The sequence below is a fragment of the Lacticaseibacillus yichunensis genome (assembly GCF_003946405.1).
Taxonomy (GTDB): domain Bacteria; phylum Bacillota; class Bacilli; order Lactobacillales; family Lactobacillaceae; genus Lacticaseibacillus; species Lacticaseibacillus yichunensis.
In genome coordinates, this window is sequence record NZ_RHOG01000025.1 from 1 (window position 1) to 40,634 (window position 40,634).

Consider the following 40,634-nt stretch of genomic DNA (forward strand, 5'->3'; position numbering starts at 1 on the left):
CGATAAACCATGGATAAAACCTCCGAGTGAATTTCGTAAATGCACGGGAAATGTCTGAAAACCGGAATTTCGTATGCATTTATTATATGACAGTAATGACCTAAAATCACTAGTATCAAATGCTACACGTTTTTGAACAGCCACTAATATAGTTCGCTGGTGCTTGCGTGTGCGTTGCCGAATTTCTTTTCTCATTGAGTTCACCCCCACCTATCGTCCATTTGTATTTGCGGAAAGAACTGTCCTTTAACTCGCTGAGCGAATGAAGGCCATATCTTCATTATGGCCGCGTGCCTGACACGTTCATTATCTGCGGCTGCCACCATAATCAATACTATCATTACTGTGAAAATCATGCCTAGTCGCTTAGCAAGTATGCGTTAATGATGAGACTCTATCCAAGAATGGGGGAACCAGCACTTTCTCCCTCAAGCGGTCGCTTGTTTGGATGCTGATGTCTGTTGCGGTACAGAAATGACACCTGACCGCTTTGGAAGTCCGTTTGTATCGCAAAGAGCCCGCCGGTTTTGCGTTCGGTGGGCTCTTTGATTGGGGGTAGACATATTATGAAGTTGTTGCAAGGCACTTTTCAGCTGGCCAACCAGGGGGTTAGTCGGTCAGCTTTTCACCAAGCGAGCCGCGATGAAGCACCTTAGTCTTTAAGAACTGGTCCGCTGGCGTCTCGTCGGTCTCGATCATCTTCAAAACCGTCTCTGCGGCCATTTCGCCCCAGCGATGTTTGGAGTAGTCGATCGAAGTGAGTTTAGGGTCCAAATAAGTATCGATATAGTCATTATCAAAACCAACGATCTTGATATCTTGACCAACCACACGGCCCCGCGCGTTGAACCCGTCATACAGCCCAATCGCGAGTTCATCGTTCAGCGCGAAGACGCCAATGTTGGTATCACCAGTGTTGCAGATGACTTCCGCGGCTTTGCGGCCACCTTCAATGGTGAAGTCTCCCGGAATGACCAGGATCGATTTGCCTGAGATCTTCTCCACTTCTTGGATGGCCGCCTGCGCACGGACCTGCGAATCCCATGAATCGGAAGGCCCAGTGACCATCACGAAATGGTCCACATTCGCGGCAGCCAGCGCGTCGATTGCCTGTCTGGCACCGGCCGCGTTGTCGACAATGACCCGTGCGACATTTGGGTGTGTGATATCACGATCCATGACGACCAGCTTGTTCCCGGCGTCTGCGTATTCGCGAATTAAGTCAGTCGGAAACGAGACATCTAAGATGATCGCGCCATCCACAAAACGTTGCGGCACAAACGCGCGCGAACGACTGCCGCCAGAGCCGACGATCAACTCGTAGTGATGGGCGCGCAGCGTGTTGGCAACGCCATCGATCACGTGACTATAAAAATCCCCGCCAAAGCCATTGACGTAAAGGCCGATCATATTGGTCTTTTGTTTCTTCAACATCCGCCCAGCAAGACTTGGGGTGTAGTTCAACTCTGCCGCGATAGCTTTGATGCGTTCCCGGGTCTCCGAAGTGACTTTTGCGTTGTCGTTCAGCGCATATGAGACTGTCGAGATCGAAACGCCTGCCCGTTCGGCGATTTCTCTAATTCCAACCAAAGCGCGTTACCTCCACTTGATATTGATTAAGCATGACGATACACAAAACAGCAACGCGTCTCGTGTTCATTCAATTTCTTATTATTTATGAGGGCCAGCCCCACTCATTCAGGCGCTAATTCCGCGCAAAGCGGGAAATGGTCAGACGCATAGCGGCCGTCAAACGAGTCAGTCAACACCCCAGTTTTTAGAGTCTTTAACCCTTTGACGTAGATATAATCGATATTCTCAAGATCGTGCCAAGGCATGGTATAGGTGAAATTCTGGAATGTCCCCGTCGGCCCATAGTGTTGAATGTCTGGCAACGTTTTGGCGTTCACAAATGCGGCTTCCGTCAAAAGCGTGTGAACCGCTTCCGAAGGTTCTGCATTGTAATCACCCAGGATCACGGTCGGGTACACCGCGATCTGCGATGCCAACTGCTTCAAAATGACCTTCATCCCGTTCGTGCGCGCCTCTTCCGAGATATTATCCAGGTGGACCGAGATGACCAAGGTCTCAACGCGAGTCGCACGATCCTGCAAAATGGCCCATACACAAACACGCGGATACGCGGCCCCCGGATAAATGCTCGGTTGCGCCGGCGTCTGGGATAACCAGAAGGCGCCGTTATCAATCAAATTATAATTGTTTTCCTTAAAGAGTAAACCGATTCCTTCACCTGTGCCATCGCCATCACGTTCCTGACTCAGCAAGTGATACTCGGGAAGGCCTTCCGTCAGGTCTTTGACTTGGGTCGGCCGAATCTCTTCAACGGCCAGCACATCCCAATCATGAAACTTGATCAGATCAAGCACGTACTCGGCACGATATGGCCATTGCCATTCTTTATCATAATCCGTATCGACACGAAGATTATAGGTTGCGATTCTCATCAGCTAATTTCTCCTTATTATTTTCACACACGTTGCGCAAGGGTTGCGGCCTTATCAACTTCCCAGCGAATCCTCGCAATGCCGCCGCCTTCGTGTGCGTGCCCCGTGTACACTTTCAATTCCTTGGGGGATTGGATCTGATCAAAAGTGGGCAGGTAATCCGCCATCGGACACGTCGTATCTTGATCACCGCAAGAGGCAAAAACCGGCGCTTTGATCTGCGCGGCAAAGAACCGTGTGTCGTAAAACCGCATGGTACGTTCGACCGCCGCCCGCTTTTCCGGATGCTCGGCCAGATACTCGCCGATCACGCCGTATGAGCCGGCTCGGGCATCGATGCGTGCCATGATGTTGGACTGGCTCGGTACATCGCTAAAGATGGCGGTCAGTTCATAGGGGGACAACGCTCCAATCATCGTGGCCAATCCCCCGCCTTGGCTGCCGCCGCGGAGAAATAGTTTTTGACCAGACGGCGCCACCAGATCATGCGCGATCTTCAACTCCAACAGATGATCAGCAATGACGCGCTTCATGTAGAAGTCATCAGGATCGGTGAAGCCACGGCCCATCGGCATTTCGCCATAGGACATGCCATAAGGTGCCGTATCCTGTGTTTTGCCACCTTGGCCGCGATTATCGATCACCAACACCGAGAACCCAATCGAAGGCCAGTGGTAAAACTGCATCGGATCTTCCAGATGATTCATGTACCCAAGATAATCGATCACTAGGGGGGAGGTGTGATCGCTTTGGGGCCGAATCAGATAACCGCGAACGCGTTCGCCATAAAGACTTGTGAACGCGACGTCGAACACTTTGACCGTTGTCGCGGCCACCTTGGATGGTAAGATCGAAAGCTCGAGGTCACTAGCATTCAGCTCATCGATGAGCCGCTGCCAAAATGCGTTTGCTTCATTCATCAAAGACGCCAACTTTCCTGACAAAATAGATCTGAAGATAGCATGCCACAAAGAAACCGAGACACAGGGCCAGATATAGATTGACCTTACCGATCAGCGATAACACCACGACTGGAATCAGCAGGATCACGATGCTGTATACAATATGCTGAAAGAACAGAATCAGCGCGTTGTTGAATGCCTGGCGAACGCTGTCTTGACTGAGTGCAAAGTCATATGCAAAGGTTCCAAGAAGTAGCGCCACGCTGGCCACGAAAAAGATCATCACGGCGGCGGCCCATTGTCCGAGCGCGCCAACCAGCAGCGTTAACCCGATCGCCAAGCCTGCCCCGACCAGTAGGATGCCAAAAAGTTGCCAGCCGCGGACAAGGTTCTTCTTCATAATTTTAAAATACGTGGTAAGCACATGATCTTCTTCGCCAGCCATCACGCGCTTGGTGATCTGGTACAACGCGATGATGGCAGGCCCTAAGAGAACCACCGTCAAGCCGGACAACACGAACACTAAATTGATAATGAAGGCATTGGCGGCAAGCGTCATCAACCGGTAGTAAAGCCCATCGACCCTAAATATCTCTTTCATAACAAGCAAAGAAAGAGCTACAGTTTCCGCAGCTCTTTCTTCTTTCACATCCTTTAGTTTAGCTTCTTGCGGTTAGAGGCCATATTCTTTGTCAGCGTCTTTTCAACGTTGGAATAATTATTCTTCTTCAAGAAGTCCTTGTAATTGCTGAGGGTGCTGTCAAAGCTTGCGTCACTGTTGGCGCGGATCAGGGAAATAACGGTACTATTCATCTTCGTTTGAACCTGATCATAGACACGTGCTTCAGCAGTCCCGGCTTGCGGCTTGATGTTTTCGATCACGAAATGCGGGTATAGCTTGCCAACGCCCCACTTCTGCATCTGGGTCAAAGCGGAAGTCGTCGGTGCCTTCAAAGCGTTCATTCGGTCGTTGTTGAAGTAGAGGAAGCGGCTGATGCCGTACTTCTTGTTGTACAGGTCGTTATCGGTTTGTTCCAGCTTGTTAACTTCTGGCAGGTATTCGATCTTGCCATCAGAGTTGTACTTGAAGGTTACGCCTTCGATGCCGTACTTGGTCAGGATCTGGCCTGGGCGATCAACAAGATAGGTGAAGAGTTCCATGACTTTGGCTGGATCCTTGGCGTCTTTGGTGATGTAGTTGATCAGCCAGCCTGAGATCCCTGTCTGGTTCAATGTCGCTTTGCGGCCAGATGTGCTGGACGGGCCATCCACGGCGATGTAACGCGTCTTGGAGTTCTTCATGAATTCGGTGAAGTTCCCGCCTTGGCCACTAGTGCCGGCCACGAACATGGTCGCGTACTGACCGGTCTTGACCTTTTGATCGAAGGTCGCGCCATCATCGGTAAAGCTGTCGTCGCTGATGTCCTTGTTGCGATACACGGTGTTGAGGGTCTTCAGCCACTGGATATATTCAGAATCCAGGCTCCGGTCGTAATAGGCGCCATCAGCTGTTTCAAGCGGAACACCGAGGAAGTCTTGCAGCTTATCGGTGAACCCACCCGCCGTTGTACCGACTGGGGTAAAGCCAAATGGCGTGAGCTTCGGATACTTCGCTGCGATCTCTTTCATCGCCTTTTCAAAGTTCCCCGGCTTGGTGAAGTCCGGCTTGCCGAGGGCGTCATAGACATCTTCACGGATGACGAAATTATCATTCACCGGAATGGTGCCGCTCTCGTAGTCTTTCTTCGTGTTGGAATAGTTTGGATACCCATACGTCTTGTTGTCAGACAGCGTGAACCACTTCATGGTGTCTTTGTTGGCAACTTTCAGGAAATATGGATCATATTTCTTTGCCAGGTCGTTGAGGGAGTACGCCCAGCTGTTCGCCTTCGTTGCCGCCTGACTTGTCTTATCCATCAAGGTCACGATGTCTGGCATGTCACCACCTGAGATCAAGGCATTCAGCTTCGAGTCGTCACCAGTGACGAACTTGATGTTGATGTTCAGATCCTTCTTGATCTTCGCTGTGGTCGCATCTTCACCAAACGGGAGAGTCGTCCAATCAGAATTGATATACCAAGTGATCGTGGTCATCTTTTTCTTCTTGTCGAGCTTCCACGCCGGCGTTTTTGCACTCGGAGTGTAACGATCTTTGATCGAAAAATTCGAGTTACCTGCATCCTCTTTGTTGCCGCAGCTGGCCAACGCCAACGCCGCTACGGCAACCATCGCGCCTAGAAAAGCCTTCTTCATCTTTATATCCTTCTTTCTTCCCTTTTTCCCCTTATTCCTTAACGGCACCTTCCATCATCCCCGCGATGAAATGCTTTTGAAGCAACGGATAGATGATGAGAATTGGGACCGTGGTGATCACAATTGTTGCAAGCTGCACGCCGCGCGTTGTCGCCTTAAACACCACGTCGGTCGAGCCGCTTTGAGTCATATTGCTGAGATTAGAGTTGACGATGATCTCATAGATCTTCATCTGAAGCGGGTAAAGATATTGTTTGGTGATGTAGAGCTTGGTCGTCATGAAGTCATTCCACTGGCCGACTCCGTTGAACAAAACGATGGTTGCCAGGGCCGGTTTTGTCAGTGGCAGGTAGATCGAGGTAAAGATCCGCCATTCGCCGGCGCCATCGATCTTCGCCGATTCCTCAAGCGAGTCAGGAATCTCCCGGAAGAAGTTCATCAAGATGACACAGTCGTAATAGCTGAACAGGGCCGGAATGATGTAGACCCAGAACGTATCTAACAACCCCAAGGACTTGATCAGCAAGTAGGTCGGGATCATGCCCCCGCCAAAGTACATCGTGATGACACCCATCGAGGTATACAGCCGGCGCCCAATCAGCCGCGACTTGCTCAGCCCATAGGCCACGATCGCGCAAAACAAAGTATGCGTGCCGGCGCCGATCACCGTTTTCAGGACCGAGATCCCAAAGGCCTTGGGGATACTGCTATCGGAAAAGACTTTCGTGTAGTTTTCCAACGTGAAGCCCTGTGGCCACAACATTAAGCCGCCGCTGGCCAATCCTGCGTTTGATGATACGGAGGAAACGAGGATATTCCAGATCGGCACAATGATGATCAGTGAAAACAGCGTCAGGACAATGGTATTGACTAGGTTGAACCAAAAGCCTTCTTTTCGAGTCTTTTTACTATGGATCGCAATTTTCATCCGACTCGCCTCCTAGACAATGACCGAGTGGCCGTCGTTCAACTTGCGCGTGATGCGATCGGTGATGATCAGCAAGATGACCGAGACGACCGAGATACCTAACCCAACAGCTGTCGCATACGAGAAGTCCCCTTGAGTCAGCCCCATCCGATAAACGAAGGAATTGATCACATCCGCGTAATCCTGGTTCTGTGAGTTCATCAAGACCAAGGTCTGATCAAGGTTCGAGCCAAGGAGCCCGCTGACCGTCAAAATCAGATTGAGCGAGATGATTGGGCCAAGCAGCGGCAGGGTGATCGTTCTGACCTGCGTCACCTTCGAGGCCCCGTCAATGCGGGCGGCTTCATAAAGCGTCGGGTCGATGCGCGACATCCCGGCAAGATACAAGATGGTGCCCCACCCGACTTCCTTCCAAAGATCTGACAGAACAGCGATCCACCAGTACTGGTTACCAGCCAGCAGGTGGTTGGTCCCCTTGTCGATGATTCCCAGTGCCATGAGGATCTGGTTGAAGAATCCGTTTGTCGAGAGCCACGAGATCAACATCCCGCCCAGGACGATCCATGAGAAGAAATGGGGGATATAGGAGATCGTCTGCACGATCTTCTTGAACCGCATATTCTTGAGCTCAAAGATCATCACCGAGAGCACAATGGGAATGACAAATCCAATGGCGAGTTTCAAGAAACTGATGGCGAGCGTGTTGCGGACAGATTGCCAGAAGAACTGATCTGAGACGATCGTCTTGAAGTTCTCCATCCCGACCCAAGGCGCGCTGCTCATCGTGTCAACAATCGTATAGTGCTTGAAAGCAGTAATGATCCCGTAGATCGGGATGAAATTGAAGATCACCATGAAGATGACCCCTGGCCACACCATTAACTGAAGCTGTCCTTGCTTAATAAATCGCTTGAATATACTCATATTGATCACTCATCTGCTGCGCTCATTACAGGCCGCTCCCCTCTGAGTATCCTCGAGATTTTTGGTGAAACGTTTCTCCAAATAGGATACTAGCACGCGAACCTTTTTTGCGCAAGCGCTTTCTTTTCTGGTTTAAAAAATTTTTTCGGGCCTCGGTTGTCTTTAACCTGTTAAGGCCGCGTTTCCTCAATCTCCGCCCCGATTTTCGAATCCTTCGATGGCTGCCAATCAATGCGGATATTCGGATCAAAATCGGCTGTATCCGTCGACGATTCGTGGTTAAACGTTTCGTTACGAATTGATAATATCTCGCTGAGCAGCGTCCCGATGAAGATTCCCGGACCGCTGCTGTACAAACGCCAACCACCTTTGACGCCGACCTGCTGCGTCTGCACCCGCTCAAAATCATTTTGAGCCTGATAGCGATCCGCAAAATCAGCATCCGAGCTCGAGAAATAAACATTGGCTTGGCGTAGCTCGGCATTCGAGATGCGCTCGGTCAGTTTGATCGGGTCGACCAGCTGCAGCATTTGCCAGGCTTCTTGTCGCCGGCCGGCAACCGCCAACGCCCCGGCGTAGCGAATATGGGCATGGACATAAAGCAGCCCAATCTCCCGGCCAAAATTAGCGGCTTGCTCCGCGCGTTTGAAGATCTTGCTGACGCCGCCTCGATAAGTCGACGGCCGGTTCATCAACCGGACCCCATCTGGGAAAAGCAGGTGCTGGTCAATCAGTGCCAACGCATGATCCGCCTGTTTTCCTGTCAAAATGCCGCTCAGTACCCCTTGTGATAATGGCAACAGACGGTAATCGATGCCGGTCTGCTGATCTCCGGGATGAATGATCTCTTTGACTTGCCCATCTGGTGCGATCTGAATAAAGCCAGGCAGGACGTTATCGCGCATGAAGTACCGCTGGAAATCCTCTTCCATATCGGTCTTGAGCGCTGCGACCCGGCGCTGGAGCGCATCCCCGTCTGATAGTGCCATCGCCAGTGTCGTCAGCGTCTCAAGCGTCAGCTCCTCCGTCCAGGTACTTGCCATGGTCGCTTTTTGGGCGGGATCGGCAGGTTGGAGCGTATCATCCCAGTCGCCATCCCCGTACGCCGAGACGTGGGTGCCGGCCAGAAAATGCGCCACGAGATAATCAAGCTGATGTTCGACATGTGCCCGCAACGAAGTCTTTTCACCAATGAAGTCGTGGGTCGTCGCGCTCATGTATGGCAACTGCTCGTCCAGAATCTGAAGGTCGTGGGTCGCCTTGAGATAATCCCCGAGAACTTTCAGCGGCCAAACGACGACATCGCCGTGACTTTCATCCGCAAACTGCGCGCGATACTCATCGTACATAAACCACTGTGGCCAGTTGCCTGTCTCAACGAATTGATGCGAGTAAAGGGTCGTCAGAATCTGCCGCACTTCTGCGTAGTGGCCCGTGGCTAAAAACAGCTCGACTGGGCCCTGGGAGACGTCGCGCGTCCCCCAAGCGGCCCCGCCGTATTGTTCAAGGCCATGCGGAGATAGCAGGTGGACCAGGGCATCATGGGCGAACCAGCGCAGAATCGTGGTGATCTCTTGTGCGTCGTCCTTTCTTGCCGGGGCCTCGTCCTTTAATGTCAGATGGTGCAAGAGGTCCTCAGTGTGCCCCGCATGCGCCTTCCGCGTTGTTGCCGCGTCCAGTTCGTCGAAGTGATTAGCGAGCGCCGTTGAGATTTTCAAATCAGAAGTGTTTCGATAACTCGCGGTGACCATCTCGAGTGATGGCAACGCCTCACCCAACACGTTCGCAGTATCGCCAAGCTCAAAGTGCCCGTCATGCTGACTGTAATCAAGCCAGTAGGTTAGGTCCGGATTTGCGGCGTGCATCGGCATCCCCGACTCTGCTTTGATCGAGAGCTGCTCCCCGTGTGCCACCACAACGGGCTGATGGCCCATGGTGCCTGCGCTCAGTTGATCCGTGATCAGCAGGTCATAATGGTTGCCTCGCTGCGACTGAAAATGAAGGGTCAACTGATCCGAGTCAGCGGCGGCATCGTCTGTAATAATCAGCAGATCATCTTCCAGTTGGTAATACCAGGTTGCCCCGTTATAGGCCATCTCAAAGGCACTGGGTAGGCTCAGCAGATGAAATTGTTGATCCGCCAATTTGATATAGATGCGGCGGCCCGCTGTCGTGAAGAAGTTGAACGGATCACGCACATCACTTGACAGATTCTGCATATTTGTGTTGCCAAACACAGTATGTGATTCAAACACCCCTGACATGAATTGGGTCGTTGCCAGCACCGGCGTCGTTGGCGTGAGGGTGTGCCCCGCCATCACGATATTGCCTGTCTGCCGCTGTTGAAGCAACTCCTTGGCTTGCAAGACAACATGGCGATGGTCCGGCAAAAAGAACGACAACAAGTCGCCATCTTGACGCTCTTCTAAGCTGCGAGCAGGGAAAAGGGCCATGATCTCCCGCGCTTTCAAAGGAATGCCTGATACTCTTTTGCCCAGCACCGGCTCCGTTTCAATCTGCGAATAGGGTTGTGGGGCTAATGGCGTCCGCAAAGAGCGCTCATAATCGGCTTGCAACTCAGTGTCAGCGAGCAGAATCCTTCGGTTGTCCTCTGGCTGATCCGGCATAAAGGCGGCATAAAAGACCGCATGTTTCGCCGCTTGACCGGCTGGGGTTCGAAGCGCGATCAGCGTCGCCTCGTACTGCAATTTCACATTGGCTAACTCCGGCTGTTGCATGCCAACCGGCGAAGCATCGGCGCGATAGGCTGGCCCGAAAAATTGCATGCCATCCGTGGCATAACTCGCAAGAGGCGTGAAGGCCCCTTGTTGCAGATAAGGATTTTTCCCAGATTGCGGTTGATTTTGCCGCGATGCGATGGTGATCTGTTGCCCATCGCGTGCCACAAAATGATCGATGTATTGCGAGGCATAGGCTTCGTTTGACTGCACAAACGAAGCGGCGCCCAAGCCTAGGTCTTGAACATACGTCAGAGCTGTTTCTTCCGTGACCTCGCCGTCAAGATCAACGGTCCAGTACCAACCGGAGTCGCCGATCGTCAGCCGAATTAAATAGGACACATCGCCGAACACGCCTTTCCAGGACGCCTGCTCTTTGTCGTGGTTGAAGCTACTCTGGGCCCCGGTCAAAAGGCGAGAGACTGTCCCGACCCGCAGATAGATGCCGGCCATACTCCCATCAAGCGCGTTGCCATCGACCTGGTTGATCATGATGCCTGACGTTTCGATATGAATCGGCGCGCCGACATCGCTCAACCCGATCGCGGTATTTCCGTGTCGAAGCTTAATCATCTGACTTCTCCTTCAAACCCTGGGTGAACGTAAACCCGACTGCTTGGGTCGCATCCGAGCTCAGCCCCGCAAGCAACTCATACTCACCGGCATCTGCGGTATTTGTGAGATCTGTGTGCATATAACGTAGGCTGTCTTCGGTGACTGAAAACAACAGATCCGCTGTCTCGCCTGCCCCTACTGCGACTTTTTCAAATGCGATCAGGCGTTTGACTGGTCGAACTGTCTCACCGATTTTTTGGTGCAGATAGAGTTGCACGACAGCACGTCCGTCACGATTTGAGGAATTTTCAAGCCGGACATGCGCGACCATTGGCTTCTGGCTGCTCATCTCGGTGTTCTCGATCGTGAGACTTTGAAGCGTCACCTGCGCGTAGCCCAAGCCATAGCCGAACGGATAGAGCGGGGTGTTTTCTTCGTCGATATATTTGGACAGGTATTTATTTTCGGCATCATTCGGCGTGTGCGACAGCGGCCGGCCGGTGTTGTATTGGTTGTAATAGATCGGCACTTGGCCAACGCTGCGCGGAAAACTCATCGGCAGACGGCCAGAAGGTTCAACTTCGCCGGTCAAGATGCGGGCAATCGCCTCTGCCCCGCGGCTGCCCGGGAACCAGCCAAAGACAACGGCGTCTGAGAGTGCATCGACTTCACTCAGGTCGAGTGGCCGGCCGGCGATCACGATGGAGATGATTCTCTTACCATCTGCAGCCAGCTTCCGAAGCAAGGTCATTTGCTCTTCTGGTAGACGAATATCCGTCATGCTGGTGGCTTCCCCACTTTCGGCGCTCGGGATGCCGAGGCAGGCGATGACCGTGTCATAATGGTGCGCCGAGCCGAGCGCATCTTGTAATTGTTTTTCGTTCAGCTCGTGATAACCCACGCCTGGCACGCTCTTCACCTCACAGCGCTGGCTGAGCGCCGCCGCAATCGTGTTGTCTGGCGTACTCTTGCCCTGCCAAGACCAACTACCAAGAAGATCGTTCGACTCGCTCAGAGGGCCGGTCAAGAAGACTGAGGTGCCTGGCTGAAGCGGGAGAATCTGCCCGGCATTTTTCAACAGAACAATGCTTTCCTCGGCAGCATGCTGGGCGTCGACGAGGTGGGCTGGGCTTAGCTCTGTCGCTGTCTCCCGTTCAATAGAAATGTTTCGATACGGATCTTCAAACAACCCGAGCGTATTTTTCAATTCCAAAATACGCAGGACGGACTCGTCGATCAGACGCTTCGTTTCGGCATCCAATGTCGCCGCACGCTTCAGGTACCGGGAATAAGCGAAGGACATCATATCGATATCCACACCAGCCTTGAGGGCGAGGTCAGAAGCGTGATCGAGGTCTCCGGCCACACCGTGATTGATGAGCTCGCCGATCGCGTCCCAGTCGGAGATCAGGACACCTGAGAAATCCAGTTCTTCACGCAAAATGTCGCGCATGAGATGCTGATTGGCAGTTGCCGGCACGCCAAACAAGGTGTTAAAAGACGTCATGACTAGAAGGGCATGCGCCTTGATTGCTGCGGCATAGGAAGGCAAATACTGTTCGCGGAACCGCCACTCCGAAATATCGACCGTGTTATACTCGCGGCCGGCCTCTGGCGCACCATAAGCGGCGAAGTGTTTGACGCACGCCGCAATGTGGTCCTCATCCAGTGGGGCCTCACCCTGAAACCCCTGAACGCTTGCGGCGGCCAGTACGGTATTCAGATAAGTATCCTCACCGGTCGATTCCATGACGCGGCCCCAACGCGGATCGCGCACAAGGTCGACCATCGGCGCAAACGTCACGTGAATACCGCCAGCTGCGGATTCACTCGCCGCCACAGCGCTCGCATTTTTAACGATCTCAGGGTCAAAGCTTGCTGCCATCCCCACCGGAATCGGGAAGATGGTCTTATACCCATGGACCACGTCAGCCATGAAGAGCAACGGAATATGCAACCGATTGTGCGCTAAAAAGTCGGCTTGAATCGCTCGAACCTGCTTTGCACCGGAGATTCCCAGCACAGAGCCGGACCGGTAAAGTGTGTCCAGATCCATATGTTGTGCTTGCATCGGGCCGGTGATCGTCGCCTGCCCGTTCGGAAAGAAGTCGGCGCTCAGCTGACCAAGTTGCCCGATCTTTTCCTCGATGGTCATTTCTTCAAGAAGTGCCTGTACCTGTGTATTTTCCATCTAGTTTCTCCTCCTTGGTGAAACGTTTCGATTGTATTGTATAGCGCTTCCATTTTAAAGGCAAGGGGAAATTTTTGAGTAGTCCTCCGCAATGGCTTCTATTCAGGCTGTATTGCTGCGGCTCCGGCACAGGACGGTTTGGATGAAACAACTGGCTCTGTTAGCCCCCTTCAGCAAGGCAAAGCAAAAGGCCAAGTCACAACTAACACTCGCTGCGCACTTGGCCTTTCCCATTGATCTCAATGATTCACGTTTCCAAATGTTGATAACTGCTACCGCTTCGTCAGGTCGATCACAATCCCGTTTTCCGAGACCGCCATCTGGTCATTGACCAAGTCCACGCAAAGCGTTGCATTGGTTTGACCATCCTGACTCGTGCGCGTCAGCACAAAATGTGCTGGGTCCACCGCTTTGGCATCGAACTGACCATCCAGATCGAACGCCCGGCTTCGATTACGGAAGCGCATCAAGTTAAGAAGCGTGGACACTACTGGGCGTTGCACCTCTTCGGCAACTTCGTCCTCAGTGTAATAATGCCGGTTGATATTTCGACCTTCCTTTGTTTTTTCGAGAAGGTCCAGGTCATTTGCGCCAGCCAAGAGACCGACGTAATAGACCTGCGGAATGCCTGGGGCGAACATTTGAATGGCCCGCGCGATCAGATAAGCTGCCTCGTTTTCTCCCAGCGCGGAGAAATAGGTCGAGTTGATCTGGTACACGTCAAGATTATGATAGGCAGCGCTTGAATAGACTTTCTTCACGTTGGAGCCGCGCTGATAAAGCTGCTGTGTCGTGAAATCGATCTGGTCATCAGATAGGATGTCTTTCACATCGACAACACCGATACCGTCATGCGTATCCAGCGTGGTGAACTGGTGCATCGGACTTCGCCGCAACCACTTCAACAGCGGCCGCGCGTCCTGCGCAAAAAGCGTGTAGAGCACCAGCATCGGCAACGCAAAATCATAGGTCCAATAGCCGTGCTGGTTGACCTTGTCGACCAACGTATAATGCTCATGAATCTCGGGCAAGACTTCTACGCCATCTTCACCAGCGGCTTCTGAAATGCGATCGAGCAGGTCCCAGATCTCTGGCTCAACGAAAAAGTCATTGGTGCCACGTTTTTTCACGGCATAGGCAAATGCATCCAACCTGATCAGTGCCACGCCATTTGCAGCAAAACGGTTCATTGCCGTGGTCAGATAACGCCAAGTCTCCGGTGTTGTGACATCGAGATCGATCTGTTCATCGCTGAAGGTATTCCAGACGTGGCGCACCGAACCATCCGCCATTTGAACTTCCTGAACAGGTGCCTTGTCCTTGCGCTTATAGATCTGATCGACTTCTTCTTGAGTGGGGTGCCCCGCCGGCCAGAACTTGTCCCAATCGAGGAATAGCGTGCTTGAAGGCGATGCATCCCCTTTAGCGATAAAGTCCTTGAACTCCGGTGACTGCCGAGACAGATGATTGATCATCAGATCCGTCATTAAATAATACTGACTCGCCAGCGCCGCGATATCTGTCCAATCACCAAACCGTGAATCGATCACGTCATAGCGCTCAGGGGAAAATCCGCGATCGCCTGACGAAGGGAAAAACGGCAGAATATGAAGGCCACCGATCGCGTCCGTCAGATCACTTGCCAGCACGCGATTCAATGCCTGAAGGTTCGAGCCAAGACTATCTGCATACGTGATCAGCATGACTTGATTTGAAAGTCCCATTAGTTTCAGTTCATCTCCTTCTCAAGCAGTCTTCATGTTAGGCATCCTTTGAGGCAAAAGCCTGCTCGATCGCACTGAGCGAGACATCCGCGGTGGAGGCGAACACAAGGTCAGCTTCATCGAGAATGGTCGGATCCCCAATGCCCACGGAGAACATTCCTGCATCATTAATGCCCGAGATGCCGGCGGTCGCATCCTCAAATCCGACCGTGGTCGCATAAGGACTATCGATCTGGTCGGCCGCTACCTCAAAGATATCAGGGGCGGGCTTACCATGCTTGACCGACGCAGGATCCACGATCTTGCCAAGGAGGTCTTCAAGCTTCAAACGCTTGATGATAAATGGGGCGTTAAAGGAGGCCGATGCGACCGACATCGGGTAATGGTGATCCGCTAATTCTTGCAGAAATTCGCCCATCCCCGGCAGAATGTCGGCTGGGGTCATTGTTTGAATCAACTGTTTATAGCGATCGTTTTTTTCAGTGGCGATAGCCTCTTTTTCAGCCAGGGTATGCTGCCCCTCTTGATGCCCGAATTTGATGATCTCTTCAAGGGAATCCATACGGCTACGGCCTTTGAGCAATTCGTTCACGGCCGGGGTGATCGTGATGTCGAGTTTTTCCTGCGCGACTTCTTTCCACGCCTGATAGTGAAACTTTGCGGTGTCGGTGATCACACCATCTAGGTCAAATACAAAACCAGTAATTGTCATTTTATTACCTCGTTGATTTATTTTCGAGAAATTTCTTGTTCTTGGTCATCAACGGCCAGCGTCAATGGCTCACCAGCCAAAAGCGTCACCACGGTGTTGTCATGGGTCAGCACGATGTGAAGCTGGCGGCCGCGGAAGAGCAGGTTCAGTGCAAGTGTTTGCCACTGGGCGGGCAGTCGATTGCTAATGCTTAATTGACCCTCAACCACCTTGAGCCCGGCGAATCCATAAGCAGCGCTCATCCAGCTACCACCTAAATTTGCCATGTGGAGGCCGTCTTTGGTGTTACCCTGAAGATCCGTCAGGTCGAGCAATGCTGAATCCATGAAGTAGTGATACGCCTTTTCTGTATCGCCAAGGTTGGCTGCCAGCACTGCATAGGCGCTACGTGATAGCGACGAATCGTGGGTCGCCAGCCGCTCGTAATAGGCGTAGTCGATCTTTTTCTGTGAGACAGCCTTGTCATCAGGAAACAACATGTCGAGCATTAGCTCATCTGGTTGTTTGCTGACCTGATAGCGGTAGATCGTCAGCGGGTGATAGTGCAGCAGTAGTGGATAATGATCTGCTGGGGTGGTCGCAAACGGCCAAATCGGCTTGCTCAAGAACGTGTCGTCTTGAGCCGTGACTCCGTTGTCCCCAGGTTCGGGAAGATAGATACCTGCTGCAATATCCTTTAACGCTTGAAGATCCGCTTCCTCAATATCCAATAAACTGCTGACGTCCAATTGCGCATAGGCACTGAGAAAATTCTCAATGTTGGCCTTCGCCATTCGGTTGGTGTAAGTATTGTTATCAACCAGAGCCGTGTACTCATCGGGGCCGGTCACATCATGAAACATGAAGACGCGACGACCATCGCGCTCACTCCAGGCGCCAAAAGAGCGCCAGAATTGAGCGGTCTCCCATAGAATCGGCAGGCCAAACTTCTCCATGAAATCTTTGTCTTGCGTCACATCAAAGTATTGAGCCACTGCATAGGCAATATCGGCATCAATGTGATACTGCGCCGTGCCGGCCGGGAAAAAGGCGCTGGCTTCGGCGCCGTTGATCGATCGCCATGGAAATAGGCCACCTTGAGCAACGCCCATGTCGTGTGCCCGTTTGCGTGCGAGCGGCAATTGACGATAACGAAATTCCAGTAGTTTGCGCGCAATTTCCGGATGGGTATAGGTGAAGAACGGCAACATGTACATTTCAGTATCCCAGAAGAAATGGCCTTCGTAGCCCGGTCCTGAGACGCCTTTTGCCGCAATACTATACTCGCCTGTTCGGTTAGCCGACTGGGCCAATTGAAAGACGTTGAAATGAAGGCCTTGCGCCATTTTGTCGTCGCCGGTGATGTCGATCGCCGCGGATGCCCAGAATTGGTGCCAGAAGGCCTTCGTCCGTTGCGCAACGGCAGCGTCCAGGTCAAGTGCAAAACTATCTTGTTGGGCAACTTGGACATATGCCTCAAAGTGCGCCGGTTGAGCGGGTGCCACTTTGACTGTCTGAGTCAGCCCCGCAACATTGCTGGTTTTGATGAAGCGGGTCAACTGACTCTCGGTCGTTTGAATCCGCTGCACCACGGCCGTCGCGCTACTGTCGATTATTGCGTGCTTAAGTTGCAACGGCCGGACCACCACACGGGGATCTCGTTCAATATCGGATTCTTTTTCCTGAAAAACCAGTGGTCCCTTGGTGAAGGTGATCATTCCTTCATAAGCGGTTGTCGTCAAGGTGTAGCCCAGCAAATAGGCAGTAAGATCTTGGTCAGCTTGCCCGATCAATGAGGTCGTCGTTAATTCAAGTGGGCGGTCATCATCTGGAAAGACGATCTCTGTTGTCATCGTCAGTGCGCCCGTCTGCATGTCCAACCGAACGTCTTTTATCGCGCGCGTGGCCGCAGGTTGACCGGCTTGATCGATGATTGTCAGATGCCGCAGTGATGGTAAAGAGACAATGGTCTGGTGTTCCTTTGCGTAGCCGTGGGCCGCCTCGCCATAAATGATTGGCGAGGTCTCAAAGAACCCGTTGACCACTGTACCATCCGTTGCCAGAAGTGGGTCAGTGGCGCGGACCCCAAAGGTGCCATTCCCTTGGGAAAAAATTGTTGCGACCGTATCGGGCTCACGGTTTGCGAGGTCCTCGAGTGCGATCTGATAGGCAGTACTCATACTGTCACTTCCTCATGATTACTTGTCAGGAAATACGCCAGTGCTTTCGCGCTGAATAAATTTATGTGGAGAAAAGATATGGTGCATATTTGGTGCCACTTTGCCATTCAAGAGTTTATCGACCAGCTGGGCGGCCATACCGCCAATCTTCTCCATATGCTGATCGATGGTGCTGATTGTTGGCTGAGAATATTCCGTGATAGCGATGTTATCAAAGCCAACCACTTCACAGTCTTCTGGGACGCGGCAATGAGCCGCTTTGAGAGCAGTCATGACTCCCATTGCCATCGCATCACTGGCACAGATCACGGCATCGATCTCCCGACCGCTTGCCAGCGCCTTTTGCATGGCGGCTTCAGCCTTGTCGATGTCAAAATCCGCGTACATGATTGCGTCATCAGATAAGGTCAGACCCGCATCGTGCATTGCCTCGCGAAACCCTTTTTCGCGAAGATTGCTGACCTGAGCAGACGGAATCCCGTTCATCATGACAGGATGGGACTTACCGTGTCTGAGAATCGCCTGGGTCGCTTCCTTTTCAGCGGCCACATTATCCACAGAAATAGAGACTGTGTTGGCGCCGGGTATTTCCAGGTCGATCATTACGACCGGCGTTTGGCTCTCGGAGATCTGCTTGATGTAAGGGTCATCGATGTGAAGTCCCTGCACCACGGCACCGGCGACGTTGCGTTCCATGCAGAACTGATCAAATGTTTTTTCGTGCTGCAGCTTTGTCGTTGTTGGGTAAAGAACAAATTGCATGGCGTGCGTTTCGCAATAGTTGTAAACACCCAGAATCGTTTGCATTGAGACGCCATCAAAGCGTGAGGCAACCAGATCGTTCAAGATCAGCGCAACCGTTTTCAACGATTTCGAAGATAAAGTGCGTGCGGCGATGTTGGGGGTATACCCCAACTTGGCCGCGACCTCATACACTTTTTTTCGCGTGTGTTCGCTAATATCTGGGTACCCGTTAAATACACGGGAGACGGTGCTTGACGTCACCCCGGCCGCCTTTGCGACATCATAGATCTTCACTGCCATTTGTCATTACCCCCATCTACAAAGAAAACCGGAACGAGAATCTGTTCCGGTCTCTGGTCGTATCACTTCTCATTGTCCATTCTAATCCCCTGAAGGAAGAACTTGTTAAAGATAATATACAGAATTACGATCGGCAATATTGAGATGATACTTGCTGCCATGGTGTGATCCCAGCGGACGCCGGCCTGTTGGTTGGTGAACGACTGCAGCCCTAGGGTCAAGGTGTACTTGCTCGGTGTTGTGATATACAGCATCGGCTGCATGAAGTTGTTCCAAAAGCCCATGAAGGTGAAGATTGCTTGTGTCGCGATCGACGGACGAGCCAGTGGGAACACAATGCGGAAGAACACTTGCACACGACTCAAACCGTCGATGCTGGCCGCCTCTTCCACGTCTTTAGGGAAGGACAGGAAGAATTGGCGCATCATGAAGATGTTGCCGATGTTGATCGCAGACGGCAAGATCAAGGACTGATAGGTGTCGAGCATCCCCAAGTTCATCAAGATCAAGTAGTTAGGAATAAGCAGGACCTGCGCCGGAATCATCATCAGCGAGAGAAACGCGTAGTAGATGCGTTCACGGCCAGGAAATTGCAAACGTGCCAGCGCATAACCTGCCATGGTGTTCAAGAAGATGTTGATCACGGTCCCGAGTACCGAGACAATGACCGAGTTCAGGAACCAACGCGGGAAAAGCGCGGAAGAACTAAACATGTACTTATAATTGTCGAGCGTGAACGCCTTTGGTATCAAACTCATGTTGCCACTGACGATCACTTTCAACGGTTCAAACGATGCTGACAGCGCCCACAAGAACGGATAAAGGGTGATCAGCGCGTAGATCGTCATGACGATATAAAGGATCGTCCGACCGATATGACCTTTTTTCACTGTTCAAGCCCCCTTACATATCCTTCAAGCCGTTGCCGCCATTCAGCTTTTCAGCCAATCTGGAAACAATGTAGATCACAACAGCCAAGAAGATTGCCAGCGCACAGGCATAACCCATGGTGTTCATTTGACCGAAAGCGTATTGGTAGACCATCAGCGCGACCGTCAAAGTCGAGTTGTCTGGGCCACCTGACCCGTTCGAGAAAATGTACGCCTGGTCAAACATCTGGAAGGTCCCAATGATCCCCATCAACAGAACATAAGTGGTGATTGGTCGCAGATATGGCACTGTGATGTGAACTAATTTCTGCCAGGACGAGGCGCCATCCATTTCCGCCGCTTCATACAGTGAATCAGGCAGATCCACCAACGAGGCCAGATAGACAGTCATAAAGTTTGGTACTGTCGACCAGATATTCATGACCATGATGACTTTCAACGCGTATTGTGGCTCCTGCAGGAAGTTGATTGGATCTTTGTACAATCCGATGCCTGTGAGGAATCCATTAATTGGCCCGTTGATGTTGAAGATAAACATGAAGATCAGGGTCAATGCCGCACTAGAAGTCAGCGTTGGCAGGAAATAGATCAAGCGAAACATTTTCTTGAAGCGAATGTTCTTGTTGCTGAGGGCGTATGCGATCAGCAAGGCGAAAAACGTTTGCGTCGGCACAACGACCAGCGAGAATAAGGCTGTGTTCTTCAGCGCCGTCAGCGCGATACCGTCAGAAAAAATATTGGTGTAGTTCTGCAGTCCCCGGAACTCGTACGTCTCACTGTACATGTTGACTTTGTTGAACGACATGTATAGCGCGAAGACGATTGCGGCAACAAAGAAGACCAAAACGATGATCGCGGCTGGGAGCAGGAACGCATAGGCCTGGACGGCTTCAGATTGACTGCGGTTCAAGTGGAACCGTTTCTTCTTTGGCGTATTTACTGGTGCTTCCATACTCATTGCACCTCCCCAGTGCGTTTGTTAAGGCCTATTTTGCTTTAGCGATCGCGGCGTTTGCCTGGTCGTCAGCACTCTTCATGGCCGACTTCAAGGTCGTCTTGCCTGCCAGACCATTTGCAACAAAGTTCTGGTAGGAGGTATTAACGGTGACAAGTGTGGTGCCGTCCTGCCAAACAGTGGAATAAGCGTTGGCATCCAGATGAACCTTCAGGGAAGCATCAGAGGTCAGATCCGCTGCTTTCGCGACATCTGGGCGACTTGGCAAGGTTCCGGTGGTGGTGATGTACTTCTTCATGACATTCTTGGAGGTCACATACTTGATCCAAGCAGTAGCCAGTGGCTTAACTTTGGAGTTGGCGTATTCGCCCCAACCAACGGTGAAGATCATCCCGCCTTGCTTGCCTTCATAGCTAAGCATTGGCAAAACAGTGAAGTTGGTCTTGTATTGCTGCTTTTGTACTTCGTAGGTCCAGTTGCCTTCTTCCATCATAGCAACTTTACCAGCACCAAAGGCAGTCCCGTTATCGCCCTGGCCAATGCCCTTAGGCGTTACAGCTGCACCTGTCGCAACGAGGTCTTTGTAGAGTTGCAAGTTTTTAAGAACCGCATCACTGGACAAGTTGGCGTCGCCGTTGCTCTTGATTGGCTTGCCACCATTGCGTTCGAGGATATAGAGGTTGCGTGCCAGATCCTGGTTATAGCTCCAAGCTTTCACCTTGTTCTTGCCGTATGCCTTATCAAGCTTTGCTTGGAACCCAGGCAACCATTTGAGGAGGTCTTCATAAGACTTTGGAATGCTGTCGATCGAAACGCCGACTTTCTTGAACATGTCGTTGTTGACGTAGAGTGCCAGCGTCGAGGTATCCTTGGGCACACCATACAACTTGCCATCAGTGGTGTAAGCCTTTGTTAGGGCAGGATAGAAGTTGCTTTCGCCGACATCTTTCTTATTCAACTCTTGCAAGACACCTTGCTTCTGGAAGAATGGATACATGGAGGAGTCCATGTACCAAACATCAGGTGCGCGATGTCCTGCCAGGTCTGCCTGAATCTGAGTATTGAAGTCGGTATAAACTTTTTCAGTCACCTTCGCCCCGGTCTTCTTTTCAAAGCCGCTGATCAGGTCGTTCATACCTTTCTTTTCGTTATCGTTACCGATCCAGACCCCAATCTTCAAGTTCTGTCCCTTGAAGTTGGTCGAGTCACTGCTGCTTGAGTTTGACTTGTTGCCGCATGCTGCAAGTGTCAATACTGCGGCGACGGTCGCGCCGATCGATAAGAGCCGTTTTCCAAATTTCTTCATGGTGTTTCCCCCCTGGCTTATGCCAATTTGATAACTAACTCGTCATGCCCTGAAACAGTGTAGGATCCCCCGACAGAATCCAGCTGAATATCAGCCGTTCCTGTCAAATTCTTGATCTTTAGCGCATCGTGAGTCTCGGTGATCGCGAGTTTTTGCTGATGCCACCAAATTTGAAACGATAATTCATGCCAAGCATCTGGCAGGTTCGGCACGATACGCAGATTGCCATCGAGATAACGAACGCCGCCAAATCCAAAGACCGTCATGGACCAAATGCCACCGATCGAGGCAGCGTGAATCCCTTCATCACTACTGCTCATGTTCGTTCCCATATCGATGTCACGGGCCCGCTGATAGAAGTCATAAGCCATCTTCTTATCGCCGAGGTCAGCGGCAAAGATTGTGTGGGTCAATAGCGAAAGCGAGGAATCGTGAGTCGTTTTTGGCTCGTAGTATTCCCAGTTTTTCAGCTTGACGTCTTTGGAGAAATGCTTTTCAAACAAGAACAGAAGCAAGATGACATCCGCTTGTTTGGTGACCTGCATCTGGTCGACCTGATCCAGGTTGAAATGGTCAAACAGACTGCCAACTTTGCCATTCACCGTGTATGGTGCCAGGTCGATCAGCTTTTTACTCAGATAGTCATCGTCTTGAGGGATGACATCATTTGCGTTCGGCTCAGGCAAGTATAACTTGTCAATTTTTTCGCTGACTTCCTGTTCTAGCTGGTCGAGGTTCAACCGGTCATCCAACCGCGTGTATTCCGCCGGAGCGGTGTCACGCAACTTTTTGATCAGGTCCAGACCCAGTTGCATGTTCCACTTGGCCATGTGGTTGGTGAAGGCGTTATTGTTGGCGTGCTCCTTGTACTCGTCCGGACCGATCACGTCCAAAATCTCGTACTGGTGCTTGTCTTCATTCCAGTCCAGTCGGCTCGCCCAGAAACGTGCGGTATCGAGAATAACTTCGTGGCCCATCGTTTCAGCAAATTCCTGATCGCCTGTCGCCTGAATGTACTCGTTGATGCCATACGCCACATCTGCCGTGATGTGCTGTTCAATAAAGCCCGACCAGATCTTAGTCGCTTTGCCGGTGACGATATCAGTCGCCCCCCAGACTGGCGTGGACTCGCCATCATCGATCCAAGCAGACTCCCATGGATATTGCGCCCCATGATAGCCATTATCTGAAGCCTTTCGCCGTGCCCCGCCAAGGCTCAGGAACCGATATGTTTCAAGCTTCTTGGCCACTTCTGGGTAGGTGAAGATATAATACGGAAGCATGAAGATCTCGGTATCCCAGAAGGTGTGGCCCTTGTAGCCTTCCCCTGAAAGACCCTTTGCCCCGATGTTCATTCGCGGATCATGCGCTGGTGTCATCACTGCCAGATGATAACGGGCAAAATTGATGGCCAACGCATCACGGCTCTCGTCGGCGTCGATCGTGATCGGCATCGCATCCCAGATCTTGTCTGCCCAGGCTTGAGCACTTTCTTTCTGTAAAGCTTCATAGCTGAAAGGCTTCAGTGCCTCTGCGGTTTCAAGTCCTTGCGCTTGAAGACTGCTGCGATCTTTGTAGATAACATCGATGTCCCGCGACGTGTATACATTGGTGATATTAGTGAAGACAAAGGGATGGCCGGCTTCGACGTCGGCGGTGTAGGTCGACATCAGCTGCCGCCGCAACATCTCTGTTTTTGTTTTGCCCATCGTCACACCCTCGGTCGAGAACCGATGCTCGGATGTCAGGACAAAATAGATCTCGGACTGATCTGTCTTTGCGCTCAGCTGAAGGACTTGGCCTGGGTAAAGGCGTTTAACGTCATCATTGAAATGCTGAGTCCCATTATTAGTCATCTGACCATCGATGCCGGCGGTCAACCGAATGCTTGCGTTAGCCGCGACTGGTGTGATCGAAATGCGCTCCGCGAGAACATGACGCTGTTTGAATGAAACGAAACGAGAGGATTGGAACCGATATTGCTTCCCCGCATATGTCCATATAAAGCGCCGGGTCAGCTCACCAGTTCTGACATTCAATGTTCGGTCATACTCGCTGACCTCACCCTGGTTCAGATCGAGCTGTTGGCCATCAAGGATGACTGTAACGGCAAAGACATCTGGGATGTTGGGCAGTTCCGTAACCTCATCTTGATCGAACCGGTCAAATGTCCCGGCGATGAATGTGTCACGTTTTTCCCCGACATACCGTTCTTCGGTGGCGGCACGGGCGCCCAAGTACCCATTACCTAATGCGAAGATCGTCTCGTACTTACCTAAAAACCGCGGATCAAACGTTGCTTCTGAAATGCGCCAAGGATCGTCCTTGGGGTACCTAATTGTTGTCTCCATTGCTTAACTCCATCCAATTAAATTGTAATCGCTAACAAAAACGTTTTCGAAACTGGCAAAAAAATTTAGCGCCCATAGAAGTAATGATTCGACCGAAATGCCAAGATTCCTGCCCCTGCCAACCAGGTCGCGAGCACAAGTACAACCTGAACGTGCAAGATCAGTGCCAAGATCAACAGCGGAACCGCATACCAGCAATACCACTTGATCAAAGACTTAGGGTCGTAATTCTCCCGAAAATGCCAGGCCAGCCAAGCCGCAAAGACAACCGTAATGAATACGATCGCAAGCAGTGGACCGGTTGGAATATTCGACAACGGGCTAGAGGTGATCGCCTTATTTTGTTTCATTGGCGACCTCCCTTGGCTCGACGACTGTGACAACCGTCTGTCCGACGTAATCCTCGATTGTTCGACCCTTAAGCAGGCAGACAGCCAAGTTGACGATCAGCAGCGGAATCCCGATCACTGGGGTGAAGAATAGTACTTTCGTCACTTCGCGAATGCCGACAAACATCACGTTTTGACTGGCGAGCTTAGCCGTATCGACCTTCAAATGGCCGAAATATTTGCCGACAGTCTGCCCGTGAAAGCCAGTCAAAGCCACGATATTGTACAAGACGAAGATTGCTTGGCCGAGCAGATCGGCATTGCGAGTCGACGTATGAAGTCCAAAAACAAAGATGATCACAGCTGGCACATAAGCAACAATGAAGTCAATCAGTCCAGCAAGCGCCCGAACAATCGTATAGCGTGTATGCATCTTCCCGCCTCCATTTCGCACTTGTAAGTGATTTCATAAACAACCATAATTCCGAAAACGTTTTCGGTCAAGCGCTTTCTTTAAATTTCATCGAACTCTAATGTGTAGACCAATTGTCAGCTACGTTGCTAATGGCGATTGGGGCCGCTTATCAAGCGCCGATTGGGACACCGCTGTACATATGCCACCGCCTCTAATTATAGAAGGAAAAAAACCTTCCGCCTACTTTCTATGCCCGTGGTGCTTGTCGTTCCTCTTTCCGCCAAGCCCCCGGTGTCACGCCCAGCGTGCGCTTGAATTGCCGGATGAAGGTGGTCACATCCCCATACCCGACCTTCTGGGCCACTTGGGCGATGCTGAGCGTGGGCATGGCTGTCAGGAGCGAGGCCGCCAGTTGAACGCGAAGCTGGTGCTTTAGCTGAGGAAAAGAGGCGTTGAAGGTTGCTTGAAGCAGCTGGGCCACGCGCTCTTCGGATTGGTGAAAATGTGCGGCTAGGGCTGGCAACGTCAGCGGGTCGCAGCAGTGTTCCACGAGGTAGGCACCGATCGTCCAGCCGTCGTTCACGCTTAGCATTTCGGTTGCCTGTTCGCTTCGCGTCTGCGTCTTGTTTCCCGGCTTCTCCCCTGCCCGATACGCGCCTGGGGTCATGCCGTGAATGGCGGTGAAACGGGCGTAGAAGGTGCTGGGTGAGCGGTAGCCGCAGATCATGCCGATTTTGCGCAGGGTCAGCTCGGGAAACTGCATGAGGCCGGTCGCGTTGCGGATACGGACTTGGTCGAGGCAGGTCGCAAAATCGCGGCCGGTAACTTGCCTGAGCATCGCCTCCACGGCCTCGCCGGAACAGCCCAGCGCAGTGCCCACTGCGCTGGCGGTGAGCGGGGCTTGGTGATGCAGCTGAAGATAGGCCAGGGCCTGGTATGGGGTCGGCGGGGCCGGCAGGATGGCGCGCTTGCCGATCTGGAGGAAGTGTTCGAGCAGGCTGATCAAAGCGACGTTGAGGTTCGCGCTTTGGGGGTCGTTGCCGGCATTTAAGGCCAATTGGCAAAGCGGCGTCAGGGCTGCCTGCTGGGCGGGGTTGAGGTGGACCAGTGGCGGTTGTTGCTCAAAGTTTTTCAAAGCGGCTCGGTAGCGCCCCTGCTGTGTGGCCGTCAGAAGCAGTAGGCCCAGCGAGGCGCGGACATGAATCACTTGCAGCGCCCGATTTTCCCCGCCGAAATGATGCACGTGATAGGGCAAAAGTTGGATGAGGTCACCGGCTGAGAGCGGGATGGGGCGGGTGTTGACGATAAGTGCGCCGCGGCCGGCCAAAACGTAGTAAAACTCCGGTTCGTTGGCGTAATGGGGGCTGTCTGGACGGGTGATTGTTTCGCCCCAGAGGCGCATTTCCTGGGGGCGATAGTCATCAGTCAAGTAGTCGGCACTCACATAGGGATAGTTTTCTGTCATGGGTTGGTCCTTCCGAACAGTTGACGGTTTTCTGCCGATTTTTCTAGTCATGAGCATCGTACACTTATTGTGAAGTCAATAACAGGTCACTCATCGAAAGGAGTCTTTCTTATGTCTAAGGTGTTTGTGCTCGGCGGGACTGGGTTCTTGGGGTATTACACGACGAAGGAATTGCTGGCGCGGGGGTATCAGGTGAAGACGATGGCCTTGCCACCGGTGCCGGCGGACAATTTGCTGCCAAATGAGGTGGAACTGTCGCTCGGCAATATCAATGAGTTGTCGGATTCAGCGATCGAGGCGCTGCTGGCGGATTGCGAGGGGTTTGTTTATGCGGCGGGCGCGGATGAGCGCGTGGTACCGGACGCGCCGGCGCTGAGCTTCTTTTATGAGGCAAATGTCCTGCCAACGCAACGCATTGCCCGGCTTGCCGCGCGTACTGGGGTGAAAAAATTCGTGGTGTTTGGCTCCTACTTCGCGGAATTTTCCGAGCGCTGGGCGGATTCGATGCCTGGGCTGAAAAATGAGCCTTATCCGAACACGCGGCTGCTTCAGGAACAGGTCGCTTTTGCCGAGGGCGAGGGTAAGATGACGGTGTCGTCGCTGCGACTGCCTTACATTTTTGGGACGATGCCGGGCCGGATGCCGCTATGGAAGATGTTCGTCGATCAGATCCGGGACCAGCCTGTTTTCCCTGCCCTACCAGGCGGCACGGCGATGGTCACGGTCGAGCAGGTGGCGGAGGCCGCAGTAGGTGCGCTGGAAAATGGCGTGCATCGCGGGACTTACGCGATCGATGCGCTGAACATGACCTACAAGGACTTCTACGAAATGATCGTTGAAGCGCTGGGGCAAGTGGGCAAAACGCAGATCCCGGTGGTGACGTACGATCAGGTCCAGGCGCAATACGAGGCGATGGATGCCGCAGTTGCCGCTCAGGGCAAGGAGCACGGGATTCACATCGCGACCACAGGCCAGATCCAGGCGCGCGAGCTGTATCTGGACCCGCAGGACACGATGCCGGTGCTGGGCATCCGGGAGCATGATGTCAAAGCAGCGATTCGCGCGAGCTTGGAGAAGGCCGTGCGGGGTTAGCAGGCGCGGTTGCCGGGGAAAGACGACGGCTCTGTGGACAGATGTCTCACTGAATAATTGAATGCTAGGCATGAGCCGGACTGACACGATCACGTGTTGGCCCGGCTTTTTTTGTGTCGGGCTGCTCACCATTTTCTGGGCTGACGCCTCACCAATTTTAGGTGCTGTGTCCCAAACATCCTATATAGGAAGAAACACGCCAACCAGCTGGTGAAAAAGCATAGGCCCTGTTGTTAAAGAACGCTAATCTCGACATTTAAATAACTTTCAAAAAGCACATTACGGCCAGTGCAGAACAACCTCCCACCGATTCTCAAATAATCCCGGAACCGCCCCGAACAGGACACTATTGTCCGTTGACTTTCAGGATTCCACATGTCCTGAAAACACGCGTTATGGTTTCAGCTCTGCCCGCTTTCCGACCAACTTTTATAACACACATTTGCAATATGCCATTTAATACAATAACAATTTACGAAACTTGCGGTGAATAGAAATAACCGTTTGTTACACTCAAGGCAGATACATAACGGCGAATGGTTGGACTGGGGGGTATCGCTTTGAAACGACGGGCTGAGACATTATTCATGGTGATCATGTTGATCATCTCGACAGTGCTGCTGCCGGGGCGGCCGGCGCAGGCTGCGGCGGATGGGTTTCCTGTGGCCCCGCCTGCCTCGACGCTGCGGGCGTCTGACTTTTTTAATAAGAGTACCGCCAATCCGTCGAATTTTCCGAATATGTCGGCCTTTAGCACCTCCTATCCGCAGGCGCTGGTGGTGACCGGGAAGACTAAGACCAAGAGCTGGCAGATCGGCGGGATGTGGTCGAAAAACAAGATCGATCTAAATAGTGCCTTCACTTATGACACCTGGCATTATTTTGGCTCGGATCCGCAGCACGATGCCGATGGGATGACGTTCACCTTGCAAAATGATCCGGCGGGCAATGGCGCGTATGGCTCCCCTGGTGGTGGGCTCGGCGCGTATCCGTGGTCGACGGACGGCACGAGCACGACCGCCATCGTCAAGACTTACATTCACAACGCGCTGTCCATCGAAATGGATAGCTGGTGGAACGGCTCTGGGGTCGCGGATGACCAGTTCGATATCAATTATCCGAACACATTCGGCGTCGGCCATTTAGGCGTGGTGCGGCCCGGGGATGATCCGTTGAAGTCGACGAATTCTCGGACGGTTGGGCACCTGCAGTACATTCAGCTGAAAAATCCGCTGTCTAATGGTAAGTTTCGGCACTTTGTTGTCACCTGGACGCCGCAGGTCACTTACCAAAACGGAACGCGCATTCTCGGCGGGGACTTGACGTATTCGCTGGATGACGACCCGACGCAGGGCAGCACGTTCCATATCGACAACGTTCTGACGTATTTCAAATCGGATCAGGTGTATTACGGCTACACAGGCGCAAGTGGCGCCAATCCGACCTTCCAGGCGGTGGCGTTGATCAAGACGCCGCAAAATGCCCAGCCGGTGACGGTGAATTTTGTCGACACAACGGGCAAGGCGATCGCAACGCCGGTGATCATTCCCGGGGATCCGAACAACTCGTGGGATGCAGCGACGCGGCGGCCGGCGTGGATCAAGTATCAAAACGATTGGTACCAGTACACGCAGCACTACACGGCCAACACGCCGGATGGCCAGGACCACGGCCATTTTTCCGCGACCACGCCGTACACGGTGACGTATCAGTATCAATTGCGCCAGCCGCCTGCGGAGTATGTGTTGAAAAAATCGTTGCGCAATGACTCGACTGGCGAGACCACTTTTTCCACTGAGACAGACGGTCATGATGGTGATCTGGTGACGTATCAGCTGGACTTCACGAACTTGGCGGGGTTGAGCAATGGGGTGTTGAAGGACTTGCTGGATGCGTCAACGGTGTACCAAAACGGGTCGCTTCAGATCGCGGATGCGGATACGAATGGGGCGTTCACGAGCGCGGATGACACCAGCTTCAAGCAAACTGGCACGATCAATTTTCCGTACACGATCGCGGATGGTGATGGGTTCAGTGTGCGTTTTCAGGTGAAGATCGCGCGTGCTGGGACGGCGGAGACCATTCTCAATCAGGCCAGTGTGGTCAGTGGCGGGACGACGATGCAGTCGAATCAAACGACGATCAACTTGCCGCCGGTGAATGGGACGGTGACGTTCCGGTATGTCGATCGCAGCTCGGATATGGCAAACCCGACCGAGATCGCCCCTTCTGTGACGGTCACGGGGCCTGTTGGGCAGGCGGTGTCCACGGTGGATGGCGCGGCAATCCGGCCGAAATCGATTGCTGGCTGGACGGTGGTCGATCAGGCCACAAGCGTTGACCTCACCACGGCGAGTTTTGATCAGGCCAGTGTGCTGGATCCGCATTTTGATACGGCGCCGCTGGTGATCACGTACCGGTATGAGCGGCCGATGTTAAAGCTGAGCGTGGATCAGACGCTGGATTTCGGGGAGTTCACGGATCAGCAGGTCGACCGCACGTATTATATCGGCGAGAACCAGGCGAAAACGCATCAGGCGTTGCCGTTTGGGGTGACGATCGAGGATTACTACGGGGTGGCCAACTGGCAGCTGAGTGTCAAGCAAGATGGGCAGTTCACGTCAAACGCCAACCCAGACTCGCAGGATGCGGAGCTGCACACTGCCCATGAGTTAACGGACGCGACGCTGTATTTGCTCAATCCGACGCTTAAGCGGACCAATGATGCGACGTCGCCGAGTTGGGCCACGGAAGATGATGCGGCGTATGCGGCGCCTTCGGATCTGGCGCTTGATTCGGCGGCGACCACGCCGACAATTCTGGCGACACTGACGCGGACGGGGCATTTTCTGGATCCGGATGCGACCACGGCTGAGGCGACTGGAACGAAGTACGACACCAGCGGTTTTGGCACGTGGCGGCTGAATTTTGGCGATGAGGCGAGCGGCGCGACGAGTGTGGGCCTGCATGTGCCGGCCAGCACCACGCGCTATCACACGCGGTATGAGACGACGCTCACGTGGAATCTGTCACTTGTGCCATAGGAGGACAAATGGTTGCGTAAACAATTATGGAGGTGGGCGCTTGCCCTAGCGCTAGCGGCAGTTGCCTTGGCGCCGGGTCAGTTGACCCAGGCCGCGAGCCAAACGGAAACAACGGATTTTGAGGTGCAGCCGGTCTTGCCTGATGCCCAGACGAATATGAACCTCAACTATTTTGATCTGGTATATGAAAAAAATACGACGCACACGATTCAGATGCGCGTGCAGAATTTTTCCGATAAGAATATCACGGTGAAAAGTGACCTGCGCAATGCGTATACGCAGATCGGCGGCGGGATCGATTTCATGCCCGCGACGAAGGACTTGGATCGCTCGCTGAAGCATCCGTTCACGACGTTGGCAAAATTGGCGGCGGGCGATGACACGATCAAGCTCGCGCCCAAGCAGATGAAGGTCATCAGCGCCACGATCAAGATGCCCACTGCGGATTACAAGGGCCTGATCTACGGGGATTGGCACTTCATCGAGCATGTCGATAAGGGCGCGACCAGCTCCAATGCGGTGGGGTCCAACTACGCCTATTCGGTCGGGGTGGTGTTGCGCGGGCATGATGATGCGATTTTTCCCGACTTGAAATACGACATGACGGAAGCGATTCTCTATCAAAAGCATCCGGCGCTTGGCATCACGCTGTGCAACACGGCGGCGATGGCGATGTCCAAGGTCAGCGTGGATGCGGCGATCAGTGGTCCGGATGGCGCGGTGCGCAGTTATCAGGCAACGAATTTGATGATCGCGCCGAATTCTAAGGTCGTGTTCCCCGTTTCGTGGAGCTACGACACGATGAAACCGGGCACGTATCAGATCAAGGTGACGGTCAAGGGCGTCAATACGCAAAATCGGTTCCCGGTGAGCTGGGCGTTCAAGAAACAGATGAAGGTCACCAGCGCGGCGGCGGAAACGGTGAATAAACAGGCGATCCACAAGCCGGTCAACCACTGGCTGTACGCAAGCATCGGAACGGGTGTGGCGCTTTTGCTGAGTCTGGGGGCGTTAGGATGGGCAATCAAACTGCGGCCACGGGGCTGAAAACGAGGCTTGGTTGGCGCTTGGGGCGACGGCGTGTGCGACTTGCGCGGACCTGGGCCGCTGTGCGGGGCAGGTTGCGCGAGATTCGCGGGCTACGCAAGTTTCGCCGGTTTCGCGACCTGGCCCTGAGCGTGGCGGTTGCCTCGGGGGTAGCACTGGTTGGCTTTGGGCTGGCTGAAGCGGCTTTGCCGACGCGGCCGGTGGCGGCGGCCAGCGACCAGGGTCTGATGGTGGCGCCGGTGTTGCCCAGCGACAATCATGTCGGCAAGGCGGCGGGCTATTTTGACCTGACGCTGCCGACTGCCGAGGCGCGCGAGGTGACGGTAACGACGTACAACGCCAGCAAGCGCCCCATCACCGTGGACATCGCGGTGCTCGATGCCACCACGAAGACCAATGGCCAGGTGGTGTATGAGGCCGAATCCTCGCCGGATAGCCAATTGGTGATGCCCAGTGCCAGCTCGTTCATCAAGGCGCCAAAGTCGGTGCGTTTGGCGGCGGGCCAGCAGAAAAACGTGACGATCACGGTGGCGGCGTCAAAAATTGCCCCTGCCGGCTATTACCTGGGCGCGTTGCGGTTTTCGGCGCTGGTGCCGGCCACTGGGCAGCGCGATGTGCGCAACGAGTTGGCCTACACGATCGCGCTGGCGCTGCGGCGCGGCCAGCTTGTCAGCGGATTGGCTTCGCTGGCCGTGACGCAGCCGAGTCTGCGCGCGACGACTAAGGGTGTGGTGTTTGAGGCAACGGTCACGAATGCTGCGCGGGCGCTTTTGAAGGATGCGACGGCGAAGGTCACGTTGACGAATGCGGAAAGTAGCTTTTTATCCCAATCTTTTCGCCAGCCGCTGAGTCGCATCGCCCCGCAGACCGAATTTTCCCTGACGCATTTGTTTCAGGGGCAAAAGCTGGTGGCCGGCGCGTACCGGATGACGACGACGTTCACGCTGGCGGGTAAGTCCACCACGCGTGTGCAGTACTTGCAGGTGGCGCAAAGCGGTGCGGTGCAGGCAAGTTCTAAGCAGGCGTTCAGCCGGGCGAAGGATCGCTGGCGGTATGTGAAAAGCGGCGGCATTGGGCTGGTCATCTTGGTGCTGGGCCTTTTGGTCTGGCGCGGGTGGCGGCGGCACAGTCGCAGGAAAGGAGGTGATGCCATTGAGCCGACTGATCGCTAAGTTTTCTTATCCAAAGGTCAAATGGGCGCTGATCATTTTATCGGCTCTCCTGCTGGTCGCATTTGTTGTCAGTCTCGTGTTTACCGTCAAGACGTACAACGATTTCAATACATGGAAGACGATCAACTTGTTCTGATCGTCTGGGGTAGTTTAACAGGGTTTTATACCGCGGTCTGGGCCGCGATGTAGAAAATATTTTATTAGGAGGAATTTCACGATGAAATTCAAAAAGTTCACTGGTTTGATGATCGCCGGCGCCGCACTGCTTTCCGTTGGCGCGATCGCACCACTCACCGCTAATGCCGCAACGGTTGAAGGCAACGCTGAGATCAACGGCGGCCAGGCACTGCCACAAGACGCCCAAACCACGGCGGGTATCTCATTTGGTCAGACCTCCCCGACCGGCAACACTGGCTACCTGCGCCTGCAGATGGTGCCGAAGATTCTCGATTTCGGGAACCACGAGCAGTTTTTCTCGGAATACCCGATTTTCACCGCTGATGGGAAAAACGTGGCGAAGGATGACAACAACCGTTACCCGAACTACAAGAGCGGGAGCACCAACTTGACCGCGATTCTCAACACCGATGACGCGGCGCTTGCGAACGTTCAGGGGAAGGTTTGGACCACGGTCGTTGACAAGCAGACCACGCGCACGGCCGACGAAAACGCCAAGGATACGACCGGCAAAACCGACAGCGCAGCCGGCACCTGGACGCTGAACGTGAAGGCGGACGGCCCGCTGTCTCTGGTCAATGACGCTGGCGAATCCACTGGCAAGACCATCGACGATGCGACCCTCACCTTGCTCAACACGGCATACGGCCAGACCGGCGATGTATACGCGTTGACCAACGAAACGCAGGACGACGGCTTCACCCCAAGTGGCGCCTTGACCGCTGTTTCCGATTTGACCAACACGATCTCCATGAATCTCACCGGCAGTGACACGAACCACCAGGTGGCCAGTGCAGCGGCGGGCGAAGGCGAAGGCGCCAACGTCTTTGGTTGGAACAAGACCAACATCAAGCTCGTTTTGCCGAAGACTTCCGTTGTTGAAAACGGGATCTACGAAACGACCCTGACCTGGACCCTTGCGACGGGCTTGAACTAAGCCGTTTCGCGTCGGAATTCATTTGTTGACTGAAACCATTTCATTTGGCGAGTCGGAAGGCGTACTGATGCGGCCTGCCAGCTGCCAGCACTGACAACGTCGATCGCCAGCCCTCCAGAAGCGATCGACCCCACAGCCTCAGTGAAAAGACCCGCTTCAGTGGGACAAGCAATTTGCGCTTGCCTCTCCGGAGCGGGTCTTTGTGTGGGGTCGCACTGGCTTAATCCCGCGAGCGTTATGCGCGAGGCTGGCGGCCTATTTTTCCTTGGGCGCGAGCGCAAACTGCAGGTGATATGTCCCCTCGCCCGCAGCCATCGCGGATTCGATCATCGTCACCTCACGCTCGGCCTCCACGCGGGTGGCATACCGGCCAAGTTCGACTTGCCCCGTATTAAAGAAATCATGCTGGTCGGTCTCCCCAATCAAAGTGACCTTCCCCGCATTTTTCCGAAACGCCAGATTGGTCGCCAGGCTAAAGCCAAAAACGCGGACGAGTTTGCCATTGATCAATGAGCGAATCATCAGGTGGCCCGGGGCAATCGGGTGCGCCGCGGACTGGCCGTCGCCTGGGCGTTGCATTTTGTCAACGAACGGTTGCGGCGTGATTTTTTGGGGGAAATCAGGGCGGTGACAGTGAGGTTTGGCGAAACGAAAACGGCTACGCAACAAAAAAGGCCACTCGCGATGAGTGACCCCTCTATATAAAGATCAATTCGGCAATCATGGTTAAATATGGATCTCAGCCATTCGACTAGGCGCGCAACAGGTAACCCCGTCGCGATTGGCAAGCGTGGCCCGCCCCACCAAGTAACATCAATGCTGGATATGAGGGTGGGCGGAGGCCACCCGGGCGACCCCACAAATGCTTTTTAAGTTACTTATTAGCCTTGGCCACAGCTTCCATCGCGACGGCGTTCAGCCAGTTGAGCGGCTGGTCGAAGTTGGGCTGGAAGAACATGTCGACCATGCTGAGCTGCTCGATCGTCATGTTGGCCTGAATCGCGATCGACAGCGCGTTGGCCGACTGCGACACATCATGACTCGAAAAGACCGACCCGCCAAGAACGCGGTGCGTCTCTGGATCCCAAGTCAGACTCACAAGAATTTTCGCGGTCGTCAACATAAAGTCCGGGCGATAATCCTGCTCGATCGTCACGCTGGCCGCTTCGACCCCGCGTGCCTTCGCGCCTTCTGTGGTGAGGCCGGATGCCGCGATGGTCATGCCGAACAACTCAACGGCGCTGGTGCTTTGCGTGCCCATGTAGGCAACGGTCGGCTTGTCGATGTTGTGGCCCACGAGAATGCCCTGGCGCACGGCGTTGGTGGCTAACGGAATGTAGTCGGCCTTGCCAGTTGGGTTGTAGTGCACTGTCGCTGAGTCCCCTGCCGCAAAGACATCCGGATCGCTGGTGCGCATGTATTCGTCGGTAATGAGCGCGCCGTTTGGCAGGGTCTCAAGTTGGTCACGGACGAGGTCGGTGTGCGGCCGGAAGCCGATGCTGAGCACGGCGATGTCGGCGGAGTAGCTGCCTTTGTCGGTGGTGACGGTCAGCTGATCGCCGCCTTCAAAACCGACGACTTTTTCGCTGAGGGCCAGCTTGACGCCGTGATCGGTGTAGAGTTTTTCCACGCGATCGGTGATGTCGCTGTCAAAGTTTTTCGCCAAAACGCGTGGCAGGGCATCGATCAAGGTGACTTGCTTGCCGTTCAGGGCGTACTGTTCGGCGAGCTCGGCGCCGATGTAGCCTGCGCCGATGACGATGACGGACTTGATCTCAGGGGTGAGGTCCTTGAGCGTCTTGGCGTGGCTCCAGTTCTTGGCGAGGTGTACGCGCGGATCGTCGATGCCAGGAATCGGCGGGGTGAGTGGCGCAGAGCCGGTGTTCACAACGAGCTTATCGTATGTTTCGGTGGTCGTGCTGCCGCTCACAAGGTCTTTGACAACGACTTGCTTGGCCTTGGTGTCGACGCTGAGCACGTCATGTTGCATGTGCATATGGGCGCCAAGCGCGCTCAAGGCTTCAGGCGAGGAGTAGAACATTTTCTCGGGCGACGAGACGTGACCGCCCACCCACAAGGCGATCCCGCAGGACAGGAAAGACAGATTCGTGTTGCGTTCATAGACGTGCACGTCATAATCTGGATGCTCGGTCAGGATCTGTTGCGTGGCAAATGTGCCAGCATGGGTGGCACCAATAACGATGATCTTCATCAAAAAAGTCTCCTCTCAAACGATGCTTGTGTTCTACATCACGAGATAGATTGTACCATACCGGATGTCTTGTGGCTAGATTGATGACAATTTAAATTGGTTAAAGAAATGGACACAAAAGCGGACCCGCGCGCTGCATGGGCAGGACGCGGATCCGCTTTTCTGGTGGCCGACTGGGGGTGCCGGCCGTGTCTTGGTTCGTTTCAGTTGACAAGGCGCGCTGAGGGCTGGTTCGTTTCAGTTGACAGAGTTTTCTCAGCACTGGTTCGTTTCAGTTGACAGTCCTCAGTCGCGTTGGCGCAGGTAGCCCCAGCTGGCGATGCCCCACATGAGGAGCCAGACCAGCGCGAGGAGCCATAATTGCCAAACGAGCCAGCGCCGACTCAGCGACTGGGCAACGAGCCAACCGAGCTGATTTTCAAATTGGGTGAAGCCGCTGGTGGTTGGAGTCGTTGGCTGAATGCCGAGGGCTGTCTCTGTGGGCTCGGCGCCTCGTGTTTTCTGCAGCTTCGCGATCACAACTCGGCGGTACTGGGTTCCTGCCCCGCCTTCACAGCGAATCAGGGTCAGGCGGTCGTCGCGGGTGTTGTCGAGGACATCGACTTGGGTGTCCTTGACGACTTGGTTGACGGCGATGCGATACTGCCAGACTTGCTTGAGGTCGGAGACGAGAATGAGGTCGCCGACTTTGGCGCGGTCGACCTTGTTGAGAAGCAGGTCGCCTGCACCCCAGAAGTTGTGTGCGGCCATGACGATGTTGCCACCGCTGAGCCCGCGCTTGGGGTAATAGAGCGCGACGCCTGCGCTGAGGGTCAGGTCCGTGGCTTCGCCAAAAATTGGCAGGCTGATCTGGCAGCTCGGAATCGCAAGCCGCCCCACCCCGTAACGCTGGGTCAAGCCGGTGCTCTGTTGCCGCGCGGCCAAAAGCAGCTTGAGGTCCGCCTCTTGGATGGCCTCATCCGATGAGTTTTGCCCGCTTCGCGCGAGGTTGGCGGCGGCGGTGGTCTGGAAGGCAACCGGCATGGTGCTGGCCGGTTGGGTCAAGAACACGTGGTAGCCGCGGATCAAGAGGAGCAGGCTGCCGAAGATCACGATGGCCGGCAGCGCGAACCATTTGAGCAGCCGCTTCATGGCGGTCACCCCCTTTTCGCAGGATCATTCAGTCTGGTGCGGTGTGTCGTCGGAGGTGGCGGGGTCGGCGGGTGTGCCGGTTGGGGCTTGGGCAGTTGCGTCTGCTTCTGCCTTTGCGTCGGCCGCTGCCTTTGCCGCTTCTTCGGCCTTTGCCTGTTCTTCGGCGATGCGTTTCTTTTGCTTTTCCAGACCGCGTTTGCGGTAGCGGCGAATGAGCCACCAGATCAGCAGGAGCAAAATCAGGATGAACAGGGTCAGATACCAAATGTGTTCGAGGCTCCAGCGGTCGCGGGTGGTCGTGACCACTTTTTTCGCCGCCCTGATCGGAATGCGTTTGCCGTAGACGATCAGGCGGTGGGAGTTGATGAACAGCGGGGTGCAGGTCATGAGGGCGACCAGGTCTTTGCCAGGCTGGACGTAAAACGACTGGACGGCGGCCTTGCCCGATGGCGCGATGACTTTGTGGCCGGTCACCTGATACGCGCGGTTGCGCCCGAATGCGTTGACGTAGAACACGTCGCCTTTTTTCAGGTAGCGAATGTTGTCAAAGAAGATCTTATTGGCGAGGCCGGAATGCCCGGTAATGGCGGCCAGCGTGTTTTTCCCGCCGGTGGGCAAGCTCGTCCACGGCATGGTGCCCAGCGCGCGGTTGAGCACCCAGTCGGAGTCGCCAAAGTAGATCAACATGTTCTTGATGTGGATGCTGGGAATGTTGATGTACCCGATCGGCGACTTGAGGTCCGGCTGGATCTGCGTGATGTCGATGTTCTCGTGGGACTTATTGTGCTGCTTGGCGTCGATCATGGCGTTGTAGCGGTTGATCAAGTCCAGCGTCTTGTCGGTCGGCGGAATGTACGCCTCCTCGTATTCACGCATCTTCGGCTGGCGCTGGAGCGTTTCTCGCCAGTTGAACAACAGCGGCAGTAGCAACAGGAACACCCCAAGCAGAAGCGTGAGGGTGAAAAAGGCATAGTAGACGCGGTGATGCTTGACCTTGCGAGGCGGCTGGGCGGTTGGCTGCGCCTCGGCTGGGATCGCCGTTGTTGACGGGGCGGCGGCGCTAGTCAGCGTCTCCGGTTCCGTCGGTGTGTCCGGGATCGCCTGGTCGTGGTTCTCCGGGTTCGCCTGGTTGGTGCGTTCCGAGTTCGCCTGGTTGGCCGGCGTCTCGCTCGCCTGCTTCGCGGGCTGCTTGTTCTTGCGCTGCTTTTTCGGCATTGGCCTTTTCCTTCTCCTTTCGCCGCTGGTGCTGTTTGATCAGGAACCAGATCAGTATCAGCAATAATAGTAAGATCACGATCAAGATCCAGAGGCGCTCGATGCCCCAGCCATCGCGGGTGGTGACGGTGTGGCTCGCCGCTGTTTTCAGCGAGATGCGCTTGCCGTAGACCATCAACCGATGCGTATTGATAAACAAGGGCGTGCATGTCAACAGAACGGCGATGTCTTTGTGCGGCTGCACATAGGTCGCCTTGATGGCTGATTTTGCATTGGGGTCGACCACCTTCTGCTGGTAGACCTGGTAGGCTTTTTCCTGCCCGAAACTGGTGACATAGAAGATGTCGCCATTTTGCAGGTAGCGAATGTTGTCAAAGACGATGCGGTTCGCGAGGCCCGAGTGCCCGGTGATGACGGTGAGCGTGTTGGTGCCACCGCTTGGCAAAGAGGTGCCGGGCATCGTGCCGATCGCGCGGTCGAGCACCCAATCCGAGTCGCCGAAGTACATGGTCTGGCCGGCGATGTGAATGGCGGGAATCCGCACGAAGCCAATGGGGTCGTGCAGATCCGGCTGGATATCAGTGATCTTCACTTTTCGCTTCGGCGGCTGGCCTTGTTGAAAAGCGGCGATCATGGCATTGTACGCCTCGATGTCTTTTGTCTGCTTGGAGGTCGGCGACTTGGCGTTTTTTTCATAAACCACCGTCGCCTGCTTGCTTTGGTAGTCGTGATACACGTCAAAGCCAAACGGCAGCAGTAGCAAGATCAGCCCCAGCGCAAACAGGAAGCCGAAAAACAGATAGAATGTTCGATCTGACAAATGGCGCATCGTCTTCACCTCCGTATGCCACATTTTACCCGGTACATATTATTCCGGGAAAGAACAAGAGCCCCGAGCCCGGCTCGAAGCTCTTATTCAAAATACGTGTGTTTAGGCGTTCTTTTCGTCCTTGCGACGCTTGATGTAAATCATCGAGCCAGAGCCAACGATCAGCACAGACGCGGTGACAAGGATCAACAGACGGGCATCGGAACCGGTCATAGGCAGGTTTGGAAGCAGGTTGTCGCTATCCTTGACAGTCGCATCGAGGGTGGTATCGGCTTGCGCGGTGACTTCATGAATAGTCCCGTCAACGTTGTAGCCGGCTGGTGCGTCGGTTTCAACCAGGTAGTACTTCTGGGTCTTGGTCGTTGGATCAACAACCAAGCCATTAAATTCAGCTTTACCATCTTCGCCAGTGGTGACAGAGATAGCATTACCATCGTTATCTGTGATCCAGTTGCCATCCTTGGCATCCTGTTCGGTCGCCGCAAGCTTGAAGGTTGCGTTTGCCAGTGGTGTTGCTGCGGATGAATCATCCGTCTTCAGGACATCAACATTCCCATAAACGATCTGTGGGTTATCACCAGGGTCGTCAGGATCTGGGGTGTTAGGATCATCAGGGTCTGGATCGATCGGGTCACCAGGGGTGGTCGTTTCGTGCTTCGGATCGCCGCCAGTGGAAGGCGTGTAGTACGAGTCAAATGTATTGACAATAGACGACGTATCAGTGGTAACCGGGTTGATCGTGGTGGTCAACTGAGCCACGATCGTTGAAGAACCGGCCGCCTTCTTCATCCCAGCTTGAGTCAGAGAGATCATAACGACATCGTAACCGCTGACTGCGGTGGAATGGGTGACGGTATAGTCATCGTCAACGGTCAAGGCAGTCTTAGTACCATCAGAAGCCAGGGCATTCACAACAACACTGCCGTCAACAAATGTCAGGGTACTACTATCGATAGGATCAGAGATCGTCAGATTCGTCGCATACACAGCATCCGAATCGTCATCCTTACTGCCGGCCGTGTAGATATCTGCAGGCGTATTGACCTGCAAGTTCCAGGAAACTTCGGAACCAGGCTTTACAGACTCAACTTTGGTATCACTGCTGCCATTCGTCCCAGTCAAGGTCTTGTTTGGCAGGAGGTTGATATCTTTCGTATCATTCTTCGGATAAACATTGACGTCATAAGCCAGGCTCTGACTCGAAGTAGATGCATCGGTCACAGTAAGTGGCACGTGCACGACGAAAGGATCAGATGGCGACTCAACAGCCGCTGATGCCACTTCGGTTACGAGATAGTAGCCATCTGCACTAGTCCCAGTGCCAAGAGTGGCACTGGTCAAGCCATCACCATCCGTCGCATCGGTCGTCAGCGGATCGCCAACCGTTGTATAAGTAGTCAGTACTGAACTAGGCTGCTGACTTTGACCGTTCAGTGATGACTTTATAGTTAATTTGATATGTTTTGCCGGCT

The 40,634-nt window shown here is 53.8% G+C and carries 32 protein-coding genes and 2 pseudogenes; 6 read left to right on the forward strand and 28 right to left on the reverse strand.

The features are described 5' to 3' along the window. The 22 genes and pseudogenes from EKM95_RS11825 to EKM95_RS08410 form a co-directional block, all read right to left on the reverse strand. A pseudogene (locus EKM95_RS11825) lies at window positions 1–195 on the reverse strand (hypothetical protein); the annotation flags it as partial. Between the two features lie 414 nt (window positions 196–609). Further along, the gene (locus EKM95_RS08315) at window positions 610–1,590 is read right to left on the reverse strand and encodes a LacI family DNA-binding transcriptional regulator (protein WP_125697401.1); all 981 of its coding nucleotides are present in this window, start codon (window positions 1,588–1,590) and stop codon (window positions 610–612) included. Between the two features lie 104 nt (window positions 1,591–1,694). Then, window positions 1,695–2,465 (reverse strand): endonuclease/exonuclease/phosphatase family protein, encoded by a 771-nt coding sequence (locus EKM95_RS08320; protein WP_125697403.1) that lies wholly within the window; start codon window positions 2,463–2,465, stop codon window positions 1,695–1,697. A 23-nt stretch (window positions 2,466–2,488) separates the two neighbouring features. Beyond that, window positions 2,489–3,385: an acetylxylan esterase gene (locus EKM95_RS08325; RefSeq protein ID WP_125697406.1), complete on the reverse strand. Its 897-nt coding sequence runs from the start codon at window positions 3,383–3,385 to the stop codon at window positions 2,489–2,491. Further along, on the reverse strand, window positions 3,378–3,968 hold the full coding sequence (locus EKM95_RS08330; protein WP_164510140.1) for a DUF624 domain-containing protein: 591 nt from the start codon (window positions 3,966–3,968) through the stop codon (window positions 3,378–3,380). Before EKM95_RS08330 ends, EKM95_RS08325 begins: the two co-directional genes overlap by 8 nt. 53 nt (window positions 3,969–4,021) lie before the next feature. Next, complete coding sequence (locus tag EKM95_RS08335; RefSeq protein ID WP_125697410.1) at window positions 4,022–5,620, reverse strand: type 2 periplasmic-binding domain-containing protein; 1,599 nt, start codon at window positions 5,618–5,620, stop codon at window positions 4,022–4,024. 31 nt (window positions 5,621–5,651) lie between these two features. Next, entirely contained in the window at window positions 5,652–6,548 is an 897-nt protein-coding gene (locus EKM95_RS08340) for a carbohydrate ABC transporter permease (RefSeq protein ID WP_125697412.1), read from the reverse strand. A 12-nt stretch (window positions 6,549–6,560) separates the two neighbouring features. Beyond that, window positions 6,561–7,472 (reverse strand): ABC transporter permease, encoded by a 912-nt coding sequence (locus tag EKM95_RS08345; protein ID WP_125697414.1) that lies wholly within the window; start codon window positions 7,470–7,472, stop codon window positions 6,561–6,563. Window positions 7,473–7,642: 170 nt separating this feature from the next. Beyond that, window positions 7,643–10,783, reverse strand: a complete 3,141-nt coding sequence (locus EKM95_RS08350; protein ID WP_125697416.1) for a GH36-type glycosyl hydrolase domain-containing protein — start codon at window positions 10,781–10,783, stop codon at window positions 7,643–7,645. After that, on the reverse strand, window positions 10,776–12,956 hold the full coding sequence (locus tag EKM95_RS08355; protein ID WP_125697418.1) for a glycoside hydrolase family 3 N-terminal domain-containing protein: 2,181 nt from the start codon (window positions 12,954–12,956) through the stop codon (window positions 10,776–10,778). Before EKM95_RS08355 ends, EKM95_RS08350 begins: the two co-directional genes overlap by 8 nt. Window positions 12,957–13,228: 272 nt before the next feature. Next, window positions 13,229–14,680: a sucrose phosphorylase gene (gene gtfA / locus EKM95_RS08360; protein WP_125697420.1), complete on the reverse strand. Its 1,452-nt coding sequence runs from the start codon at window positions 14,678–14,680 to the stop codon at window positions 13,229–13,231. Between the two features lie 37 nt (window positions 14,681–14,717). Next, window positions 14,718–15,392, reverse strand: a complete 675-nt coding sequence (gene pgmB, locus EKM95_RS08365; protein WP_125697422.1) for a beta-phosphoglucomutase — start codon at window positions 15,390–15,392, stop codon at window positions 14,718–14,720. 17 nt (window positions 15,393–15,409) lie between these two features. Beyond that, the gene (locus EKM95_RS08370; protein WP_125697424.1) at window positions 15,410–17,551 is read right to left on the reverse strand and encodes a glycoside hydrolase family 65 protein; all 2,142 of its coding nucleotides are present in this window, start codon (window positions 17,549–17,551) and stop codon (window positions 15,410–15,412) included. A gap of 18 nt (window positions 17,552–17,569) precedes the next feature. Continuing rightward, window positions 17,570–18,397 (reverse strand): LacI family DNA-binding transcriptional regulator, encoded by an 828-nt coding sequence (locus EKM95_RS08375; RefSeq protein WP_225423253.1) that lies wholly within the window; start codon window positions 18,395–18,397, stop codon window positions 17,570–17,572. A gap of 63 nt (window positions 18,398–18,460) precedes the next feature. Then, window positions 18,461–18,595, reverse strand: a pseudogene (locus EKM95_RS12005) (LacI family DNA-binding transcriptional regulator); the annotation flags it as partial. Between the two features lie 62 nt (window positions 18,596–18,657). Further along, complete coding sequence (locus EKM95_RS08380; protein WP_125697461.1) at window positions 18,658–19,443, reverse strand: carbohydrate ABC transporter permease; 786 nt, start codon at window positions 19,441–19,443, stop codon at window positions 18,658–18,660. Window positions 19,444–19,498: 55 nt separating this feature from the next. Continuing rightward, window positions 19,499–20,437 (reverse strand): carbohydrate ABC transporter permease, encoded by a 939-nt coding sequence (locus tag EKM95_RS08385; protein WP_125697428.1) that lies wholly within the window; start codon window positions 20,435–20,437, stop codon window positions 19,499–19,501. Window positions 20,438–20,471: 34 nt separating this feature from the next. After that, window positions 20,472–21,746 (reverse strand): sugar ABC transporter substrate-binding protein, encoded by a 1,275-nt coding sequence (locus tag EKM95_RS08390; protein WP_125697430.1) that lies wholly within the window; start codon window positions 21,744–21,746, stop codon window positions 20,472–20,474. Window positions 21,747–21,763: 17 nt separating this feature from the next. Beyond that, complete coding sequence (locus tag EKM95_RS08395; protein ID WP_125697432.1) at window positions 21,764–24,097, reverse strand: glycoside hydrolase family 65 protein; 2,334 nt, start codon at window positions 24,095–24,097, stop codon at window positions 21,764–21,766. A 65-nt stretch (window positions 24,098–24,162) separates the two neighbouring features. Then, window positions 24,163–24,447, reverse strand: coding sequence for a hypothetical protein (locus tag EKM95_RS08400; RefSeq protein WP_125697434.1), 285 nt, complete (start codon window positions 24,445–24,447; stop codon window positions 24,163–24,165). Beyond that, complete coding sequence (locus tag EKM95_RS08405; RefSeq protein ID WP_125697436.1) at window positions 24,434–24,859, reverse strand: RDD family protein; 426 nt, start codon at window positions 24,857–24,859, stop codon at window positions 24,434–24,436. Before EKM95_RS08405 ends, EKM95_RS08400 begins: the two co-directional genes overlap by 14 nt. A gap of 229 nt (window positions 24,860–25,088) precedes the next feature. After that, complete coding sequence (locus tag EKM95_RS08410) at window positions 25,089–26,306, reverse strand: helix-turn-helix transcriptional regulator (RefSeq protein ID WP_164510141.1); 1,218 nt, start codon at window positions 26,304–26,306, stop codon at window positions 25,089–25,091. 111 nt (window positions 26,307–26,417) lie between these two features. Here EKM95_RS08410 and EKM95_RS08415 point away from each other — a divergent pair, with 111 nt between their 5' ends. The 6 genes from EKM95_RS08415 to EKM95_RS08435 all read left to right on the forward strand — a co-directional run bounded on the left by EKM95_RS08415 (window position 26,418) and on the right by EKM95_RS08435 (window position 33,775). Continuing rightward, a complete protein-coding gene (locus tag EKM95_RS08415) occupies window positions 26,418–27,398 on the forward strand; it encodes an NAD-dependent epimerase/dehydratase family protein (RefSeq protein ID WP_125697440.1) in 981 nt (326 codons plus the stop codon). A 587-nt stretch (window positions 27,399–27,985) separates the two neighbouring features. Beyond that, entirely contained in the window at window positions 27,986–30,442 is a 2,457-nt protein-coding gene (locus EKM95_RS08420; protein WP_379897285.1) for a lectin-like domain-containing protein, read from the forward strand. 12 nt (window positions 30,443–30,454) lie between these two features. Beyond that, a complete protein-coding gene (locus EKM95_RS08425) occupies window positions 30,455–31,489 on the forward strand; it encodes a DUF916 and DUF3324 domain-containing protein (protein ID WP_379897282.1) in 1,035 nt (344 codons plus the stop codon). Continuing rightward, window positions 31,459–32,661, forward strand: a complete 1,203-nt coding sequence (locus EKM95_RS08430; RefSeq protein WP_125697444.1) for a WxL protein peptidoglycan domain-containing protein — start codon at window positions 31,459–31,461, stop codon at window positions 32,659–32,661. The genes EKM95_RS08425 and EKM95_RS08430 overlap by 31 nt, the downstream gene beginning before the upstream one ends. Further along, window positions 32,642–32,797, forward strand: a complete 156-nt coding sequence (locus EKM95_RS11685; protein WP_164510142.1) for a hypothetical protein — start codon at window positions 32,642–32,644, stop codon at window positions 32,795–32,797. The genes EKM95_RS08430 and EKM95_RS11685 overlap by 20 nt, the downstream gene beginning before the upstream one ends. An 81-nt stretch (window positions 32,798–32,878) precedes the next feature. After that, window positions 32,879–33,775: a WxL domain-containing protein gene (locus EKM95_RS08435; RefSeq protein ID WP_125697446.1), complete on the forward strand. Its 897-nt coding sequence runs from the start codon at window positions 32,879–32,881 to the stop codon at window positions 33,773–33,775. Between the two features lie 255 nt (window positions 33,776–34,030). On the opposite strand, the gene EKM95_RS08440 is transcribed toward EKM95_RS08435, so the two are convergent. The 6 genes from EKM95_RS08440 to EKM95_RS08465 all read right to left on the reverse strand — a co-directional run. Further along, entirely contained in the window at window positions 34,031–34,354 is a 324-nt protein-coding gene (locus EKM95_RS08440) for a hypothetical protein (protein WP_125697448.1), read from the reverse strand. A 295-nt stretch (window positions 34,355–34,649) separates the two neighbouring features. Next, a complete protein-coding gene (locus EKM95_RS08445) occupies window positions 34,650–35,987 on the reverse strand; it encodes an FAD-dependent oxidoreductase (protein ID WP_125697450.1) in 1,338 nt (445 codons plus the stop codon). Between the two features lie 285 nt (window positions 35,988–36,272). Beyond that, window positions 36,273–37,118 (reverse strand): class A sortase, encoded by an 846-nt coding sequence (locus EKM95_RS08450; protein ID WP_125697453.1) that lies wholly within the window; start codon window positions 37,116–37,118, stop codon window positions 36,273–36,275. Window positions 37,119–37,142: 24 nt separating this feature from the next. Continuing rightward, entirely contained in the window at window positions 37,143–38,216 is a 1,074-nt protein-coding gene (locus EKM95_RS08455; protein ID WP_225423255.1) for a class C sortase, read from the reverse strand. Next, window positions 38,179–39,162: a class C sortase gene (locus tag EKM95_RS11835; protein WP_164510143.1), complete on the reverse strand. Its 984-nt coding sequence runs from the start codon at window positions 39,160–39,162 to the stop codon at window positions 38,179–38,181. Before EKM95_RS11835 ends, EKM95_RS08455 begins: the two co-directional genes overlap by 38 nt. A gap of 102 nt (window positions 39,163–39,264) precedes the next feature. Continuing rightward, a partial coding sequence (locus EKM95_RS08465; protein WP_125697459.1) for a SpaH/EbpB family LPXTG-anchored major pilin occupies window positions 39,265–40,634 on the reverse strand: 1,370 nt, incomplete at its 5' end.

Bases quoted from the DNA above. Each gene is read 5' to 3' on its own strand.
- EKM95_RS08320 (WP_125697403.1), bottom strand. From the start codon at position 2,465: ATGAGAATCGCAACCTATAATCTTCGTGTCGATACGGATTATGATAAA.
- EKM95_RS08325 (WP_125697406.1), bottom strand. From the start codon at position 3,385: ATGAATGAAGCAAACGCATTTTGGCAGCGGCTCATCGATGAGCTGAAT.
- EKM95_RS08330 (WP_164510140.1), bottom strand. From the start codon at position 3,968: ATGAAAGAGATATTTAGGGTCGATGGGCTTTACTACCGGTTGATGACG.
- EKM95_RS08335 (WP_125697410.1), bottom strand. From the start codon at position 5,620: ATGAAGAAGGCTTTTCTAGGCGCGATGGTTGCCGTAGCGGCGTTGGCG.
- EKM95_RS08340 (WP_125697412.1), bottom strand. From the start codon at position 6,548: ATGAAAATTGCGATCCATAGTAAAAAGACTCGAAAAGAAGGCTTTTGG.
- EKM95_RS08345 (WP_125697414.1), bottom strand. From the start codon at position 7,472: ATGAGTATATTCAAGCGATTTATTAAGCAAGGACAGCTTCAGTTAATG.
- EKM95_RS08350 (WP_125697416.1), bottom strand. From the start codon at position 10,783: ATGATTAAGCTTCGACACGGAAATACCGCGATCGGGTTGAGCGATGTC.
- EKM95_RS08355 (WP_125697418.1), bottom strand. From the start codon at position 12,956: ATGGAAAATACACAGGTACAGGCACTTCTTGAAGAAATGACCATCGAG.
- gtfA (WP_125697420.1), bottom strand. From the start codon at position 14,680: ATGGGACTTTCAAATCAAGTCATGCTGATCACGTATGCAGATAGTCTT.
- pgmB (WP_125697422.1), bottom strand. From the start codon at position 15,392: ATGACAATTACTGGTTTTGTATTTGACCTAGATGGTGTGATCACCGAC.
- EKM95_RS08370 (WP_125697424.1), bottom strand. From the start codon at position 17,551: ATGAGTACTGCCTATCAGATCGCACTCGAGGACCTCGCAAACCGTGAG.
- EKM95_RS08380 (WP_125697461.1), bottom strand. From the start codon at position 19,443: ATGACGATCTACGCGCTGATCACCCTTTATCCGTTCTTGTGGGCGCTG.
- EKM95_RS08385 (WP_125697428.1), bottom strand. From the start codon at position 20,437: ATGGAAGCACCAGTAAATACGCCAAAGAAGAAACGGTTCCACTTGAAC.
- EKM95_RS08390 (WP_125697430.1), bottom strand. From the start codon at position 21,746: ATGAAGAAATTTGGAAAACGGCTCTTATCGATCGGCGCGACCGTCGCC.
- EKM95_RS08395 (WP_125697432.1), bottom strand. From the start codon at position 24,097: ATGGAGACAACAATTAGGTACCCCAAGGACGATCCTTGGCGCATTTCA.
- EKM95_RS08400 (WP_125697434.1), bottom strand. From the start codon at position 24,447: ATGAAACAAAATAAGGCGATCACCTCTAGCCCGTTGTCGAATATTCCA.
- EKM95_RS08405 (WP_125697436.1), bottom strand. From the start codon at position 24,859: ATGCATACACGCTATACGATTGTTCGGGCGCTTGCTGGACTGATTGAC.
- EKM95_RS08410 (WP_164510141.1), bottom strand. From the start codon at position 26,306: ATGACAGAAAACTATCCCTATGTGAGTGCCGACTACTTGACTGATGAC.
- EKM95_RS08415 (WP_125697440.1), top strand. From the start codon at position 26,418: ATGTCTAAGGTGTTTGTGCTCGGCGGGACTGGGTTCTTGGGGTATTAC.
- EKM95_RS08420 (WP_379897285.1), top strand. From the start codon at position 27,986: ATGGTGATCATGTTGATCATCTCGACAGTGCTGCTGCCGGGGCGGCCG.
- EKM95_RS08430 (WP_125697444.1), top strand. From the start codon at position 31,459: ATGGGCAATCAAACTGCGGCCACGGGGCTGAAAACGAGGCTTGGTTGG.
- EKM95_RS08435 (WP_125697446.1), top strand. From the start codon at position 32,879: ATGAAATTCAAAAAGTTCACTGGTTTGATGATCGCCGGCGCCGCACTG.
- EKM95_RS08440 (WP_125697448.1), bottom strand. From the start codon at position 34,354: ATGCAACGCCCAGGCGACGGCCAGTCCGCGGCGCACCCGATTGCCCCG.
- EKM95_RS08445 (WP_125697450.1), bottom strand. From the start codon at position 35,987: ATGAAGATCATCGTTATTGGTGCCACCCATGCTGGCACATTTGCCACG.
- EKM95_RS08450 (WP_125697453.1), bottom strand. From the start codon at position 37,118: ATGAAGCGGCTGCTCAAATGGTTCGCGCTGCCGGCCATCGTGATCTTC.
- EKM95_RS11835 (WP_164510143.1), bottom strand. From the start codon at position 39,162: ATGCGCCATTTGTCAGATCGAACATTCTATCTGTTTTTCGGCTTCCTG.